Here is a 57,671-nt window from a genome sequence, read left to right as displayed (position 1 = left end):
CAGATCGCCATTGCTGGCAATGGTGCCGCCATCGCCGTTGTCGAGGCGGTCGCGTACTTGCAACGTCGCCGGTTGAATGCTGGTCGAGAGCAGCGCGCCACCACGGTTATCGACGCTGGTTGCCTGCAGGTCGAGCTGTGTGGTGCTCACCGTGGCATTGCGATGATCCACCGCACCTGCGCGCCAGGTGAGCGTGCCCGGTGTGGCGATGCTGCCGCCGGCACCGGACCAGTCCTGCGCCGACAATGTCAGACCCTGCGTTCCGGCGTGTTCGATGCGGCCCTGCGCATTGACCACTGCCTGTGCGCTGAGTTGCAGCGCTGCCGCATTACTGGAAATTACACCGCCCTGGTTATCCAGCAGCCCGCGCACCTGCCAGGCGGTCGCCGCACCGCCGGCATGACGCAGTTCACCGCCTCGGTTGCTCAGCGACTGTGTGTCCAGACCGAGTGTATTGGCCACCGTGAGGCGGCCCTGGTCGTTGACCAAGGCGCCAAGCTGCAGATCGGCATCGCCATAGACGGCGAGCGTGCCGGCGCGATTGCTCAGGTCGCCGCGTGCGCTGAGTGCGGACACGCCCAGCCGCCCGCCACTGTTGTCCAGCCCATTTGCAGCCGACAGCGAGACCGAGCCGCCGCCGTTGATGCGGCCACCATCGTTGTCCATCAGGCCGGAGACGGTCAGCGCGCCTGCGGCAAGCGGCACAATGCCAGGCGTCGGCACGCTGACGGGAGGCGGTGTACCGCCGTTTCCACCGTCGGTGCTGCCGTTGTTGCCGTTGCCGCTGTTGCCGCCGTTGTCGCCACCGGTGCCGGGCGTTGCACCGTCGCTTGGCGCGACGGCGGCGATTGCGCCGATGCTGCCATCGGCACGGTTACGCACACTGCCGGCATTCAATGCCAGTGCCTGCACGCCGGTCTGCTCGATGGTGCCGTTCTGGTTACGTAATGCAGCCGCATTGATCTGTAGCCGTTGCGCATTGAGCACGCCACCGCTGTTGTCCAGATCGGCCACTGTGGATGCGCGTAATTCGCGCGTGGCGCTCAGCGTGCCGGCATTGGCGATACCGCCAGTTGAGGTGATGCGCGTGTCTTGCCGCGATTGCAAGGCACCGGTGTTTTCCAGCCGGCCATCCACCGTGACGACCAGTTCGCCGGCTTGCGCGCCGATGTTGCCGGCATTGCGCACGCCGACGCCGCGTTCGTTGCCGACCAGCCAGATCTTGTTGGCAAACATGCCGCCCAGCGCGCCGACGTCCAGTGCGAAGGTGGGCGCCTGACCGGTGGCGGTCTGCGGCGCGATGCGTGCCTGGTCGGCACTGACCACGTTGTTGCCCAGGCTGGCCTGCAGCTGATTTGCCCAGATGCCGGCATTGACCTGCAGCGAGCGGGTAATCAGATCGGTGTAATCCGCGCCGCTGGTGTCCAGGCCCGCACCGCCCACCTGGATAGCGCCGCCGGTCACACGATAGCCTTCCAGCGCCCCGCCGGAGAGGATGGGTGTGCCGGTGGTCAGCGTCACCCGGCTGGCGTTGAGGAACCCGCCACCGTCGACCTGGATGCCGGCTGGATTGGCAATGATCACTTCTGCGCGAGGCCCGGCGACTTCCACGTAGCCATTGAGCCGGCTCGCCGGCCCGTTGACCTCATTGAGAATCACCCTGGCGCTGCCGGTGGCCAACCACGGGTTGCCCTGCACCCAGCCACCCATTTGGGTCTGTGTCTGTCCACGGGCATTGTTGAGGATGGCGCCTTCGCGGCCAACGTCGAACTGCGAATAGCGATTGCGCGACACGCCTGCGGCCGACGGCGTGGTGATGTTGACCATCGGCACGCCATTGGGAGCGGTCAGGACCGTCGGGCGCTCGCCGCCTGGCGCGGCCGGATCGGCCACGATACGGCCAGCCGACTGTGCCTGAGCAAGGTCGATGACACCGACCAAGCCGAGCGCGCACAACATCGCAAACTGCAGTGGCTCCATCGTGAGCCTGTGCGCGCGCGTAGCGGCAACACCCGTGCTGCCACCCGGCGCACGGACCAACTCGGATGCCACTTGCCACACGCGCAGCGCGCGGTTGAAGACCAGACGGTAGACGCGATTCATGTCACTAATCCTTGTGGAATATTTAGTAGCGCCAGGACAGGCTGAAGCCGAACGTGGTGTAGTCGGTTGGGAAGTTCGCGGGTTTTTCCAGCGGGGCGCCGACGAATCCGTCCAGGGAGACGTGTTGCCATCCCCCGCGCAGGCCAAGGCTCATGCCGGCCAGATGGTCGCCGCTCTGAAAGCGCGCGGACTGCCCACCGATGTGGCCGTAATCGGCGCCCAGATACGTTTCTAGCCCGCCACCGAGTGCCAGGCTGAGGTCATTGCGGAGCGACCAGCCACGGTCGCCGCTGAGCGTCAATTCCCCATCGAACCCGCGCACGGTGAAACGCCCGCCGATCGCAAAGCGGTCCTGCGGCGCCAATGGCGTGCGGTTCCACTGCGCGCGCCAGGAGGCGCTGTAACGCAGACGTTGAGAGCCAAGTTGGAACGGCACCGTCAGCTGGGCATCGGCGACGATGAGTTTCATGCGCGAGGTGCCTTCGAGCGGAATCGACGGGTCGAATGCGCGTGCAAGTTCTTCCGGAGCGCGCAATGCATCGAACGCACCGGTGCCGCGTCGATACGCAACGCTTGCGTCCAGGGTGACTTTGCCAAGGAACTGGCGGTGGTTCAGGCCAACTTCCCAGCCGGCGGTGCGCCGCCGTTGCACTTCGATTTCGGTGTCGTCGATAGCGCTGGTGGACTGTCGCCACCAACCGCGCCCATACGCCCCGAACTTGATCGTGGCATTGCGAAATAGCAGGCGATCGATGCGCGCTTCGGCGGTGCGACTGCGCCCGCTGTAATCATAAGTCTCGATCGCGCCGGCCACTGCCTGGCTGTAGTCGTATGCGCTGGCGGTGACGCCAAACAGCCAGTAGTCGTAGGGCACGTCGTAGTGCACCGTCCAGCTATCGGTGTCCTTGCCGGCACCATTGAACACGCCCTTGCCGAGGCTGACGTAGAACAACTCGTTGAGGCCCAGGGGATTGTCGAGCGACAGTGTTCCGTTTGCCTGCAGTTTGCCGGTGGCGTCGCTGCCGGCATCATCCAGGCTCAGGCTGGCGCGCACACGTGAGCGCTGTTGCCACGCAATGGCCAGGTCGCTCTCTCCCGGGCCGGTTCCCTGGCCTTCGGCAGGAGCGATCTGGATGTCGGCAACCACGGTCGGCACACGCTGAAAGTTCTCCAGGCCCTGCTCGATGTCGCGCAGATTGAGCAGATCGCCGCGACGTGCAGGCACAGCATTGGCGATCGCTGCTCGTGCGGATGTCGGGTCGCTGAAGCGGGCGGTATGCACACGCCCGGGGACCAGCGACAACGTCAGGGTGCCGCCGGTGAGATCCTGCGGCGCGGCCAGCACGCGCGTGGTCACATAGCCGCGTGCAATGACCGCGTTCTGTACACGTTTCATTACCAGGTTGATGCCGTCGGTGCCCAGGCAACGACCAATGGCGGGGTCTTGCCGAGGGTTGGCAGCTTTCAATGACCAACGGAATTCATCCGCAGCCTGCCCATCGAGCACGATGCGCTCGATCCGAAAGCACGGCGATTCATTGGTTGGAAGACGCTCGACGCCATCGTCCGGGGCGCGTTCCAGGCGAACATCCGGCCGCGCCTCCTGTTGCTCGCGCAGAACACGCTCGCGCTCCTGCTGCCGTAACAACTCCTGCGCGGCGGGATCGACGATCTGTTGCGCAGGGACCTGGGCTGCCGTGCCCGCAAAAAGCGCAATACACCACGTGGCACGCATGCGTGCCGTTCCTTTCTTGCCTGAATCCATGTGCAGATGACCGCCCGACTCGATAACGACTTACCGACGCTTCCGCGCCGCCCCTAACGATATTTTAATGCAAACGGAAGAGCTTGCCTGTAGGAAAAATCCTGACCTTCTATCGCAGATCGTGATACGAGGAGAAACAAATTTCGCTATTGAAATTAGCGATTTGGCTGCTTTTTTAGTACGTGAATTTTTATCGGAATATTCACTAATTAAATTTATAGACGGAAATATAAAGATTTATTTCTTTAGATCGAACGCGTGAACTCATGAGTTCACGCGACTGCAGGTGAATTGCTTTTGTCGGTTAGATATTCAGGCTGATCCGCTCGAATTTCTAATTGTGTTAGCCATCATTTTTGGTTTCGTTGCATGTGATTTGCTCTTGCTCTGACTTGCATCGGTAGCGGCAGCGCGTTAGCGCTTTACCGCCTCGACTGCATGACCCGGGTTGCCAGCAAGGCCAAGACGACACCCACACAGCATCGACGTGGGTCAAACGTCGCGATGGATGTTGTCGCGCAGATGACACGTCAACCAGTCTGTCTATGTCCCACGCTTTGTCTTGCGCCACCATCAGCGATGCACCCGACCTCTTCCACGGCGCGTTCTCGTGCCGTCTCACCCGCACCGCCGCGCTTGTTTGATTTTCGTCAATTCGACCGACACATGAAATTCGCAGTGGGAGTGTTTGACTGCATGGGTCAAGAATCGTTGCGGAGTTGCGCATGAGTGCAGTCACAGGTAGCAGGGTCGGTCGGGCGTCGCGCTGGCAGGGGTCGGGGCGGCAAGGCGTGATCCAGGCGGGTGTTGGACCGGCGCTTCCTCCGCGAGTCGCTGCGGCGTGGCGACATGACGCGTGCGATATGTCCCCCATCGTCACGGTGCGTTCGCGCGCCGTGGTCTGCTGAGGAGGCGCCATGCGGATCTGTGTTCTCAATGAGGCGTCTTCGTCTGCCGGGCTGGAGCAGCGCTGCAGTGCGGCCCGCGAGGCGGGCTGCGACTACGTGGTGATGGCGGCGCCGTTCGCGCGCGATGCGGAAGGACGGTTGATCGAGCCGGCGGCTGGTGCCGATGCCCACGACCACCTGCGCGAGGCGGCGCAGGCCGCGCACCGCGCGGGCGTGAAGCTGCTGATCGATGTGCGCCTGGATGAAATCGGTGGCGCCAGCGCGGTGGTGCGCGATAACCCGCAGTGGTTTCGTGCACGCAGCACGGCGGTGCCGGACCCGCGCCAGCCGCGGGCCACGCCGGAGGTGGCCGAGGCGCGCTTTGCTTATGCGCAGGAAGGCGCGGCGCTGGTGGAGTGGTGGAGTGCGCGCTTGCTGGAGTGGGCCGGGCAGGGCGTTGGCGGTTTCCGGCTATTGCAGCCGCAACAGGTGCCGGTGCAGCGCTGGCGCGAGTTGATTGCGCGCGTGCATGCGCAGGCGCCGGAGGTGGTGTTTGCGGCGTGGACGCCCGGGTTGGGTCTGGAAGCCTTGCAGCAGTTGTCCGGTGCCGGCTTCGATGCGGCGTTTTCGTCGCTGGCGTGGTGGGACGGGCGCGGCAGCTGGTTCTTCGATGAAGACACTGCGCTGCGTGCGCTGGCATCGCAGGTCATTGCTGTGCTCGATGCGCCCGATGGCAAGCGTGCGGCATCGTCCGAGCAGCACTGGCAGCTGGCGCTGGCCCTGGGTGGCGCCTGGTTGCTGCACGATGCGCAGCTGGATGCCTTGCCACAGTCGATTCGCGCGGCCGATGGGTTGCCGACCAGCAATGCCGGCATGCGGCTGCGCCCGCTGCTCCGCGAATCCACCGGCCTGACCGCGGTTGCGGTCGAGCCGTTGGGCGGTTTACCCGCCTTGTTATTGATCAATGGCGATACGCGGCATGTGGTGCCGGTGCCGGCATCGGATCTGTTGCGGCTGCTTGGCGATGCCGAGGCGTTGGTGGCCGAGGATGGCCGCACCTTGTCCGGCGCAACGCTAGACGCACTGGAACCGGGCGAAGTGCGCGTGTACCGCAGCGTGCCGGCACGCCATGTGCTTGCGGTGCCGCGCATGCGGCCGCGTGCGCAGACCGCGGCTGCCTGGCCGCGGGTGTGCATCGAATCGGTGACGCCCTCGGTCGATAACGGCCGTTTCCCGGTCAAGCGCACGGTGGGCGACCGCATCTGTGTGGAAGCCGATGCCTTCTGCGACGGGCACGACCGCATCGCGGTGGCGGTGCTGTGGCGGCCGGCCGATGCCAAGACCTGGTCCAGCGCGCCGATGCGTGCGCTGGGCAACGACCGGTGGCGCGCGGAGTTTCCGCTGGAGCGCATCGGTACCTATGAATTCCGTGTGGAGGGCTGGCGCGATGTCTTCGCCACCTTGCATGCGGATCTGGAAAAGAAGCGCGCGGCCAACACGGTGTTGCCGGTAGACGTGCAGGAGGCGGTGGCCGTGGTGCAGGCTGCGCATGCACGTAGCACCGGTGCGTTGGCCGAGCGTTTGCAGGCCCTGCTCACCCGCATCGGTGCGCAGAGCGAACCGCTGCAACAGCTCGCCATCGTGTTGGAGCCGGACACCGCGCAGGCGATGGCGCTGGCCGACGACAAGCCGTTCCGCTCCGAGACACCGGTGACCTACCGGGTGGAATCGGAACGTCGCGCGGCGCACTTTGCCAGCTGGTACGAGCTGTTCCCGCGTTCGCAAAGCGGCGATGTGGCGCGGCACGGCACCTTCGACGACGTGATCGAACGCCTGGCGCATATCCGCGCGATGCACTTCGATGTGCTGTACATGCCGCCGATCCACCCGATTGGTGCGAAGAACCGCAAGGGGCGCAACAACTCGGTCACCGCCGTCGATGGCGAGCCGGGCAGCCCGTACGCGATCGGCGCCACCGACGGTGGCCACACCGAGGTGCATGCCGAGCTCGGTGGGCTGGAGGGCTTCCGTCGCTTGATCCAGGCTGCGCGTGCGCATGGTCTGGAAGTGGCGCTGGATTTTGCGATCCAGTGTGCGCCAGACCATCCGTGGCTGCGCGATCACAAGGACTGGTTCACCTGGCGTGCGGACGGTTCCATCCCGTATGCGGAAAATCCGCCGAAGAAATACCAGGACATTGTCAACGTCGATTTCTACGCCAGCGGCGCGGTGCCGGACTTGTGGAACACGCTGCGCGACGCAGTGCTGTTCTGGGTCAATGAAGGCGTCACGTTGTTTCGGGTGGACAACCCGCACACCAAGCCGTTCCCGTTCTGGGAGTGGTTGATTGCCGATGTGCGCGGCCGTCGCCCCGACGTGGTGTTCCTGTCCGAAGCCTTTACCCGGCCAAAGATGATGTACCGCTTGGCCAAGTGCGGCTTTTCGCAGTCGTACACCTATTTCACCTGGCGCAACCACAAGCACGAACTGCAGGACTATGTGGAAGAGTTGAACGAAGGCGTGCCGCGCGAATGCTTCCGCCCGCATTTCTTCGTCAATACGCCGGACATCAATCCGTTGTTCCTGCAGACCAGCGGGCGCAACGGGCATTTGATCCGCGCTGCATTGGCGACCACCTTGTCGGGCCTGTGGGGCATGTACCAGGGCTTCGAACTGTGCGAGGCAACACCGCTGGCACCGGGCAAGGAAGAGTATCTGGACTCGGAGAAATTCCAGTTGCGTGCATGGCCCGAGCGGGCGCCCGGCGATATCGTCGATGAGATCACCCGCTTCAATCAGCTGCGGCGCATGCACCCGGAACTGCAATCGCATCTGGGCACGCGCTTCTATCAGGCGCATAACGACCAGGTGCTGTATTTCGGCAAGTTCCTGGATGCCGGGTATCTATCGCGCAGCCGCAGCATGGTGCTGGTGGCGATCAACCTGGACCCGCATGCCGGCCAGGAGGCGGATATCGAAATCCCGTTGTGGGAACTGGGCTTACCCGATCACGCCACCGTTGCGGTGGAAGATCTGTGGGACGGGCATCGGTTCGAGTGGCAAGGCAAATACCAGCACATCCGTGTAGAGGCAGCGCGACCGTTCGCGTTATGGCGCATCCGCGCAGGAGAGGTCGCATGAATGCAGTTCCCGCTTTACAGGCCGACGCAGAACAATCGGCGGTGATCGCAGATCAGCTTTGGTACAAGGACGCGATCATCTACCAGGTGCACGTCAAGTCGTTTTTCGACTCCAACGACGATGGCATCGGCGATTTTCCGGGACTGATTTCCAAGCTGGATTACATCGCCGAACTTGGCGTGGACACCATCTGGTTGCTGCCGTTCTACCCCAGCCCGCGCCGCGACGACGGTTACGACATCGCCGAGTATATGGCGGTGCATCCGGACTACGGCACCATCGCTGACTTCGAACAGCTGGTGGCGCAGGCGCATGCGCGCGGCATCCGTGTGGTCACCGAGCTGGTGATCAACCACACCTCCGATCAGCATGCGTGGTTCCAGCGTGCACGCAACGCGCCGGCCGGCTCGCCGGAGCGCGACTTCTACGTCTGGTCGGACACCGATCAGGAATACGAAGGCACGCGCATCATTTTTTGCGACACCGAAAAGTCCAACTGGACCTGGGACCCGGTGGCCGGCCAGTATTTCTGGCATCGGTTCTACTCGCATCAGCCGGACCTGAATTTCGACAACCCCGCCGTGCTGGAAGCGGTGCTGGAAGTGATGCGCTTCTGGCTGGACCGCGGTGTGGATGGCCTGCGTCTGGACGCAGTGCCGTACCTGATCGAGCGCTCCGGTACCTCCAACGAAAATCTCCCCGAGACCCACGCCATCCTGCGCAAGATCCGCGCCACCCTGGATGCCGAATACCCGGACCGCATGCTGCTGGCCGAAGCCAATATGTGGCCGGAAGACACCCAGCAATACTTCGGCCAGAACGCCGACGAATGCCATATGGCGTTCCACTTCCCGCTGATGCCGCGCATGTACATGGCAATCGCGCGCGAAGACCGCTTTCCCATCACCGACATCATGCGGCAGACCCCGGAGATTCCGGAGAGCTGCCAGTGGGCGATCTTCCTGCGCAACCACGATGAGTTGACGCTGGAAATGGTCACCGATTCGGAGCGCGATTATCTGTGGCAAACCTACGCCTCGGACCGTCGCGCACGCATCAATCTTGGCATCCGTCGCCGCCTGGCGCCGCTGCTTGAGCGCGACCGCCGCCGTATCGAATTGATGACCTCCTTGTTGCTGACCATGCCGGGCACGCCGGTGCTGTATTACGGCGATGAGATCGGCATGGGCGACAACATCCATCTGGGCGACCGCGATGGTGTGCGCACCCCGATGCAGTGGTCGGTCGACCGCAATGGCGGTTTCTCGCGCGCCGACCCGGCACAGCTGGTGCTTCCGCCGGTGATGGACCCGCTGTACGGCTTTCAGGCGGTGAATGTGGAAGCGCAGATCCGCGACCAGCATTCGCTGCTCACCTGGACCCGCCGCATCCTCAGCGTGCGCAAGCGCTACCAGGCGTTCGGCCGTGGCGTGCTGCGCTTTTTGTATCCGGGCAACCGCCGCATGCTGGCGTATCTGCGCTGCTATCAGGACGAAACCGTGCTGTGCGTGGCCAACCTGTCGCACACACTGCAGGCGGTGGAACTGGATCTGTCCGAGTTCGAAGGTCGCGTGCCGGTAGACATCATCGGCGGCGGCAGCTTCCCGCCGATCGGCCGGCTGACCTATCTGCTCACGGTGCCGCCGTTCGGCTTCTACGCGTTTCAGCTGGTCAGCGAAGGCACCTTGCCGGATTGGCATGTGCCCAGCCCGGTACCGTTGCCCGACTACCGCACGCTGGTGCTGCGCAGCGACACCGACGAAAGCAACGCGCTGCTGCCGCATCTGCCCACCCTGGAAGGCGAAATCCTGCCGGCGTGGCTGTCGGCGCGGCGCTGGTTCTCGGCCAAGGATCAGGCGCTGCGCAGCGTGCGCATCTCGCGCCGCACGCCATTGCCGGGCGATGAGCCAATGAGTTTGCTGGAGCTGGACGTGGAGCTGGAAGACGGCCACCACGCGTCCTACATGCTGCCGATCGGCATCGTGTGGGAGCGCGACCAACCCAGCACCCTGGCCGAACAGCTGGCCCTGGCGCGCGTGCGCCAAGGGCGCGAGGTGGGCTATCTCACCGATGCGTTTGCGCTCAAGCCGATGGTGCGCGGGGTGATCGATGCCTTGCGCACCAATGCGACGCTGGATTTCTGCGATGGCGACGATCCTTCGCAGCAAGGCCAGGTGCGCTTTGAAGCGACGCCTGCGCTGGCCAAGCTGGAGATCCCCGCCGATCCGGACATCCGTTGGTTGTCGGCCGAACAGAGCAACAGTTCGCTGGTGGTCGCCGACAAGGCGGTGTTCAAGCTATTGCGGCATGTGGCAATCGGTGCGAATCCGGAAATCGAAATCGGCCGCCGCCTGACCGAGCTGGGCTACGCCAATGCAGCGCCGCTGCTGGGCAGCGTCAGCCGCGTCGACGGGCAGGGCACCATCACTACCATCGCGCTGCTGCAGGGCTTTATCCGCAATCAGGGCGATGCCTGGCGTTGGACGCTGGACCATCTGGCGCGCAGCTTCGACGAATACGCCACCGCGCAAACCGACGAATCGCGCGCCGAGGCCATTGCTGGTTACGACGCGTTTGCGGCCGTGGTCGGCAAGCGCCTGGCCGAGTTGCACGAGGCCTTGTCGCGCGCCACCGACGATGCGGACTTCGCACCGCAGCGGATCGATCTGCCGACGGCCAACGACGTGGTGGCCGGTGTGGCGCGGCAGGTCGAAGAGATGTGGGAGATGGTCAACGCGCGCTTGTCCGGCAGCGAAGATGCAGCCGAGCGCGAAGCACTGGAAGCGGTACTCGCCGAGCGCCCGCAGCTGGACAGCTTGCTGGCCAAGGCGCCGAGCGTGCTGGCCGATTCGCTGCTGACTCGCGTGCATGGCGATTTCCACCTGGGCCAGATCCTGGTGGCCTTCGATGATGTGGTGTTGATCGACTTCGAAGGCGAGCCGGCCAAGCCGCTGGCCGAGCGTCGAGCCAAGGCCAGCCCGTTGCGCGATGTGGCCGGTTTCCTGCGCTCGCTCGATTACGCTAGCGAGGTTTCGGCACGCGGCGAAGAAGGCACCGCCGCACGCGCAGGCGTCGGTGTGGACACGCACCTGGATGAATTCCTGGCGCAATTCCGCCGCCGCTCCACGCAAGCCTTCCTGGACGCTTACCATGCCGTGCTCGACGCCAGCGCCCATCCGTGGATTGCGCCGGCGGCGTTCAACGCAGCCACCTTGCTGTTCCTGGTGGAGAAGGCCTGTTACGAAGTGCGTTACGAAGCGGCCAATCGCCCTGGCTGGTTGATGGTGCCGATTGAAGGCTTGCGCCGCATCCTGCAACGCGCACGCGCCGGTGCAGGAGACACATGATGAGTGGAGTGATGACAGCAGTGACCAATCGATGGGACCCCGGCGTGGTACGCGCCCTGGCCGAAGCGCGCCACGGCGATGCCTTCGCCGTGTTGGGCGCGCACCCGACCGACGCAGGGCGCTTGCTGCGCACCTACCTGCCGGGCGCCGGCCATGTCAGCGCCGTGCTCGACGACGGGCAGACGATTGCCCTGGAGGCCGGCCCGGAAGCGGGCCTGTTTGCCGGTGAGTTGCCCGCACAAGGCGCGTATCGGCTGCGCATCGGCTGGCCCGGCGGCGAGCAGGAGACGGCCGACCCGTACGCGTTCGGGCCGCAGCTCAGCGACTTCGACCTGCACCTGATCAGCGAAGGCCACCATCTGCAATTGGCCGATGCGCTGGGCGCGAACGTGGTTGAGGTAGACGGCGTGCGCGGCACGCGCTTTGCTGTGTGGGCGCCCAATGCCTCGCGCGTGGCGGTGGTGGGCGACTTCAATAGTTGGGACGCGCGCCGTCACCCGATGCGGCTGCGTCACCAGTCCGGCGTGTGGGAGCTGTTCGTGCCCGATGTCGGCCCTGGCGCGCATTACAAATATCAGCTGCGCGGCCCACACGGCCACGAGCTGCCGGCCAAGGCCGACCCGGTCGCGCGTCGCGCCGAGCTTGCACCCGGCACCGCTTCGATCGTGGCCGACCCTACGCCGCACCAGTGGAGCGACGACGGCTGGATGGCCACGCGTGCGCGCCGCCAGGCGCACGACGCGCCGATGAGCGTCTACGAGATCCATGCCGGCTCCTGGCTGCGCGAAGAAGGCGTGGACCTGGACTGGGATGGCCTGGCCGATCGTCTGATTCCGTATGTGGCCGATATGGGTTTCACCCACGTCGAACTAATGCCGGTGACCGAGCATCCGTTCGGCGGCTCATGGGGCTATCAACCCTTGGGCTTGTTCGCACCGACCGCGCGCTTTGGCTCGCCCGATGGCTTTGCGCGCTTTGTTGATCGCTGCCACCGCGAAGGTATCGGCGTCATCGTCGATTGGGTGCCGGCGCACTTTCCCACCGACGCGCACGGCCTGGCGCATTTCGACGGCACCGCGCTGTACGAACACGCCGACCCGCGCGAAGGCTTCCATCGCGACTGGAATACGCTGATCTACAACCACGGCCGCCGCGAGGTGTCCGGGTTTTTGATCGCCAGCGCGCTGGAGTTCCTGCAGCGCTTCCACGTCGATGGCCTGCGTGTGGATGCGGTGGCCTCGATGCTGTATCGCGACTACAGCCGCAATGCCGGCGAGTGGGTGCCCAATATCCACGGCGGACGCGAGAATTACGAAACCATCGCATTCCTGCGCCGGCTCAACGACGTGGTGCGCGAGCACACCCCGGGTGCGGTGATGATTGCCGAAGAATCCACCGCGTTTCCCGGCGTCACCGCCGATGTCGCGCATGGCGGCCTGGGCTTTCACTACAAGTGGAACATGGGCTGGATGCACGACACCCTGCATTACGCGGGGCTGGACCCGATCTACCGCCGCTACCACCACGGCGAGCTGACTTTCAGCATGGTCTATGCGTATTCGGAGCGCTTCGTGTTGCCGATCTCGCACGACGAAGTGGTGCACGGCAAGGGCTCGTTGCTGGGCCGCATGCCAGGCGACGACTGGCAGCGGTTTGCCAATCTGCGTGCGTATCTGGGTTTCATGTTCACCCACCCCGGGCGCAAGTTGCTGTTCATGGGCTGCGAGTTCGGCCAGCCCACCGAATGGAATCACGACGGCGGCATTCCGTGGCACTTGCTCGACGACCCGCGCCATCGCGGTGTGCAAACACTGGTGCGCGATTTGAATCGGCTGTATGTGCAATACCCGGCATTGCACGCATACGACGACGATCCATCCGGGTTTGCCTGGGTCGTCGGCGATGACGCGGCCAACAGCGTGCTCGCGTTCCTGCGCAAGGGCAAACGCGGCGATGCGCCGGTGCTGGTGGTGATCAACTTCACCCCGGTGGTGCAGCACGGGTATCGCATCGGCGTGCCGCAGGGCGGCCAATGGCGCGAAGTATTCAACAGCGATGCCGGCATCTATGGCGGTGCCAACCTGGGCAACGGTGGCAGCGTGACCGCCGAGCAGCAATCCATGCACGGCCACGCCCAGTCGTTGCCGCTGCTGTTACCGCCGCTGGGCGTCATCGTGCTCACGCCGCACGGCTGAGTTAACTGCACGGCGCCGGGCAGCAAGCCCGGCGCTGCCGGATCGATGGGCTGGCTGGGCCATGCCGAAGACAGCCTGCTGAGGTGCCGTGTGGCGATGCCACCATCCGCGCAAAACACTTCGCTGCCTGCTGGTTGAGACATCGACAATGCCTACCCCGTTACGCATCGGATTGGTGTCCGACACGCACGGCCTGCTCAGGCCGGAAGCGGTCACGGCACTTGCCGGATGCGCTGCACTCATCCATGCCGGTGACGTGGGCAAACCCGACGTCCTAGCCGCATTGCAGGCGCTGGCGCCAGTGCACGCGATCGCCGGCAATATCGATGACAAACCCTGGGGGGCCGCCTTGCCGCAGACGCTGGATCTGGTGATCGCCGGCGTGCGCATCCATGTGCTGCACGATCTGAAAACACTGGCGGTGGACGTGGCGGCAGAGGTCGTCATCAGCGGTCATTCGCACATGCCGTCGGTGCACAGCCGCAATGGCGTGTTGTACGTCAATCCGGGCAGTGCAGGCCGACGCCGTTTCAGCCTGCCGATCAGCGTGGGTCTGTTGTGGTTGGGCGATGGCGCGCCGCGCGCCGAGCTGTGTGTGCTGGAGGTGCGCTGAGCGCTTTACGATGCAGCGCCTCTGTGGCGATTGCAGAGACCCAACTGCGTAACCACATGGCGGCCGCGCGCCATCTTGTGCAGCAAGTCGGAGCCACCGATACTTCCACGGAAGAGTCCGCCAACGCGGCGGGCGTCATGATCGACTCTTTAGGACACGCGCCACATGGATCGCACGCAAGCCGATGCCATCGCCGAAGCCATCATGCTGCCGGAGACACGCGCGCGGCTGCAGCGCGAACGCAAACGTGCCGCGCAGGCACGCCGCCTTGCGCGGCGCCGCGGGGCGGCGGGAATCTCGCTGCCGTGCATGGCGATCGGGGCGCTGGTGGCTCACTTCAACGGCCAGGGGTTTGCCCATGGCATCGTGGTGGGAGGTCTGATCGGCGGGGGGCTCGGCTTGGCGCTGTGCTGGTTTCGCGAACAGCGTACCGGCTGAGCGCCACGCCGGGTCGAGCATCGGTGTGCAGATGCCGGGTCGCCCTCGCTGGTTTGTGGTCCTAGGGAATCAACAGCGGCCGCAGCGCAGGCAACTGCTGCGACAACTCGTCGGCCACGATGGCGGCGAACAACTCCGCGCCGTCCGGGCCGAGATGGGTGTAGTCGAACGCGCGTTTGGCCTGGCCCATCGGCTCGGCGCTGGCGTTGTCCTGCGCTGTGGCAGTGGCGTTACTGGATCAACACAAGCACCTGTCGATAGCCGCCGCCGTACCGCAGGTGGTGTCGGCAGTGATTCCTGGCGCACGCACCGCCGAGCAGGCGCGGGCGTGGAGCCAATCGACACGGCACCGCACCGCTCAGGGCACCTCAGCAGCGGCTGCACCGTCGCGTGTGCAGCCGTACCGGTTGCCTGCAGGACGCGCACATAAGGAAGCGTCGCTGTGCTTCGTCCTTGAGGTATGAGGTCCAGGCATGCCGCGCGGGCCGCTTTGCAAGGGAACGACATGTGCTGGAAGAAAGTGTGCGCTGTGCCGCTGCTGTCATTGCTGCTGACGGCGGCAGCGACTGGGCCGGCAGAGATCTGGCGCTTCGATGTTCCCGCGCAAACTGCCGCCAGCGGGATCGCTGCTTTCTCACGGCAGGCCACGACAGTGCAGATTTTGGTTTCGCAGGACGCGGTTGCCGCACGCCGTACCAGCAGCCTGAAAGGGGCCTACCCGATCGAGTCTGCATTGACGGTCCTGTTGCGCCACAGCGGGTTGCGCTGGCTCAAGACCGGGCCAGGGACCTACTCGATCGTGCTTGCCGAGCAGGCGTCCGGTGCCGCGCAATCGCATTCCATGCAGCCTGCAGGAGCTTCGGCACCGGTCCATCAAGTGGCACGACCAGGGGCATCGCTATGAGAACGTCTGCGACAAAAAGGACTTTTTCCGCTCGCTTGTACGCTGGCCTGCTTGGGCTGGCATTGGTATCGAGCGTCGTCAGCGCAGTAGCAAGCGCATTGCCAGCGGCGACCACGGCGACCAATGCGGAACGTGTGGCTTCGGAGGAACCTGCGCCGTTGGCGGAGCTCGTGCGCGCGATCCATATTCCGTACCAGAGTTTCACGCTGCAGAACGGCTTGCGCGTCTTCGTGCATTCCGATCACCGCGCCAAGATGGTCACGCTGACCGTCGACTACAACGTCGGCTCTACGTCCGAGCCTGCGGGTCGAACCGGATTCGCGCACCTGTTCGAGCATCTGATGTTCAACGGCAGCGAGAATGCGCCAGGCGACTACGCACTGCCATTGCAGCGGCTGGGTGCCGAACTCAACGGCGTCACGATGCCTGATCGCACCAGCTATTACGAAAGCCTGCCCACCCCCGGGTTGGAGCAGGCGCTATTTCTGGAAAGTGACCGCATGGGGTATCTGCTCGGCGCACTCACCCAAACCAAGCTCGACGAGCAGCGCGGTGTGGTGCAAAACGAAAAGCGGCAGGCCGACAGCAAGCCGCTGGCGATCGTGCGCTACCGCGTGCGCGAGCGGTTGTATCCGCCGGGACATCCCGCTGCGCACGAGGTCTTCGGCTCGATGGCTGACCTGGACGCGGCAACACTGGATGACGTCAAGGCCTGGTTCCGTGCCCACTACGGTCCCAATAACGCGGTCCTGTCGATGGACGGCGATATCGACATTGACACCGCCAAGCGGTTGGTCGAGAAATATTTCGGCGCGATCCCGGCCGGCCCGTCCAATCTGCCACCGGTGGCTCCGGTACCGACCTTGCCAAAGCGGCTGGAAGACACCTTGACGGACCGAGTGTCCACACCGCACCTCTACCGCGCCTGGGCCGTTCCCGGCGAGGCCGATCCGGTGGCTGCATCACTCAAGGTTGCGGTGGCCACGATGGCGCAAATGGGATCGTCCTACCTCAAGCAACGGCTGGTACAGCAGGAAAAGAGTTTCAGCGCGCTTGCGGTCACGCTGGACACCTCGGTGCATTCGGGGATCGTCATGATCGATGGCAGCGTGGCGGCCGGGGTGGATCCGGTGCTGGCAAGCCGCCAGCTGGATGCGGCCATCGCCAGCATGCTGACCACCCCTGTGTCGGCCGACGACATAGACCTCTATGTCACCCGCCAGCTCGCACAGCAGCTCGCCGCGCTGCAGACGCCCTCCAGCAAGCTCGCTGTGGTGAACGAAGGGCTGCGGTTGGGCAAGGGGCCGGACTTCTACAAGACCGAGTTGCAGACGTTGGCCGCGCAAACGCCAGCGCGCGTGCAGGCAGCGGCAGCCACCTGGCTTAGCCGGCCGGCGTACGCGTTGACGGTCCTGCCAGGGGCGCCAGCGGCATTCGCGGCTGCCGCCGGGCCTTCCGCACGCAGCGTGGCCGCCCCTGTCGACCCGGTGGTTGCCGGAACCCGCGGTGGCCTGCCTCCAGTGGGTGTGTTCGGCGCCATCGCTTTTCCGCAGGCGCAGCAGCTGCGCCTGAGCAACGGCATCGAGGTGATGTATCTGCGCAGCGACGATGTGCCGTTCACCCAGATCACTATCGATGTCGATGCCGGCGTCGTGGCCGATCCGCTGCAGCGGCCTGGCACTCACGCCATGGTGCTGGGTTTGTTGGACAAGGGCACCACCAAGCGCAATGCCGATGCGCTTGCGATCCAGCGCGACCGACTTGGCGCATCTACCAGTCTGGAATCCGACCCTGACCGCACCACCGCCAAGCTGTCGGTCCCCAGCGCCAACCTGCGGCCGGCGCTGACTATGCTGGCGGACATGCTGCGCATCCCCGCGTTCGATCCGGACCGGATCCAGGAGCAGCGCGACGAGATGATTGCCGGCATCGCTGCCGCCGACACGGACGGCTCCATGCAAGTGGGACGCACCCTGCTGCAGCTGATCGATGCCGACTCGCCTTATACCCGTCACCAGGGGCCGCAAGATGCGGACGCGGTGAACGCGATCAGTCGCGAGGATCTGATCGCCTTCCACCACGCCTGGTTCCGGCCAGACAAGACCAGCATCTTCGTCAGCAGCGATCTGCCAGCGGAGGTCGTGCAGCAGCTGCTCGAGCGCAGCTTCGGCGATTGGCGGTCGCAGGGCGCACCGGGGCGCAAGGACCTGCCCGGACCGGCCAAGGCGTCGTCGCCGCGCATCGTGCTGATCGACAATCCGGATTCGGATCAGTCGATGATCCTGGCCGGGCAGGCGGTGGAGACGCGCAATCGCGGGCGTGTGTCCGACGCCACGCTGGCCAACATCGCGCTCGGAGCGAGCTTCTCGAGCCGCTTGAATACCGAGCTGCGCGAAACCAAAGGGTGGAGCTATGGCGTCGATGGCCGCTTCGATACCCTCAAGATGGCGACCCGCTACCTGGTCAATGCGCCGGTGCAACAGGACAAGACCGGCGAGACGATCGCCACGATCCGCCGGGAGATGTCCGAGTTTCTGGGCAAACGCCCAATGACGCGCGAAGAATTCGACTTTGTCATCGAGGGCCAGATCAGGAAGTTGTCGGTGGCCTATGGCGATGCACAAAGTTATCTGGATGCCATCCGTGAGAATCGCTTGCTCGGCCGCGCCGATGCATATCAAGCGTCGCTGGTCGAGCGCTATCGCCGCCTGGACCGCGAGACGGCGCAGGCGGCGCTGCAGCAGTCGATTGATCCGGGCAGGTTCGTCTGGGTCGTGCTCGGCGACGCGGCCAAGGTCGAGCCGCAGCTTGCCCAACTCGGGCTTCCGGTGACGGTCATCCCCGCTGCCGCCGCAACATCGCCGTGATGCGTGCAGGCCCGGGTGAGAAGGCACGCCGGGCCTGTGCTGCGCCGGTGCGCTGTCACGACGTCGGCCTGCGGCGATCCTGGCGAGACGGGGCGCTGTGTGTTGCCTGCGTGCCGGATAAGGAAGCGGCCCGACGGTTCGTCTAACAAGCAATGTTGCCGTCTGCGTCGTCCGACGCAGCGTCGCTTTTTGCCATGGGAATCCTTGCACAATGAACCCAAGAAACGTCACAACCTGCGTGGTCGCCGGCATTGCGGTGATTGCGTTCGGTATCGCCCAATGCGCGGTTGCTGCGCCACCTACGCCGACGTCGCTCGCAGCGCTGGTGCGCTCGGCGGAGATTCCCTTCGAAACGTTCACCCTGGACAACGGCCTGCGGGTGATCGTGCACACCGACCGTAGCGTCAAGCTGGTCTCGGTCAACGTCATCTACGACGTTGGCGCCAAGCATGAGCCGGCGGGGCGCAGCGGCTTTGCGCACTTGTTCGAGCACCTGATGTTCAGCGGCAGCGAAAACGCGCCTGGCGATTTCTTCGCTCCGCTCAAGGTCGCCGGTGCCACCGCCCAGAACGGCATGACCCAGAGCGACAAAACCAGCTATTACGAAACCGTGCCCACGCCCGCGCTGGAGCGGGCGTTGTTCATGGAGAGCGATCGCATGGGGCATCTGCTCGGCGCGATCTCCCAGATCAGACTCGATGAACAGCGTGGCGTGGTCAAGAACGAGAAGCGGCAGGGCGACAACGAACCCGGTGGCTTGGTCGAGTATCGCCTGACCGAGCGGCTGTTTCCGAGCGGGCATCCCTATGGTCACAGCGTCATCGGCTCGATGGCCGATCTGGATGCGGCCACCCTCGACGACGTCAAGGCATGGTTTCGCAACCACTATGGCCCCAACAACGCCACGGTCACGCTGGCCGGTGATATCGATACGGCCACCGCGCGCCAGTTGATGGTCAAGTACTTCGGCGACATTCCTTCCGGCCCGCGTGCCCAGCGGCCGGTCGCGCCGATTCCATCGTTGCCCAAACGTCTGGACGAGACCATGACAGATCGGGTCTCGGCCACATCGATCATCCGCGTGTGGACGATTCCGGGACGCAACGATCCACGCTCGATCCCGTTAGAGGCCGCTGCCGGCGTGATGGGAGCGCTCGCGACATCGCCGCTGCAGGAGGTTCTGGTCCGTGGCGAAAAATTGTTCACCGGTGCCGCTGCCAGCGTCAATTTGTACGATCAAGGCGGCATGTTCGTCGTCTCCGGCGAAGTGGCTGACGGTGTCGATCCGGTACGCGCAGGCCGACGCCTGGATGAGGTGGTTGCTGCGTTCCTGCGCGACGGCCCCAGCGTCGATGCGCTGCAGCGCTACGTCACGATGGATCTCACCAGCGCCATCAGCGGGCTGGATTCGGTCTCCAGTCGTGGCTACGCGCTGGCCGACGGCAGCCTGTTGGATCAGGGGCCGGGCTATCTGAAAGAACGCGCCGTTGCGCTTGCCGCGCAGACGCCAGCGCAGGTACGCGCTGCGGCAGCGCAATGGCTGGCTCGCCCGGTCTACGCATTGACGTTGGCACCGGGTCCACGCGTGGGCTACGAAGAGTCGCAGGCCAGCGAGCGCGTGCCTGCACCGAAAAAGACCGCAGATGCTGCAGCGGTGGTCGGCACGCGCGGTCCGTTACCGGCGATCGGCACCTTCACCGACCTGGCCTTTCCCAAGGTCGAACACGCGCGACTGTCCAACGGGATCGAAGTGATCTACGCGCAACGCAGCTCCAGCCCGATGAGCTATGCCTCCATCGAACTGGATGCAGGCATTGCGGCCGACCCGCAGGATGCAATCGGTACCCAGAATCTGCTGCTGTCGCTGTTGCAGCAGGGGACCGGTACGCGCAGCCAGAAAGAATTTGCCAGCGCTCTGGAACGGTTGGGTGCGCAAATCGCGACCGGCAGCTCCAGAGACCGGACCAGTCTGACGGTGGTTGCGCCTGGCGGCAATTTGGCACCGGCGATCGACCTGCTGTCGGACATGACCCGCAATCCCGCGCTTGCCCCGGCCGAAATCGAACTGCAGCGCAGAACCTTGCTGGCTGGCATCGCGCAGGAGGCCACCGACCCACAGTCGCTTGGCAGCGCCGCTATGCTGCAACTGATCAACCCGGCATCGCCCTACGCCAAAGACAAGGGAACCGGAGATGCAAAGGTGCTTGCCGCATTGCGCCGCAGTGATCTGCTTGCATTTCAGCGTGCCTGGTTTCGGCCTGACAAGGCCAAGGTGTTTGTGGTCAGCGCCCGCCCGCTTGCCGAGATCCAGCCGATGCTCGAGCGTAGCCTCGGCGACTGGCAGTCGACCGGGACGGCTGGAGTGAAGGATTTCTCGGCAACGCCGCGCCCTGCCGCGCCGCAGATTGTGCTGATCGATCGCCCGGACTCGGCGCAAGCGATGATTCTGGCCGGGCAGTACACCGCCTTGAAGGGGACCGACGAGCTCACCGCATTGGAAGTGGCCAACGATGGCCTGGGTGGCGGCATCCTCAGCCGCCTCAATGCAGACCTGCGCGAGCGTAAGAACTGGACATACGGCGTCCGTGCAGGCTTTCGCACGCCAGCGCATTCGATCAGCTATTCCGTCGTCGCTCCGGTGCAGTCGGACAAGACCGGCGCCTCGATCAGCACCATCCGCGAGATCATTCAGGCGTATGTGGGCAGCCAGCCGATGACCCAGGCCGAGTTCGAGTTGGCAGTGGACAGCCGCGTGCATGCGCTACCGGGCGAGTTCGCAACCTCCAAGTCGATTCTCGATGCGATGCGTTCCAACGATATCTTCCAGCGCCCCGACGATTACGACAACCGTCAGACCAGCCGCTACCGCGCGCTCACACTCGCCGATGCCCGTGGGGCAATCGGAGCGGTGGTCGATCCGTCCAAGCTGGTCTGGGTCGTGGTCGCCGACGCGGCCAAGGTCAGGCCGCAGTTGGAAACGCTCGGCCTGCCGATCAAACTGGTGCCTGCCGATTCGGACGTCGCTGCGCAACCTTGATGCGCACGCCGGTGATCGCCGCCCGACTCGGCCGGCGATCACCGCAGCAGTCGATGCATGCCCCGAACGGCGAGGCCATGGCATCCCACGCAGGGCAGCGATGGGTGGGTGGCGGTGTTGGTGTGCATGCGAACCGACCACAGTTGGCATGTCGAATCGACGGTGCCGACCTGTGCTCACCATTCACCGCGACACGTCGGCGAGCGTCCTGTTGCCTGTTGCGATGACCGTCACCGTGACCGTGACCGTGACCGTCATTGCATGGCGGTGCGAGACAGTGGATGGGCCGCCGAGGCGGCCTGTGCGATGCGCGCATGAGTTGGCCGTTGCGCCAGCGTGGGGCGATCGCACCAATGCAAATGCATCAGCGCGATCCGGGCGCTGCGACCGTGCCGTCTCTCACACCAAGCCGGTGAGCTATTGGACGTTCGGGTGGTCGACTTCGCGGCCGTCGGTGATGACGATGGTGTGGTCGCGGCGCTTGATCGACGCGCCCAGCGTGATGGCTGCCGTGCGGGCGAAGCCTTCCGGATCGTCCAGACGAAACACGCCGAACAGACGTTTTTGCGCGACCTGCGGTTGCGCGACGACAATCGGGGTCGGACTGTAACGATTGAATTCGGCAACCGCTTCGGCCAGCGTCTCTCCCGATAGATCCAGCCTGCCTGCACGCCATGCCAGCTTGCGCTCGATGACCGGCGCGGCGATCTCTGGCTCCTGTCGAATAACGGCGGTATCGGCGATGAACAACGCCGAGCCGGCGGACAATGCCACCGCGCGCGGTTCGGCGCCCACCACCCACACGCGCACCACGCCCTCTGTCACCATGACATCGGCACCGTCGCTGTGCCGCCGCACCGAAAACGCGGTGCCGACTGCTTCGACCCGGACCGGCCCTGCCGACACCACGAACGGACGTTGCTTGTTCTTTGCGACCCGAAACCACGCTTCGCCCTGCTCTAGCGAGATGGCGCGCAGTTCCTGGATATACGCGACCCTGACCTTGCTGGCGGTGTTGATGGCCATGGTCGAGCGGTCGGCCAGCGGCACCCGGCGGACTTCGCCAATGGCCGTCTGGTACTGCTCGCCGCGCGGTAGCAGGACCGACAGACCAACAACGGCGATGGCGACTGCCGCGCATGCACCGACGACCATGGGCCAGCGCGCACGGCGTGACGCCCGCGACGGAGCGGGCTTCGGTGCAGGCGATGGCACGTGGCGGAAAGCGGCATCGCTGGTTTCCGCCAGTGCGTCCAGCGTGCACCAGGTTGCCTCGGCCTTGAGCAAGGCGCCGCGGCGGCGCACATCCCCCCCCAGCCATTGGTCCAGTTCCTCGGACACTGCGGGCGTACGCCCCTCCCGATCCAGGCGCAGCACCCAATGCATGGCCTCCTGTTCGATCTCCTGCGCGTTTTGACGGGTGCTCATTTTCGCCACCTTCGTACCGGCTGCGCCTGTTCGGGGTCGCTCTGCAGCGCCCGCGTCAGCAGCAACATGCCCTTGACCGCGTCATTTTCCACGATGCTTTCGCTGACTCCCAACTGGGCGGCGATGTCGCGCTGTGACAAGCCCTGAATCTTGCGCATCTTGATGATTGCCCGGCAACGCTCGGGCAGGGCTTCGATCAATCGAAGCACACGATCAAGCTCATGTCTGTCGTTGGTAACGCGCTCGGGATCCAGTTCGTCGACATGGCATGGCAGGTCGGCAATCTGTCCTACCGCATCGATGCGCACGACGCGCGCGCGCCGAATCTGATCGATCATCAGGTAACGCACCGTCTGAAAGAAATAAGCCCCCGGACTTTCGATCTGCTCGGCATGACGCAGGCCGGCCAGTTTGGCATATGCCTCCTGCACCAGATCGTCGACATCCTCCGGGCTCAGACCACGCTGGCGCAGCCAGCTGCGGATCGCCGCCTCGTGGGGCACGATCTCCCTCGCCACCCAGCGCGTTAACCGCGTGCGTTCGATCTCGCTGGTCGACCGGCGTTCGTTCACTGGACGGGTTTCGTCTACGACACTCTCCGCACTGCATGACCTGCCGATACGCTCGAATGGCCCCAGGTCGAATCCTGCGCGGCCCGTCCCCTGATGAATCTTGCCGCGTCAGAAACTCTTGATCAGCGTCAGATAATAGCTTGCCAACCGCGGGTCGCCGAAGGTGCTGTAATACCGTGCCGGCGAAACCGAATCGACCGGCGGGCGCTTGTTGAGGACATTGTTGATGCCCAGACGCAGCGTGGTGCCGTCAGCAAATGCATAGGATCCGGAGACGTCGTGGTAGATCTGTTTGGGGATCTTGGCCGCACCCTGGCTGAATTCAACCGTTCTGGTTTCGTTGAGATGGTAGGAGTCGAAGTATCTGGCTTGCCAGGACAGTCCCAGATGCGTACCGGTCCATTCCACTCGGCCGGATCCTTTCCACCTAAGCCCACCGATGCCGCTCAGGCGCGACAAGAAGTCGGCCCCGATGACGCCGGCATAGTTGGTATTGGCACCGCCGGGCACCTTCTGTTGGGTCAAGCTATCCACATAGGTCGCGTTGAGGCCGACACCGATCTGGCCGCCGAACAGATCATGCGAATAACTGGCCGCAAGATCGTAGGACTCGCTGGCCGAGCCGACCAGATTGGCCAGCGAAGCGTCGATGGTCTCGATCGGCCCGACTGCGTAGCCGTCCGATGCTGGCCCACGGGTGACCCGACCAGGGTAGCGGCTCAGGAAGCTTTCGAAGGAACGCTGCACCTGCGGGTTGCCATCCGGGGTCAGCAGTTCGAGCGGGTCGTAGTAGTTGTCGCGTTTGGTGATCCGGGTCCAGTCCAGCGACATGCGCAGCCCGTCTGCAAACGTGGGCTCCACGATGATGCCCGCAGTGAAGGTCTTGGATGTTTCCGGCCGGGCATCGGGATTGCCGCCACTGAAGCCGGTGAGGTAGTAGGAACCAGGAAAGAGCGGGCTCGGCAATCCGATCTGCTCATTGCCACGCTGCGGATCGGTGGCACTGACGACCAGCAGCGGATTGCTGATCTTGAGCAGTTCGTTGAGCTTGGGAGTCAGATAGCCGGTTGCATAGGAGCCGCGCAGGGTGATGCTGTCGATGATCCGCCAGCGCGCGCTGTAGGTTGGATTGAAATGGGCATTGCGTGCACTGGAGGTTGGCTGCGACGGCGGACACAGCGAGCGAATGTCCAGGCTCGGCAGCGGCCCGTCTATGAACAGGCAGTTGGCATTGGGTGAGCCGGTCTCTTCGGAGCGCTCGTACCTGCCGGCGATGGTCAACAACAGCTCGCGTACCAGCGGGATCTTGTTGTCGCTGCCAATCAGCGGCAGGTTGATTTCGGCATAGGCCGAGTCGACCTGCTCGCGGCCGGGCGCCGAGATATTGACTAACGACTGGGTGGCACTGTTTTGTGCGTTCATGCTTTCGGCCTGCTTCTGCAGTGTGCGCTCCAGGCTGACCGTGGCGGTCGGTTCGCCGCCGGGCAACTTGAACGGGATCGGGCCTGCCAGGCGTAACGAGGCGACCGTCAGGTCGTTGCGCGTGGGCGTCTGCCTGGATCCGTAAGGCACGTTTTCGTAGGCATAGTTGAAATTGGGCGCAAGCCGCACGTCGCGCAGGATGTCCTGTTCGCCGTTGCGGAACGTGTCGAGGGTGTCCTGGGCGACCTCGGTTGGGAAGTCGTCGTTGCGCATGCGGCTCTGGCTGCGCGAGACGTCGATCACCGCCTGCCAGCTGGCGGGCAGCTGCATGATCGCGCCGAACACACCGCGGTAGGTCTGCGCGATGTTCTCGTTGACCACGGAGTTTCCCCCGGAAAACGGCACCGTGACCGTGACATCCTGCGCGAACGGATTGTTTGGCGCATCGGCGGCCAGTACCAGATCGTTGGGAATCGAGTTGCGGCGTGCCTTGCTGACCGCACGGGTCATGCTGGCCTCTGCGTAGAGCTTCAACCAATCGGTGACGTCATGACGCAGCGCAATCGAGGCGGCCTGTTGTTCGGTGCCGAAGATGAGTTCGCGCTGGCCACCGTCGCGTGCGTCGGTCGTGGACAAGTCGAGTTGATAGGTGCCGGCGTTGGCAATCAGCGGGTTCACCCCGTCCTGGGCCAAACCGCGATAGCCATCTGGCACGTGGGTATAGAACGAGGGGAGGGTGGAGCCGCCGTATTCCGGATCCAGCTGCAGCGGGTTGCGCGTGTCGGTTGAGCGGATATTGGGTGTGTTGCCCAGCGGCGAAGCGAACCTGTAGTAGTTGGGATTGTTGGCAAGTCCGCGGCGTTTGCTGTCCAGCAATAGCGCAGAGCGGTCGCGATTCATGATCGGGCTGGCGGTGGACCAGCTTGCATTGAAGGTGATGTTGGTGCGTCCATCCTGCAGCGAGCGGCCGCCGGTCAGATCGAAGCGCCGGCCTGATCCGCCGCCGTCGAACGTGTTGTTGTAGGTGCTGGACAGTTCGCTGCCGGCGTAATCGCGGCGCATGATGATGTTGATCGCCCCGCCGGTGGCACCGTTGCCGTAGATGCCGGAAGCAGAGGACGCCAGGACCTCGATTCGCTCGATCGCCGCCATCGGAATGCCGGACAGCGACGGCTGACCCAGGCTGCCGTCGCTGTTGGTGGTGCCGGCGATGCGGCGCCCGTCGACCAGGATCAGCGTTTCGCGTTCGCCCAGTCCACGCAGATTGATAGAGCTGACGTTACGGGTCTCAAATGCGCCTCCCTGGTCGGAGGTGCCTGGCGATGCATTGACGCTGAGCTGGTTACGCAGAAACGTTTCGAGATTGGGCGCACCGGAGCGTCGGATGGTTTCGCCATCGATCACCACGAAGGGCTGACTGTCATCCTCGGAGCGGCTGATGCCCGTGTTGAGCGTCCACTCCCGGCGTCCTTGCACCGTAATTTCGGGCAGGGCGACGGTGTCTTCGCGGAACTTCCGTTCCACGATCGAGAAGCTGTTGGGGCCGGTGCGCTGCCAGCTGAGACGGGTGCCGCTCAGCAGTACGTCCAGGCCATGCTCGACCTCGTAAGTGCCTTTCACTTCTGCGGTGTCGACCGCTGCGGCGGTTTTTTCGCTGATCAGGATCTGTGCATCGGCTTGTTGGCCGAAGGCGCGGATGCCGCTTTGCGCCGGCTGGGCCGCCACCTCGAAGGTGTGCGACTGGGCCGCTGCGGCGCCCGACACCACCATGACGGCCACACACGTGGCACAGGCCACGTAAGGTACGACGGGAACACCTGATCGCATGAGTCTTGCCCCGAGTGAGAAGTGGAACCTTGCCGCGCGTGGACCATCCGCTGACCTAGGTGCGGTTGCAGTCGTACTAGACCCGACGAACCACCATCACACTTCCTTACATTCGCATGACAATCGCATGCGAATTATCCATTTCGTCTGCAACTACCGCGTTGCCGCTCGGTCGGCAACTGCGTGACACGCGCTAGGGAATCAACAACGGCCGCAGCGCAGGCAACTGCTGCGCCAACTCGTCGGCCACGATGGCGGCGAACAAATCCGCGCCGTCCGGGCCGAGATGGGTGTAGTCGAACGCGAGTTTGGCCTGGCCCATCGGCTCGGCGCTGGCGTTGTCCTGCGCTGTGGCAGCGGGGTTGGTCGTGGCTGTGTTCTTCGACGCTGAGGCAGACGCAGATGCCGGAGATGGCGCAACCGTCTGCGCAGGTGTTTTGCCGATGGTGGTGCCCGATTGCGCGGCGACGATCTGCGCCGGTTCGGCGGGGCGCTGCGCCAGCCGCATCGCCAGCACCGGCCCCATGCCCTGCACCAGAGCGCGGCTGCGCGCATGCAGATCCACCAATGGCACCTGCAGCTCGCGCGCGACCGCACGCGTGGCCTGCGCCCAGGGGCCCAGGTCATCCACCAACTGGCCGGCCTCGAACTGCCGCCGCGTCAACGGCGTCACCAGCACCGGCACCGCGCCGGCGGCGCGCGCTTCGGCCACGTAGCGGCGCAGGTTGGCCGGGAATTCGCTGGCCAAGTCGGTGGAGCGCCCCGGCTTGCCGGGCTGATCGTTGTGACCGAACTGGATCAACACAACCACGTGCTGATAGCCGCCGCTGCGCAGCTCCTTGAGCGCGATGTCCCACGAGCCTTCGGCGCGATAGTTGGAGGTGCTGCGTCCCCCGCGTGCCAGGTTGAGGCAGCTCAGAAACGAGGTCACATGCTGCGCGCAGAAGCTCGGGCCCCAGCCGCCTTGCACGGCGGTGGTGGAATCGCCCACCAGCACGATCTTGCTGGCGGCAAGCGGCCGTGTCGCGGCCGGTGCGCTGCTGTTTGCGCTGTTGGTGGTGGATGCCGTGGAGGCGAGTGGTGTGTCGACCACGGCGGCAGCGGTGGCATCAGCGAACGCAAGGCAGGCAACTGCCAGCGCAGTCAGCAGCATGGATGGGGCAACGGAATACCTACGCATGGATCACCTCAGATCGAATAAGTGCAGCTGACAAACCGACTGTGCTCACCGCCAGGTGGGCGGAGCTGGTGCGCGGTGCGCATTACCACGCGGACACTCCGGTTCCTCCGCGCCGTCCACATCCACCTGACACCTGCTCGCTCCGATTGATTGGTCGCTCTAAATACTGCTGCGCGATCGCAGCAAGCGTACGGCCGGTGCCCGCGTCGGTCTGTATCGCTCGGATCCCGGTGTACCGAGCGCGCCATAAGAACCCGAATGGCGACTGCCTGCCACGTGCTGTTCGTCGCTCGATAGAACAAGCGCTCAGAACGTGCCACGTTGAATAAACGGCGCTTGCTGATACAGCCGACGTTCGCCACCGCGCGGGTCGTTTTCCATCCGGCTTGGCACATCGAACAGCATGGTGTCGCGGCGCTGCAACGAATACTGCCGCCAGCGCGTGGCACCGCGATGCGTGGGGTCGCCATGCCGCGCAAACGCGATCAACGCAGCGCTCATCTGGTCGGCCATGCGCTGCGCATCGGCGCTGTCGCCGGTGCGCGAACCGGGCTGGCCGATGGTGTCGAACACCAGCGGAATATCCAGCGTGTGGAACGCGCCGAACTTGCCGCCGTCCAGCGGCGAGCCCCAGTTCAGTTGATACACCCAGGTCGGTGCGCCCTGGCGTGCGCGCGCTTCGGCTTCTTCCACCGCGCCGCGCCACGAGCGCCCGGCGGTGGTGGCGGCAAAGAACACCTCCGATGGCGAGTAATGCGGATACAGGCGGCGGTATTCGGCGATCACCACCTGCGGCAACAGGTCCACGTATTGCTGCGCTTCCAGCTTGGCCGGCAGCGTGTCCCAGGTGAGTGCGAAGTTGGCCGCATCGTTGCCGAGAAACGCGCGCGTCTCGTCGCGGGTATTGCCGATCACCATCGGAATCGTCGCCGACTGCAACGGTGCGGTCGGCCAGAACGGATGCACCGGCAGGTTGCGCGCATCCAGCACCGGGCCGAAATACAGCGCGCTGTTTTCCACCCGCGACGGGTCGCGTACCTGCGCGGCGGCCAGCAGCTGCGCCACCGGCACGCTGCGCAGGCGCGCGAGATCGGCCGGCGCAATCTTCAGCGCCTCCAGCAGCAATTGCGCGCGCTGGGTGGCCGCGCGCGGCCCGGCCGCGGTGACCTGCTGCCCGCTCATGGTCCAGGCGCGATGGAACAGGCCGCGCGCGGCGGGCATGGCCATCAGCGTGGCGATCTTGGCGCCGCCGCCGGATTGACCGAACACGGTGACATTGCCGGCATCGCCGCCGAATTCGGCCGCGTGCTGGCGCACCCAGTGCAGCGCCTGGATCAGATCCAGCTGCCCGGCATTCCCGGAGTCGGCAACGCTGGCATCGCCCAGCTGCGCCAGCGACAGATAGCCGAACAGGTTGAGCCGGTGATTGACGGTGACCACCACCACATCGCCGCGCCGGCACAGGCGCACGCCGTCGTACAGTGGGTCGCTGCCGGAGCCGGTGGTGTAACCGCCGCCGTGGATATAGAACAGGACCGGCCGCCTGCCGCCGTCGCGCAGGCCGGGCGTCCAGACATTGAGGAACAGGCAGTCCTCGCTGGTGGGTTCGCTGGCCTTGGGCTGCGGGGCGGCGGCGCCGAAGCCGGTGGCATCGCGCACGCCGCTCCACGCTGTCTCCGGCACGGGCGCCTGGAAGCGCCGCGCGGCGGTGTCGCCGCCGTACGGGATGCCCTTGAACACGCAGATGCCCTGCTCGCGATACCCGCGCAGTGCACCGCTACGCACCTGTGCCAGCGGTGCGCTGTCATCGCGCGGCGGTGGCGCTACGGCACTGGCGACACCGGGTAACGCGACGGCAGCACTGACGAGCAATCCACTGCGCAGCAGCGTGCGTCGGCGCACGTCGGGCGTGGATGGCGCCGTCATCGCGCCGCGTCCTGCGCCGCAGCCGGTGGCTTGCTGACGTGCGCAATCCACGCCTGCGCCAGCTGCGGCCACGCCGCCACCGTCAACCCGGTGGTGGCCGCGGTGCCGAAGCCATGCCCGCCCTGCGGAAAGACGTGCAGCTCGCTGGGCACGCCGGCGCGCAGTAGCGCGTCGTGCATCAGCAAGCTGTTACGCACCGACACCACGGTGTCGTCCTGCGCGTGCAGCAAAAATGTCGGCGGGGTGCGCGCATCCACGTGCAACTGCGGCGAATACGCACTCACCTGCGCAGCGCTGGGCGTCTTGCCGAGCAGGCGCTCGCGCGAGCCCATGTGCGCATTGGCGCTGTCCATGTCGATCACCGGGTAGATCAGCAACGCGAAGTCCGGCCGCGCGCTCAGCGCATCGGCGGCGTCCTGCGCCGGGTACACCTGCGCGGCGTAACGCGTGTCCAGGCTGGCGGCGACGTGGCCGCCGGCCGAAAACCCCATCACCCCGACCCGCTGCGCATCGATGCCGTAGCGGCCCGCATTGGCGCGGATCAGCCGCAGCGCGCGTTGCGCGTCGGCCAGCGGCACGTCGGCGCCATTCGGGTGGCCTTCGCCGGGCAGCCGGTAGCGCAGCACGAACAAGGTGATGCCGGCCTGGTCGACGAAGCTTGGCACGAGCGCGCTACCTTCGTTGTCCAGCACGATGCGCTGATAGCCGCCGCCGGGGGTGACCAACAGCGCGGTGCCGTTGGGCTGCTTGGGGCGGTAGACCACCAGATAGGGCTGGCCGATGTTCTGGATATAGCGGTCGGGCAGGGCGGCATCGCTGCTGCGGTCCACGATGCGCTGCGGCTGCGGCAACGCCGTGTCTCCCGGTGCCATCGCCTTCGGCCACAGGGCGATCCGGCTGGCCTGTTCGGCGGCGGTATCGGCGCTGGCGCGTTCTGCCGACCAAGCCGGCGCACTGGCCAGTGCCAGAGCGGCGACGGTCACTGTCAGGCAGCGGCGCAGGGCCTGCAATGCGCGGTTTCCATTATGTTTTTGGCGTGTCTGCTGCATCTACTCCTCCCAGGGCCACTTCGGTATCGCGGTCACAATGTCGCACTGCATATTGCCAATGACACCGGTTTACCATATACAGCACACCGTGCCGCTGTCGATTGGCAGTGCAACAAAACACCTATCAGGGAGTCACCCTTGAGCAACGACGCCGCCACCCCGCCAACGTCCACATCCACGCTGTCCGACATCGCCCAGCGCTTTGTGGAGGCACGCCGTGCAGGGGCCTCGCTTCCCGACTTTCCGGGGCAAATCCCCGACGATCTGGTTACCGCCTACCACGTGCAGGACATCGCCATCAGCCAGTGGCACGACCATGTGGTCGGCTGGAAAGTGGGCTATATCGCCGCCGAACGCCGCGATGCCTCCGGCGATGAGCGTCTGCTCGGCCCGATCTTCTCGAAGAAGCTCTGGAATGCTACCGGTGGAACAACCGAGTTTCCGATCTACGAAGGCGGCTTCGGTGCGGTCGAGGCCGAGTACGTGCTGCGTCTGGACGCCGACGCGCCGGCCGAGCAGAGCCACTTCACCCCGGAGCAGGCTGCACAATTGCCAGCCACGCTGTTCATCGGCGTGGAGATTGCCAGCAGCCCGCTGGCGACCATCAACAAACTGGGCCCGCGTGTGGTGATTTCCGATTTCGGCAACAACAACGGCCTGATTCTGGGCCCGGAAGTGACCGATTGGCTGGCCCGCGACGAAGCCACGCTGAGCGCCGAAACCCTGATCGACGACCAGGTCGTCGGCACAGGCGGCGCCACCACGCTGCCCGGCGGATTGCGCGCGGCCTACGCATTTGCGCTCAGCCGTTCGGCTCAGCGCGGACGCCCGCTCAAGCGCGGTGATCTCATTGCCACGGGCAATGCCACCGGTATCCATGACATCGAAGTGGGACAGCGTGCCCTGATTCGCTTCGCCGGCATCGGCGACATTTCCTGTACGGCTGTGTCCGCCAAATAACGGTGGACCCCGTGACCAGACGCTTGGGAGGGCGCCAATGATCACACGCAGACATTTCCTCGGTGCCGGATTTGGCGCCGCCGCAGCCGCTCCTTGGCTGGGCGCTGGCGCCACCACACCGATTCCCGGTGGGCAGTTGCTCACCGCCACCGACGTCCACGTCGGCGATTACCCCACCGTGGAGGCGGTGCGGTGGTTCGGCAAACAGCTCGAAGCGCGCACCAACGGCCGGCTCAAGCTGCGCCAGTACCACTCCGGCCAGCTGGGCCGCGAGTCGGAGGCGATCGACATGGCGCGCTTCGGCGCCATCGACATCACCCGCGTGTATTCGGGTGCGTTGAACAACGCCTTTCCGCTGACCCAGGCGCTGTGCCTGCCGTACGTGTTCGACTCGGTGCCGCATCTGCGCCGCGCCATCGACGGCCATGTCGGCGACAGCGTTCTGCGCAGCTTCGAACAGCGCGATCTGGTGGGTCTTGCGATCTACGATTCGGGCGCGCGCTGCTTCTACAACACCAAGCATCCGCTGCATCGCCCGGAAGATCTCAAGGGCCTGAAATTGCGTGTGGCCTCGTCGGACATCTTTCTCAAGCTGATGCGCATGCTGGGCGCCAACCCCACGCCGATGTCGTTGGGCGAGACGTTTTCGGCGATGGAAACGCACATGATCGACGGTGCGGAAAACAACATGCGCAGCTTCCAGTCCAGCCGTCATTTCGAAGCGGCGCACTACTGGTCGCAGAGCGAGCATTCCTATGCGCCGGACATCCTGGTGATGTCGCGCAAGAGCTTCGAATCGCTCAGCCCGGCCGATCGCGGCCTGGTGGTGGAACTGGCGCGCGCGTCGGTGCCGGTGATGCGCAACCTCTGGGATGCGTCGGAGGTGGTCGCACGCAAGCAGGTGATCGATTACGGCGTGAAGCTCAACCAGGTTGACATGCCGGCGTTCCGCGCCGCCGCCGCCCCACTGCTGGCCGAATACCGCAAGCAGCCGGAGATCGAAGCGCTGTACCGCCGCATCCGCGATTTCGCATAGAGGTATCCCGATGACCGTACCCGAGACCGTCGCCGTCCCGGCCGCGCCGTTGCAGCGCGCGCTGGACCGCGTTTCCGATATTGCCATTGGCGTGGCGTCGCTGGCGCTGCTTGGCCTGGTGGTTGTGCAGGGCTGGCAGGTATTCACCCGCTATGTGCTCAACAATTCCCCGAGCTGGACCGAGCCGGTGACGCTGTTGCTGCTGAGCACCGCGCTGAGCCTGGCGGCCGCCGCCGGTGTGCACACCAATCGCCACTTCGGCTTCTACCTGCTGGGCGACCACGTGCCACCGCTGGTGCGCAAACTGTTCGATCTGATTCGCCCGTTGATGATCATGGCCATCGGCGCCGTGCTGGCGTGGTGGAGTGCGGCGCTGCTGATCGATGGCCTGGACATCAAGATGGCCGGCGCGCAGATGCCGCAGAGCATCAACTACCTGCCGCTGTCCATTGGCGGTGCGCTGATGGTGGTGTTTGCCTTGTACAAGTTGTGGCGTGTGCTGCGCCCGATCCACACCGGAGGAGTGCGCTGATGGGCATCGCCATGTTGTTGGGAACCTTCGTGGTGCTGCTGCTGATCGGCGTGCCGGTCGCCTATGCACTGGGTGCGGCCGCACTAGCCACGTTGCTGTATCTGGATCTGCCCACGGTGGTGCTGGTGCAGCAGATTTCCGCAGGCAGCGGCTCGGCATCGTTGATCGCGATTCCGCTGTTTATCTTTGCCGGCGAGCTGATGCTGCGCGGCGGGATTTCCGAACGCTTGATCGCGCTGGCGTCCTCGTTGGTCGGGCGTGTGCGCGGCGGCCTGGGTCAGGTCAGCGTGCTGTCGTCGCTGTTCTTCGGTGGCGTGTCCGGCTCTGCCATCGCCGACGTGTCGGCGGTAGGCGGCACCATGATTCCGCAGATGATCAAACGCGGTTACGACCGCGATTACGCGGTGAACGTGAGCATGACCGCCGCGTTGGTGGCGCTGTTGGTGCCACCCTCGCACAACCTGATCCTGTTCTCGGCGGCGGCCGGTGGTGGCCTGTCGATTGCCGATCTGTTTGCGGCCGGCATCTTCCCCGCGCTGCTGATGACTGCGGCAATGATGGTCACCGGCTATGTGGTGGCGCGCCATCGCGGCTACGGCACCGAGCCGTTCCCCGGCTGGCGTGCGGTGGCCTTGCGCCTGTTCGGTGCATTGCCGGGCCTGGGCCTGGTGGCGTTGATCTTCATCGGAATCCGCGCCGGCATCTTTACCGCGGTGGAAAGCGCCGCGATCGCCGTGGTCTACGCGTTGATCGTCACTGCATTGCTGTATCGCCAGCTGCGCTGGGCCGAGTTCTTCGCCGCCGTCACGCATGCCGCGCGGACCACTGGCGTGATCCTGTTCGTGATCGCTACGGCGGCGGTGTTCGGCTGGTTGCTGGCGTATCTGCAGGTGCCGGCGGCGGCGGTGAAACTGCTGCAGTCGGTGGCCGACGGCAAGAACACCGTGCTGCTGATGATCGTGGTGATGCTGCTGCTGCTGGGCATGTTCATGGACCTGGCGCCGAAGATCCTGATCTGCACGCCGATCTTCCTGCCGGTGGTCAAGGCCTACGGCATCGACCCGATCCATTTCGGTCTGGTGATGGTGCTGGCCGGCGGTATTGGCCTGATCACCCCGCCGATCGGGTCGGTGCTGTTTATCGGCACCTCCATCGGGCAGATCACAATCGCCCAAAGCATGCGCACCATCTGGCCGTTCTGGCTGGCGGCGCTGTGCGTGCTGTTGATCGTGGCGTTTTTCCCGGAGCTGTCGCTCTGGTTGCCGAGGGCACTGCGCGCGTAAGCGCGTCGGTGCTGGCGGGAGTCTCCCGCCTTCATCCAGCAGCCGGCGATCTAGGCGCCGGCCCTGCATCGCCCCGCGCGACGGGGACAAGGAGAAAGCATGCGTCACCGTATGACATCCGCGCGCTTGCGTTGGCTGCTGGCCGCCGGGCTGGTGCTGTGCACCGGCCTGAGCATGGCCGCCGACTGGAAGCGCGGTATCGAACATCAGCGCATTGCCGACCAAGGCAATGGCACCTTTCTCAACCCGGTCCTGGCCGGCGATCACCCCGACCCGTCGGTGCTCAAGGACGGCGACGATTACTACCTCACGCTGTCCTCGTTTGACGCGTATCCCGGCCTGCCGATCTGGCATTCGCGCGATCTGGTCAACTGGCAGCCGCTGGGCCACGCCATCACCCAGAACGTCGGTGCGATCTGGGCGCCGGACCTGATCAAGCATGGCAAGCGCTATTACATCTATTTCCCGGCCCGTCGTGGCGACCAGGCCGAGCGCAGCAACTTCGTGGTGTGGGCCGATGACATCAAGGGCCCGTGGAGCAAGCCGATCGACATCGGCCTGGGCAAGTACATCGACCCGGGTCATGCGGTGGGCGAAGACGGCAAGCGGTATCTGTTCCTCAGCGGCGGCGATTACGTGCAGCTGTCCGACGACGGCCTGACCGTGGTCGGCACGCCCAAGCACGTCTACGACGGCTGGAAGTACCCGGAAAGCTGGGACGTGGAAGGCTACGCGCAGGAAGGCCCCAAGATCACCCGCCACAACGGCTGGTACTACATGACCACCGCCGTAGGCGGCACCGCCGGCCCGCCGACCGGGCACATGGTGATCACCGCGCGCTCGCGTTCCATCCATGGTCCGTGGCAGAACGCGCCCAACAACCCGATCACCCGCACCAAGAGCGCCGACGAGCCGTGGTGGTCGCGTGGTCACGCGACCCTGGTGGAAGGCACCGACAAACGCTGGTGGATGCTCTACCACGGCTACGAACACGGCTTCTGGACGCTGGGCCGGCAGGCCTTGCTGGACCCGATCGAATGGACCCCGGACGGCTGGTTCGTCGCCAAGGGCGGCGATCTGGGCACCCCGATGAAGAAACCCAGCGGCCAGGCGCTGACCCACGGCCTGGCGCTGTCGGACGATTTCCGCGCCAAGACGCTCGGCCCGCAGTGGGCGTTCTTCAACCCGGCGGCCGACGAAGCCAAGCGCCTGCAGGTGGGCGATGGCGTGTTGCGTCTGCAGGGCAAGGGCACCGCTCCGCGCAACGCCTCGCCGCTGACGGTGATCGCCACCGACCAGGCCTACCAGTTCGAAGTGCAGATGACCGTGGCACCGGGCGGGCAGGGCGGGGCGCTGCTGTTCTACAGCGACAAGCTCTACGCCGGCGTGGGCAGCAATGGCGAAAACTTCGTCATGCACCGCTACGGCGAAGAACGCCCCGGCACGCTGGCCCCCAGTGCTACCGGTGGCACCTTGTGGCTGCGGGTCACCAACAACCGCCACATCGTCACCATCCACAGCAGCACCGACGGCAAGACGTGGACCAAGTACCCGGTGCAGATGGAAGTGTCCGGCTACCACCACAACGTGGCCGGCAAGTTCCTGGCATTGAAGCCGGCGCTGTATGCCGCCGGCCCGGGCCAGGTGGAGTTCCGCAACTTCCGCTACCGCGCCCTGGACTGACCGTTCTGCATCGCCGGGCATGCCGCCGCGATGGCCGCTGCGGCGTGCCTTGCGCGGCGGGTCCGAGGTGGCGGCAGGCTTCGCTCAGGTCTGCCGGCCGTCTGGCCGGTAGAATCCAATCAACTTCACTGGTTGACCGCTATGCCCGCCCGCAAGATGCCTGAAGAGGGAATGCCCGGCCTGCCGAAGGGCAAGGTAGCCACGATCAACGACATCGCACGGATGTCGGGCGTGTCCAAGAAGACCGTGTCGCGGATCATCAACAACTCGCCGCTGGTGCGGCAGGACACCCGCGAGAAGGTCGAGGCGTTGATGCGCGAGGTTGGCTACTCGCCCGACCCGCTCGCGCGCGGGCTGGCGTTCCGGCGCTCGTTCCTGATCGGCATGGTCTACGACAATCCCACCGCGCAATACATCGTGGACATGCAGTACGGCGCGCTGGACGCGCTGCGCGGCTCCAGTTTCGAGCTGGTGGTGCACCCTTGCGACAGCCGTAGCCCCGGCTACATCGAAGGCGTGCGTCGTTTTGCCCAGGCGCAGAAGCTGCACGGGGTGATCCTGGTGCCGCGCGCGTCCGAAGATCAGGCGCTGGCCGATATGCTGGCCGAGATCGGCTGCCGCTACACCCGCATTGCCTCGGTCGCGCTGGATACCACCTCGCAAACGGTGATCACCCACGACCGCGACGGCGCTGCCGAGGCGGCCGACTACCTGCTCTCGCTCGGCCACCGCGACATCGCCCTGGTCACCGGCCCCAGCGCCTACCGTTCCTCGATCGAACGCACCTCGGGATTTGCCGACGCGCTGACCCGGCGCGGCATCGAACTGCCCTCCGAGCGTATCGTCGAAGCCGGCTACACCTTCGAATCGGGCGTGGCCGCCGCCGAAAAGCTGCTGCTGGGCAAAAAGCGCCCCACCGCCATTTTCACCGGTAACGATGAAATGGCTGCCGGTATCTACAAGGTCGCGCTGCGCGCCGGCATCAACATCCCGCGCCAGCTCTCGGTGATCGGCTACGACGACAGCTCGCTGGCCTCGCGCCTGTGGCCACCGCTGACCTCGGTGCGCCGCCACACCCGCGATACCGGCCGCACCGCCGCGGCCATGCTGATCCAGCCCGACAATGCCCCGCAACTACCCACCGCCAGCGTGCGCCCGCATCTGATCGTGCGCGACTCCTGCCAACCGCCGGAAGATTGAGCACCGCGTGCTGGGATCCCACGCGGCGCGGGCCTTCCGCTCCACCTTGCAGGATGTTGTGCCGGTCAAGGTGAGAACAGCTGCCTTGATCGGCCAACGGCTGGCCCCCATCCGCCCTTCGGGCACCTTCCCCCGCAGGCGGGGGAAGGCAGTGTGCCGATCGCTGCGGTGAAGCCCTCTCCCGACGCCCCTCTCCTGCTTGCGGGGCGAGAAGGCACGGCTTGCGCGCCACGGGCGCGCGTGCCTTGGAGCGCTCGCGCCGCAAGCGCGGGCCAGGGCGCGGAGCGGGGATTGGGGTGAGGGCACGGCGGCAGATAGGCACCTGAGAACAACGTAGGCATGCGCTGAAAACGCGGTAGGCCTCAAGCCTCGCCCCAATACTGCGCGCCGCCTCGCACCCTCATCCGGCGCTGCGCGCCACCTTCTCCCGGTGGGAGAAGGGATCAAAGCCCCTCTCCCGCCTGAGTGTCTTGGAGCGCCCGCGCCGAAAACACGGTAAGCACACTCACCGCTCAAGCCGCGGCCCCCAAGACTGCGCGTCGCCTCGCACCCTCATCCGGCGCTGCGCGCCACCTTCTCCCGGTGGGAGAAGGAAGCAGGCAGTCCCTTAGACCCACCCATCCCACTATCGTGCACTGCGCAATGACACCGGTTAACCAGAGCCGGTAGACTACCCACGGAGCAAGCCCTTTTCCCCCCGCTTGCCACGGAGATCGCGCATGTCCCTGTACTGCAAGACCCACTACGCCACCCACCCGGGTGCCATCAAGGGCGCCAGCAACGACGACCTGCGCGAGCTGTATCTGCTCGACGGCCTGTTCGTCGATGGTGCGGTGACGCTCAAATACACCCATTACGAGCGCTTCGTGCTCGGTGGCGCTGCACCGCTGGGCACCGCGCTGGAATTGCCCAAGCAGACCGAGCCGGCCTCCGCCGCCGGTCACCCGTTCCTGGAGCGCCGCGAACTTGGCGTCATCAACGTCGGCGCCGGTAGCGGCACCGTGACCGTGGATGGCACCGCCTACACGCTCGGCCCCAAGGATGGCCTGTACGTGGCGATGGGCAGCACAGATGTCAGCTTCGCCTCGGACGATGCCGCCAACCCGGCCAAGTTCTATCTGGCCTCGACACCGGCGCATGCGCGCTTCGAGACCAAGCAGCTGTCGATCAAGGATGCGGTGGCGCTGGACCGTGGCGCGCTGGAAACCAGCAACGAGCGCACCATTTACCAGTACATCGTGCCGGCCACCTGCCAGTCCTCGCAGCTGCTGCTGGGCCTGACCGTGCTCAAGCCGGGCAGCGTCTGGAACACCATGCCGCCGCATCTGCACGACCGTCGCAGCGAGGTGTATTTCTATTTCGACCTCGGTGCCAACGACCGCGTGTATCACTTCATGGGCGAGCCCGAAGCGCAGCGCCACATCGTGATCCAGAACAACGAAGCGGTGGTGTCGCCGCCGTGGTCCATCCACATGGGCGCCGGCACCAGCAACTACGCCTTCATCTGGGCGATGGGCGGCGAAAACCTGGATTACACCGACATGCACGTGCTGGATATCTGCCAGCTCAAGTAAGCCCGGTTTCGATCCATTGTTCGCTCCAGTGACGCCGTTTTTCCAGGCAAGCGCTGGCAACGTCAGCGCGCCCCGACGCGGCGTTGGCGAAGCACCAGTTCAAACAGCACAAACGCACTCTGCCGCGCACTGCGCGGCTCACTCATCACAACGTGGCACATCCAGCAGGAGCGATAAGGTAATGAGCAATCCGTTCAGTCTCGAAGGCAAGGTCGCATTGGTCACCGGTGCCAACACCGGCTTGGGCCAGGGCATCGCGCTGGCATTGGCCGAAGCGGGCGCGGACATCGCCGCCGCCGGCATCCAGGCGCCCACCGAGACCGAAGAAAAGGTCAAGGCGCTGGGCCGCCGTTTTATCGCCATCGAAGCCAACCTGATCAGCATCGAGCCGGTGCAGCGCATCGTCGACGCCACTATCGCCGGCCTGGGCGGGTTGGACATCCTGGTCAACAACGCCGGCCTGATCCGTCGCACCGACGCGGTCGATTTCAGCGAGCAGGATTGGGACGACGTGCTCAACGTCAACCTGAAGTCGGCGTTCTTCATGGCGCAGGCGGCCGGCCGTCATTTCATCGCCCAGGGCCGCGGCAAGATCATCAACATCGCCTCGATGCTGTCGTTCCAGGGCGGTATCCGCGTGCCCTCGTACACCGCCAGCAAGTCGGGCATCGCCGGCATCACCCGCCTGCTCGCCAACGAATGGGCCAGCAAGGGCGTGACCACCAACGCCATCGCGCCGGGCTACATGGCCACCGATAACACCGCGCAGCTACGTGCCGATGAAGACCGCAACAAGTCGATCCTGGATCGCATCCCGGCCGCGCGCTGGGGCGTGCCGGCCGATCTCGGCGGCACCGCGGTGTTCCTGGCCAGCAGCGCCTCGGACTACGTCAACGGCGCCATCATCCCGGTCGATGGCGGCTGGCTGGCGCGCTGATCCAGATCGCATGGCGATGGCGCGCACTGTCAGACGCGCGCAGCCGCCCCTGGTGTCCCGCGATACCACGTCCTTCTCCCGCGAGCGGGAGAAGGTGCCCGCAGGGCGGATGAGGGCAGCAACTCGTCCGGGACCGTCATCAAGGGGTGCGCGGAGTCTTGGTCACTGCTTGTTCGTTTCGCGCCGAAAGCCCCGGATGGGACCGCAATCGAAAGCACCTCGCGGCAGTCCCTAGCCTCCATCCTTTTCCGAACCACTCTTCCCCAACCAATCGGAGCATTTCCATGAAAATTGCACTCATGAATGAGTTTAGTCAGGCCGCCAAGAACCCGGTGATCCTGCAGCAGCTCAACGACGTCGCCGGCGAACAAGGCCACAACGTGTTCAACGTCGGCATGGACGGCGACAACGATCACCGCCTGACCTACATCCATCTGGGCATCGTCGCCAGCCTGCTGTTGAACTCGAAGGCGGTCGACTTCGTCGTCGCCGGCTGCGGCACCGGCCAGGGCGCGCTGATGTCGCTCAACGCTCACCCGGGCGTGTTCTGCGGCTACTGCATCGAGCCGACCGACGCCTACCTGTTTGCGCAGGTCAACAACGGCAACGCGCTGTCGCTGGCATTCGCCAAGGGCTACGGCTGGGGCGCAGAAATCAACGTGCGCTACATCTTCGAAAAGGCCTTCAGCGGCGAGCGCGGTCTGGGCTACCCGGCCGAGCGTCGCGAATCGCAGGCCGCCAATGCCGGCATCCTGACCCAGGTCAAGCAGGCCACTGCCAAGTCCTACCTCGACGGCCTGCGCGCCATCGACCCGGAACTGATCAAGCAGGCCATCGGCGGCGAGCGCTTCCAGCAGTGCTTCTTCGACAATGCGCAGGATGCGGAGATCCGCAACTTCGTCGCCGGCCTGCTGGGCAAGAGCGAAGCCGCTGCTGCCTGAGTGCAGCCGCATGCGCATGCCTGTGTTCCTGCACCGGGAGCAGGCATGCGCCGCAAGGTGAGTGCTTGAGACGTCGCTGACGCGTCAGGCATCGCACGGCGTCACCCACTGCTGATACAAGCAGTGGGTGACAGTCACTGCACGCCCTGCTGTGACTGACTCCGATGCCGGCGCCCAAAAGCGTGAGTGCATCCGCTGCGAACAGAGAGCGTGCGTGGACGCGAGCAAAAACACATGTGCATTCGTCCAGAAGCACTGGCGCATTTAACCGAAAGCGCCCGTGCATCGAGCCCCTCTCCCACCGAGGCGAGAAGGCACGGCTTACGCGCCATGGGTGCACGTGCCGCAAGCGCGGTTCGGGGCGCGGTTAGGGCGGAAGGCAGCCAACCGGTAGTCAAGCGCGGGCATCGAACTCGCTAAATGACCAGCAAGTGCCGATGTTGACGATGACCCACCGAAGCATCACGTCGCCCGTTCTGGATCCAGCCAACGCGCGAAGTGCGGATGCAAGTCGCTTCGGAATCACGCATCAAGCGTGCAGCCATACGTCGGTACCGCACTGCAGATAGCAGCAAGACCAGATCCAAAAGCAACAACAGCAGCAACACCAGCAACAACAACAACAACAGCAACAGCAACAGCAACAGCAACAGCAGCAACAGCAGCAACAGCAGCAACAGCAACAGCAACAGCAACAACAGCAGCAACAGCAGCAACAGCAGCAACAGCAGCAGCAGCAACAGCAGCAGCAGCAGCAACAGCAGCAGCAACAGCAGCAACAGCAACAGCAACAGCAGCAACAGCAACAGCAACAGCAACAGCACCAAACACCGCACTCACCAGGAGCCCCTCATGCGTCGACTGCTCATCGCCATGCTGCTGCTCTGCACCGGCATCGCCCACGCCCACGCTGCGCCCCATCGCATCTTTATCGCCGGCGATTCCACTGCGGCCGAGTACGGCGCCGATCGCGCACCGCAAGCCGGCTGGGGCCAGATGCTGCAAGCATGGTTCGACCCCGCCCAGTGGCAGGTGCACAACCACGCCAAAGGCGGCCGCAGCACCCGCAGTTTCATCGCCGAAGGGCGCCTGGACGCCATCGCCAAGGAGTTGCAACGGGGCGACATCCTGCTGATCCAGTTCGGGCACAACGATGCCAAACGCGAAGACCCCACACGCTATACCGACCCGCAAGGCGACTACGTGCGGTTCCTGCGCCAATACATCGCCACCGCGCGCGAGAAGGGCGCCACGCCGATCCTGATCACCCCGGCCGCACGCCTGCTCTACGACTTCGGCGCATTGCTCGATACGCATGGCCGCTACACCCTGGCCATGCAGCAACTGGCTGCCGACGAACGCGTCGGCCTGATCGATCTCAACGCCAGTTCCAGCGACTGGATTCGCGCACTTGGCGAACAAGCGGCCAAGCCGTATTTCCTGTTCGTCCCCGAGCAGAACAAGGCAGATGGCACCCATTTCAGCCACGCTGGCGCCACCGCGGTGGCCTGCCTGGTCGTGCACGGCTGGGTGCAGCTACAGCCTGAGTTAAAACCCCAGCTGCGTCGCGACGCCGATTGCGGCGCAGCCCCCGATACCGCCGCGCAACGCGCCACACAGGCGCATCCGTCGCTGGTTGTGCACGAGCGCGATCTCGCCCGCGAACAACCCGGCCCGCACGGCGGCGCCGGCCCCACCACGGCGTATCCCTTTTTCGCAGACGCACCGGAGTTGAAGTTCGTGCTGCGCAAACGCGTGCTGCACAAAGGTGCCGGCATCGGCCTGCACCTGCACGACAAGGACGAGATCTACTACATCGTCAGCGGGCGTGGCCTGTATGCGCTGGATGGCAAGCAGTACGACGTCGCGGCAGGCGATGCACTGCTGACGCGCCCGGGCAGCACCCATGCATTGCAGCAGACCGGTGATGCACCATTGGTGCTGTTATTGGCCTACCTGCCAGCGCCGGCAGGGTGAACCGTCGGCGCGATGCAGCGCAGGTATGGGCGCCGCAGACGCGCCACCCAAGCGATGCCCGCCGACCCAGCGCTGCAACCCCGGTGGCATTCGATCCAGGCCTGCAGCCATCGCCGTGCATTGCGCCGCATGACCTTCGGCATGCTGGCAAGCGGCCTTGACCGGCGGCATGATCGGCGATCCCACACTGCTCGGCGCGCATGAAAACTCCCTGGTTGCTTCTGTGTGTGCTCATCGCGCTGGCACCTGGCGCACTGGCCAGCCCGGCATCGGCCGTCCCTGCTCCGATTGCGCTGGACCTGGAGCTTGCACCGCATGCAACCAAGGGCGAGGTGGACACGCTAGAGGTGCGTCTGCGCCTGGCCACGCTGACCGTGGCTCGCGGCGGCATCGTGGCGCAGCTGCCGATGCAAGAGGGAAACGTGGATAGCGCTGCCGAGCACATCGTCTCGATCGAAGCCACCGATGCGCAAGGGACGGTGCAGCTCGCCGGGCGCGCGGCCACCGCGCAGGAGCGCGGCGATCAAGGCCCGTTGCGCGTCTGGACTGCGCCACGCGCGCTCGGCGGCCCGCTCAGCCTGCACTACCGTGTCCCGGCCAATGCGACCCGGCCGCCACGCGGCCCGGCGCCGCCCATTTCGTTCCGTAACGATGCGCATGCGTTTTCTGCAGTGTCGAGCATGTTTCTGGTGCTGCCGCCGCAGACACAAACGTACGCGTTGACCATTCGCTGGGATCTGTCGCAGCTGCCCGATGGCGCCAAGGGGGTGAGCTCGTTCGGCGAAGGGACGGTGCAGGTCGCGCAGATCGACAACGACAGTTTGCCTTTCGTGTTCTTCATGGCCGGGCAGGTCGGACGCTGGCCGAGCGTGCCGCGTGCGGACGGGTTTTCGGTCGCCTGGCAGGGGCAACCGCCCTTCGATGCGAATGCGTTATCCGCGTGGGTGGGCAAGCTGCACGAGCAGTTCGAGCTGGCGTTTCCGCAGCCCGAGTCCAGGCCCTACACGATCTTCCTGCGCTACAACCCGGTCAACGCGGGCGGCGGGACCGCATTGAACCAGTCCTTCGTCACCACCTATGGCGCAGGGGACGGTGCCGATGTGGACCTGATCAAGATCACCTTGTCGCACGAAATGTTCCATACCTATCAGCCGCGCCTTTCCGAGCACGGGCCCGAGTCCACGACCTGGTTCACCGAAGGCTCGGCGGTGTTCTACCAGGCGCTGCTGCCGCTGCGATTCGGTTTGCTCACCCCGCAGCAGTTTCTGGATTCGCTCAACACGACCGCAGCGCGTTACTACACCAATGCGCTGGGAAATCTGCCCAACGCACGCATCGATGAGGGATTCTGGAAGGACACCCGCATCCGCATGCTCGCCTACGACCGCGGCATGTTGTATCTGGCCACGGTGAACGATGCGCTACGCAAGCGATCGCAGGGCCAGCGTTCGCTGGATGACCTGCTGCGTGAGCTGCTGGCGATCGGGCAGCAGCGCGAGGCAACGCAGGCCGATTGGGAGGCCTTGCTGAAGGCGGAGCTGGGCGAGGCGGCGGTGCAGGACTTTCATGCCTTCCTGGCCGGCACGCCGCCGTTGCCGGCGTCGGACGCGTTCGGGCCGTGCTTTCGCAGGACCAGCAAGCCACTGCGGCGGTATGTGTTGGGATTCGAGCCGGCGGTGCTGGCCGAACCCAAGCGTATCGTGCGCGGGCTGATGGCAGCGTCGGCGGCCGCGCAGGCAGGAGTGCGCAATGGCGATGAGATCGTGCGTCCGGTGCCGCAGGACGGCATCCAGGGCAATCAGACCGAGCATCTGCAGTTGCGCTTGCGTCGCGACGGCAAGGAGTTCGATGTGGACTATCTGCCACGCGGCGAGCAGGTAGACGCCTGGCAATGGGAGCGCGTGCCTGGGGTGGACGATGCGCAATGCCGGCTGTGAGCGGGCGCTGATGCGCGCAGGCGTGCCTGTCTGCGGATAGGCACCCAGCCATCCGGTGCGCCGTTGCGCACGTGCCGCTGCCGGATCACTGCGTCGCTGAGGTGCCCGCATGCGCGACGGGGATTGCCCTCGCACGCAGCGATCGCGGCGTGTCCGTCTGCGTCACCCTGCATGCTCGTCGCACACGGCGCGCGGCGCATGGATCAAGGCTCAGGCCTTATCCACCCCGTAATGCACCAGGCCCAGCCGCGCCAGGTCGCCGGAGCGGCGGTAATAGACCTCTTCCCAGCCCTGCACGCGTTGGCGGTCGGCATCGTTCATGGCGTCCAGGATGTCTTCGATGCTGAGCAGGTCGGGGTCTTCTTCCAACCGTTCGAACACTGCGCCCAGGCCTTCGATGGCCTGCCGGGTTTGCGCTGCGCCCATGGCTGCCAGACCGCGCACTGCGTCGCTGCGGGTGGCCGCATCCCAGCGGTCGAAGTAGCGGGCGTAGCCGCTTTCGGTCATGTCCGCATCCAGCCGTGCAAGCGCGACCAGCTCGCGTTCGCCCGGCGATAGCGCGTCCAAACGTCCGCGCAACGTTGCCAGTTTTGCTTGTGCGCGTGCGGCGCGACGGCGCCACAGCAGTTCGGGCATGTTGATCAGCCCCTCCGCTGTGGGCGGCGCCACCGCAGGCCAATTCACGCCATGGCCGTCCTCGGTGATCTGCCAGTGCGCGCGCTGTGGTGGCGTGGCCTTGAGCAACAACCGATGCGCCTGGATGGGCTCGTCGATGCGGATGCCGTTGGCCAGGGTGAACAGCAGGCGGGTGTCGTCCAGCTCCAAGCGCCGGATGCGCAGATGCGTCAGGTCCATTGAGCGAATGCGATGTGGGGAGTCTCGACCATAGTCCGCGCTGGCGATGGTGTCGAGTCGCTGCGCACTGCGTTGTCCCGCAGCGCGAACTGCACATGCGTCGCATCACCTTGCCAGGGTGACGCCGCCATCTGGCCAAGGCGCGACAGGGCAGCGCAATGCAGCGACGCACCACGGTGCGCGGCTTTCAGCCTCGTACCTCACGGTGTCAGACACGTAGCGCAGGTGACACGGACGCGCAGTCCTTCGCGGCGTTAACCGCGTTGGACCGCTGCGGGCAGCGCAGCGCAACGTGGCTGCTTTACACGTCGCCGTCGCGGCTCCAGCCTTCGCCACTGCCGCGCTGAATCACCTGATCGCCGCTCAGCACATCGCCGGCCGGCACCTGCGCCTGTTGCGCCAGTGCCGCGTAGATCGGCGTGAAGTCCGGGCTGGTCGCGTCCATCAACTGCGCAAAGCTATCGATGACGAAATAGGTCTTCTGAAAACTGTCGATGCGGTAGCGCGTGCGCATGATGCGCTGCAGATCGAAGCCGATGCGGTTTGGCGCGGGCGAGTCCAGCGAATACAGCGATTCGCCTTTCGACGACACGATGCCGGCGCCGTAGATGCGCAAGCCTTGCGGTGTGTTGATCAGGCCGAATTCCACCGTATACCAATACAGCCGGGTGAGGTTCTGCAGTGCGTCCGGGCCGATGCCGTGCGCCTTGACCCCGCCACGGCCATAGGCCTGCATGAAGTCGGCAAACAACGGATTCATCAGCAGCGGCACATGCCCGAACAAGTCATGAAACAGGTCCGGCTCGGCGATGTAATCGATCTGATCGGGGCGGCGGATCCACCAGGTCACCGGAAAACGCTTGTTGGCCAGGTGATCGAAAAAATCCAGTTCCGGCAGCAGGCCTTCCACGCCGACCAACGTCCAGCCGGTGGCCGCCTGCAGCACCGCGTTGAGCGCGTCGAAGCGCGGGATCTGGCCATCGTCCATGCCCATGGCGTCCTGCGCCTGCAGGAACTCATCGCAGGCGCGGCCCACCAGCAACGCACGCTGGCGGCGATACAGCGTGCCCCAGGTGGCATGGTCGTCGCTGCTATAGCCGTCCCACGGCTGATCGACCACGGCCGTGGTGTAGACCGGCACATAACCCTTGTCGGTGAGCTGGTTTTCGACGCGGCGCGGGGCAGTGTTCATGCGACAGGACTTCCATAGCGACAGGAGTTCACCTTAGCCGGATCGCTGCGCAACAGGATTGCGAATCTTGCGCAGCGCTGGCACTTACGCGCAAGATTCATGCGTCTCGATCTGCTGCTACGCAACATATGGACCAACCAATCGCCTTGGACCGCACCGATCTGCGGTTGCTCGCCTTGCTGCAGACGCAGGGGCGTAGCAGCAACGCCGAGCTCGCCGTGCAGGTGAATCTGTCCGCGTCGGCCTGCCTGCGGCGCACGCAACGGCTGGAGGCCGCCGGCATCATCGCCGGCTACGGTGCGCGCCTGGATGCGCGCGCGTTGGGGCTGGGGTTGCAGGCTTTCGTACGGGTGCAGCTGGAGCAGCACGGTCAGGCCGATATCGAGCTGTTCGCCGACGGCGTGCGCGGTTGGGACGAAGTGGTGGCGTGCTGGGCGCTGACCGGCGACATGGATTATCTGTTGCAGGTGCAGGTGCGCGATCTGGAGCATTTTTCGCGGTTTCTGCTGGATCGCTTGCTCAACGCCACCGGCGTGTCCGACGTCAATTCCAGTTTCGTCCTGCGCACGGTCAAGGCGCCCGAAGGCCTGCCGCTGTCGCATCTGGCCTGAGGCGTCAGTCGCCTGGCCTGGATGCGAAACGCGTTGTGCCGGCGGAATAGGGCGCACCCGATCGCGCGGACAACCTGTTGCGATCAACGAATCTGGCTGACCTGCGACGTCCCGCAGCGGGGCCCGTCGCGCAGATCGCGCCGGCAGGATCAGACAATCCAGGGCAGACCGCACTTGCTCCACAAACGATAACGATTTACATTTACATAACGTCTGGCCGGTTCCGGCCATGTCCTGTTCGTCGATCCGCCAGCCTTGCCAGGCCAGCCAGCTCGTCGCCCGAGCAGCACGCCGACGCCTGCCTGCTTCCTGTCGCCACGCCCTAGCGTGCGCCCACGATCGATGAGAGACCGATGCCTGCACTGACCCACCCACTGACCTCCCTGTCTGTTGCCCTGCTGTGCGCGTTGACCTGGCCCGCCGCTGCGCACGCAGCCGACCTGGCCGATGCCAAGACGCTCGACCAGGTCACCGTCAACGGCACGGTGAGCCGCGCGCAGCCGGCCACCACCACGCGCCTGCCGCTGACCCTGCAGGAGACGCCGCAGTCGGTAAGCGTGATCGGATTGCAGCGCCTGGAGGACGAGTCGCTTTTCAGCATCGATGACGTGATGCGCAACGTCACCGGCGTCAACGTGTCGTTCTACGACACCCAGCGCCCGCTGTATTTTGCGCGCGGTTTCCAGATCACCGACTTCCAGGTCGATGGCTTGCCCACCTATAGCGGTGCGACCAATCAGGAATACGACACGGTGTTTTACGACCGCATCGAAGTGATCCGCGGCGCCAACGGCCTGCTGACCGGCGCAGGCATTCCCTCGGCCACCGTGAACCTGTTGCGCAAGCGCCCAGGCAAGACGTTCGACGCCTCGGTTGCCGCAAGCGCCGGCACCTGGGACTTCCGCCGCACCCAGGCCGACGTCAATGCACCGCTCACCGACGATGGCCGCTTCCGCAGCCGTGTGGTCGCGGCCTGGCAGGATCGCGACTACTACTACGACCGCTACCACGACAACAAGATGTCCGGCATGGCGGTGCTGGAAGGCGATCTGACCGACAGCACCACACTCACCGTGGGCTATCAACGTCAGGACAACAGCCCGGTCGGTTCGACCTGGGGCACGGTGCCGTTCTTTGCGGCGGATGGCACGCTGGCCAACCTGTCGCGCTCGACCAACATGGCACCGGAATGGACGCGCTGGCAGCGGGAAACCAGCACCGCCTTCGCCAATCTGGAACAACGCTTCGGCGAGGACTGGTTGCTGCGCGTCAACTACGCGCACACCCAGGGCGATGTGCAAAGCATTCGCGTGTACGGCACCGGCTATCCGGCCGCCGATGGCAGTGGCGTGTTCCTGCGCACCGGCGTGGGCGAAACCAGCGACGCCCGCGATGGCGTGGATGTGTATCTGTCGGGCGGGTTCTCGTTGTTCGGCCGCCGGCACGACGTGGTGCTGGGTGGCAGCTGGCAGGATCTGCAATCGACTACGTACGGCATCGCGCAGCAGTACCCCAGCGGCTGGGGATCGTGCATCAACGAAAGCGGTGGGTCTGAGCGCTGCTATCGGATTCCCGACATCCGTAACTGGGATGGCGATGCACCCGAGGTGAGCTACAGCCGCACCGGCGCGCGCCGTGAGGCACGCACCACGCAGCGCGGCGTGTACGCCTCCACACGCCTGCGCCTGGCCGACCCGTTGTCGCTGATCGCCGGCGCGCGCCTGAGTACCTGGCAAACGCGCACCCAGGCCTTCAACGTCAGCGGCGGCTACACCGGTACCACCGGCCGCTACAAAGTGAGCGATGAAGTCACCCCGTACGTGGGCCTGGTGTACGACATCGTGCCGGACGTGTCGGTGTACGCCAGCTACACCGAAATTTTCAATCCGCAGAACTACCGCGACAAGGACAACAACCTGCTCGCACCGGTGGAAGGCTCCAATCTGGAGGCCGGCATCAAGGCGCAATTACTCGACGGCCGCGCCATGGCCACGGCCGCCGTGTTCGAAGCCAAGCAGGACAACTACGCGGTGCGCGACATGACCCAGCCCGAATCGTCGTTGCCCGATGGAACCTCGGCGTTTATCGGCGTGGACGGCACCAAGAGCCGCGGTTGGGAGATGGATATCAACGGCGAGATGCTGCCGGGTTGGACGGTCAATGCCGGCTACACCCACGTCAAGGTCACGCGCGCACCCACCGATGCGATCTACGCCAACCTGCCGGAAGACTATCTGCAGCTGTCCACCCAGGTACGCCTGCCCGGCGCGTGGGATCGCCTGAGCATCGGTGGTGGCGTGAGTTGGCAAAGCGCGGTGCGCGGCTTCAACATCGCGCGCCCCACCAGCGATGGCAGCGGCGCCACCACCCCGGTCACCGTGGTGCAGAATCCGTATGCGTTGGTGCACTTCAACGCCAACTACCGCATCAGCGACCAGTGGACCGCCACGCTGGCGGTACGCAACGCGTTCGACAAGACCTACTGGGCCAACCTGGATTACCAGAACTACGGCGAACCGCGCTTTGTCAGCGTGTCCCTGCGCTGGCGCTACTAAGGAAACGACGATGCCGGCCGATCACCGCGCGGTGCATGCACCACGATGATCGCCCGGCATCGCAACTAACGTCCTAAAGCGGAATCCAAAATATCTGCCGTTGCGTCGTAGGAGCGGCCCCGGCCGCGACGCCGTCCCGACACAGCGTCAGTGCTTACGCAGCAGGCATCGAGCAAGGCGAAAGAAGCTCGCCCGCCTGGATCAACACCTAGCGCGCAACAGCGTGCAAATGGCAGACAGATAACGCCATAAACCATGCGAGCAAAAACGCGCCGAACGCGTTACATCAAGCAAGCAAGATGCGGCACTTCGTAGGAGCGGCCCCGGCCGCGACGCCGTCCCGACACAGCGCCAGTTCTTACGCAGCAGGCATCGAGCAAGGCGAAAAAGCTAGTTCGCCTGAATCAACACCTAGCGCGCAACAGCGTGCAAATGGCAGGCAGATAACGCCGTAGACCATGCGAGCGAAAAACGCGCCTAACGCGTTACATCAAGCAAGCAAGATGCGGCACTTCGTAGGAGCGGACCTGGCCGCGATGCCGTCCCGATAGCGCCGATGCGCAAGAACTTTACACAGCAGCACAAAGCCCACTCATCCGCGCCCAAGCGAGCAAATGCAACTCACCATCGCACGCACCCCGCCATATGCAGACGCGCGGTTTCTTCCTTGACCTCGCGGACCGCGGCTTACAGTGAGCGGTAAAACCGCAGCACCTGCCTGCCACCAGCAAGCCCCGCGATCACCCTGTACCTCCAATCCGGCAACGCATCGAGCGCAGCGGATATCCCGCTGTACCACAACCGCTTTACGGCGCCACGCACTCCTCGTCCTTGCCGCGGAGTTTCTGCCAGCGCGACCGTTGTTCCAGGCAGCGCTGGTAAGCCTGTTGTTTTGCCGCTGCAGCCTGGTCGGCGGCGTTACGCGTGGCACTGCTACGCGCGGCCTGCAGCTGCGCGATCTTGGCGCGGATCTGCGGCATCACGGCCATTGCGGCGCGTTCGCCTTCCAGGATGGCGACACTGCGCTGATTGAAATCGGCCGAGCCGATATCGTTGACCTTGGGGCGCACCACCACGTCTGCACGCTTTAGCTCGGCTTCGCCCAGACGCTGCCCCATGATCGAGATCGACTGGTTCACTGTGCCCAGCAGATCGCCCGGGTTCTTGCCGCTGGCCTTGCTGGAAATATCCACCGCCACCACGAATTCGGCGCCGAGCTGACGCGCGGCATCCACGGGCACCGGGCTGACCACGCCGCCGTCGACGAAATGGTATTTGCCGATGGTCACCGGCTCGAACACGCCGGGAATGCTGCTGGACGCACGCACCGCCTGGCCGGCGTTACCGCGCACGAACACGGTGCGCTCGCCGTCTTCCAGGCGCGTGGCCACAACCGCAAACGGCTTGCGCAACTTCTCGATAGGCTTGCCGCCGAGTTGCTCGTTGACGTAGTCCTGCAGCTTCTGGCCCTGCACCAGGCCGCCGGAGAACAGCCGCACATCGCGGATGCTGGTCTGGTCGAGCGCCACCGCTTTTTCCTGCATTTCGAACGCGTCCATGCCGCTGGCATACAGCGCGCCGACCACGCTGCCGGCGCTGGTGCCGGACACCACCACCGGCGCAAACCCGTTGGCTTCGAGCATCTTGATCACGCCGATATGCGCAAAGCCTTTGACTGCGCCGCCGCCAAGCGCGATGCCGATCTTCACCGGTTTGGCCGCAGCGGCCGAAGGCGCCTGGACCACCGGCGCAGGCGTTGCCGGGCGTGGCTCGCCACCGCAGGCCGAGAGCAGACCGAGCATGGACAACAGGGCAAGCGAGCGGGAGCGGCGGAGCGCGGTCATGGCGAAAACGTCGATGGGAAAGGCGAGGGAGAATACACGCGCGCCGAGACGACCGCTGCGGGCGTAGGCCCCATCGCTCACGCTAACAGGCGCGTTGGCTCCGCAAGGACAGTCGCCGGCTGCGCTCGGACCGTCGTTATGACACCAATCGCCCGGTGCGTGTCCCTTCTCCCGCCGGGAGAAGCGGGCGGATGAGGGTGCGGCACTGCGCGGTGACAGTGCACAGCAATCGCCCTGCTCATCCGTTCACCGCACTCGCATTCCGCGCGCAGACCCGCGCCGACAGCGCCGGCGTTTCCGCGTACGCGCGCAAGCAGTGCGGTCTCGCCCCGCAGTTAGATCGCCCTTGGTCCGCCTTGGCCTAAGGGCAGCAAACAAAGGACGGTGCTCGCCGCCAGGCGGACGCGGGCGGTGCTCGGTGCGGCATGGAGCACTCGGACACTCCAGTTCTGAGCGCGCCGTCCGCACCCACATGACGACGACTCGCTACGTTTGGGTAACCGCTCGAAAGCGATCGCCGAATCACCCAGCCCGCACCAAGCGCAGTCGAACCGAGGTGCGCTTGCACCTGACCACCGCACTCAGCTGCCGCGTCACCCAATCAAAACCGGTTATCGCCATCCAGCAGCCGTCCCAGCCCGCCGAGCACCGAGCCTTCGCCGCGTTGCTGGCCGCCGGCTTGCGGGGCGGCCTGCAGCATGCGGCCGGCCATGCGCGAGAACGGCAGCGATTGCAGCCAGACCTTGCCGGGGCCGGTGAGGGTGGCCAGGAACACGCCTTCGCCGCCGAAGAACATGCTCTTCAATCCGGCCACGCGCCGCACGTCCATGTCCACGCCGGCGTGATAGGCGACCACGCAGCCGGTGTCCACGTCGATGCGCTCGCCAGGGCCGAGGTCGCGCTCCACCACGGTGCCGCCGGCGTGCACGAACACCCAGCCGTCGCCTTCGAGTTTTTGCATGATGAAGCCCTCGCCGCCGAACAGGCCGGTGAGGATCTTCTTCTGAAACGCGATGCCCAACGACACGCCGCGCGCGCCGGCCAGGAAGCTGTCTTTCTGGCAGATCAGGCGCCCGCCGTGCTCGGACAGCCGCAGCGCCAGCACCGTGCCGGGGTAGGGCGCTGCGAACGCCACCTTGGCCTTGCCGCTGCCGGCGTGGGTGAACACGGTGGTGAACATGCTTTCGCCGGTGACAACGCGTTTGCCGGCCGAGAGCAATTTGCCCATCAGCCCGCCGCTGCTGCCGCCCTGACCATCATGCGAGCCGTCGCCGAACACGGTGTCCATCTGCACCGCCGAATCCTTGTACATCAGCGCGCCGGCCTCGGCGATGGCGCTCTCGCCCGGGTCCAGTTCCACTTCGACAAACTGCATGTCGTTGCCGACGATGCGGTAGTCGATTTCATCGGCGCGTCCGGCGCTGGCAATGTTGCCAAGCGGAGGCGGTGCGCTGCCTCCGCCCTGCAGGTCGGCCAGCTGACGGGCTGGCGTCCAGCCATCGAGTCCATCGCGCCAGGCCAGCGCGTCGGGTTGGCGCTGGGCATGCGCGCGGGCGCTGGCATCGTCGAGCGGGCCGATACGGTCGGCCTGTCCGGGAATATGGAAATACCACTGGGCCATCGGGAAGACTCCTGTCGGTGTGTGCGGCGAGTCTAGCCGCAGCAGCCGGCACCGCGTCCCGTGTCCAAGGTCATGCCGTGCAAGGCGGTAGGCGTGGTTGCGACGCTAGACGCCGCACGCGGGCCAGCCAGGCCTGCACGCGGCCGAGGCGGTCGCGGTCAGGCGGTTGCGCTGAAGTAGGCCGCAGCGTGGCGAGCGCCTGCATCGGGCAACGGTGTCACGTTGACTGCAGCATTGGCGCCGCCGGCTTAGAGCAGCTCCCAAAACGACTGCGCTCACTCACCGCCAAGCGGGCGCGGCCGGTGCTCGGTGCGGCATGGTACACGCGTCCACTCAGGTTCTGAGTGTGCCGTCCGCACCTATCCTGACGACGGCTCGCCACGTCTTGTGAGCTGCGCTTATTCCCCCACCGTCGCCCAATAGCGCTCGCCGTCGCGGTGCACGCGCACCGGGCCGTCGAACGCTGCCGACAGGCTGGCATCGGTCAGCAGCGCATCGCGCGGACCATCGGCGATCACCGTGCCGGCGCGCAGCAGAATCACCCGCGCGATTTCCGGCACGATCTCTTCGATGTGGTGGGTCACCAGCACCAGCGTGATGCCTTGCCGGGCAAGGTCGCGCAAGGTGTCGAGCATGTATTGGCGCGCCACCAGGTCCAGGCCGGTGGACGGCTCGTCCAGTAACAGCGCCTGCGGGCGGTTGACCAGGGCGCGCGCGATCAGCACGCGGCGGGTCTCGCCGGCCGACAACTCGGCAAACGGTCGATCCAGCAACGGCAGGGCGCGCGCCAGCGCCAAGGCCTCACGTGCCCGCGCGCGCATGTCGTCACTGACCTCGTGATGCGGTGGCACCACGTAGCTGGCGAAGAAGCCGGACAGCACCGCGCTTTCGACATCCAGCCCCGGCATGTCCGCCAGATTGACGCTCAGATCGCCGCTGACGATCCCCAGCTGCGAGCGCAACCGCTCCACCTGCCAGCGCGCCTGCCCCAGCACCTTCACCGCGGGCTGGCCATCGCCACGCGCCAGTGGATACAGCTCGCGCGTGATGAGCTTGATGAACGAGGATTTGCCGCAGCCGTTGGGGCCGAGGATGGCGGTGTGCTGGCCAAGCGCGATCCGCAAACGCAACGCATGCAGCACACGGATCTGGCCGCGCATCACACTTGCCTGGTCGAGTTCGATCAGCGCAGGCGCATCGGCAAACGTATCGGCAACATCGGTGGAAACAGTCATACGCAAGACATCAGGCAGTAAGGGAGAAGACACGTGTGAACCGCTTTAGGAAGGCAGGCGTCACCCTACGCATCCGAAGGGTGAAGTTTGCCGCGATCGCCCCCATCATGTCTGCATCGACCAACGAGAAACCGCCGCCGTGGAACTGCCGATGCTGTCCGATCCGATCATCGACTTCCTGACCGCTGGCGTGGCCGGGCTGGGTGTGTGGGGCATGCTCGCGGTGCTGCTGGTGTTCACCCAGCTCACCATCTTTGCGGTGACCTTGTACCTGCATCGTAGCCAGGCGCACCGCGGTGTGGATTTTCATCCGGTGGTAGCGCACTTCTTCCGCTTCTGGACCTGGCTCACCACCTCGATGATCACCCGCGAATGGGTGGCCATCCATCGCAAGCATCACGCCAAGGTCGAAACCGACGAAGACCCGCACAGCCCGCAGACCAAGGGCATCAAGCAGGTGTTCTGGCGCGGCGTGGAGCTGTACCGCGAAGCGCGCGCGCAACGTGCCGACATCGAGCAGTACGGCAAGGGCGCGCCCAGCGACTGGATCGAGCGGCATCTGTACACCCCGCACGCCAATGCCGGGCCGATCGCGCTGCTGGTGCTCAACGGCGTGTTGTTTGGCTTGCCCGGCATTGCGCTATGGGCAATCCAGATGGCATGGATTCCGTTCTGGGCCGCCGGCGTGGTCAATGGTCTGGGCCACTGGTGGGGCTATCGCAATTTCGAATCCGCCGACACCTCCACCAACCTCACCCCGTGGGCGCTGTGGATCGGTGGCGAAGAACTGCACAACAATCACCACGCGTTCCCGAGTTCGGCACGGTTTTCGATGCGGCGTTGGGAACTGGATATCGGCTGGATCGCGATTCGCGGACTGCAGGCCATGGGTCTGGCCAAGGTGCTGCGTGTTGCCCCGTCGCTGGATATCCGCCCCAATATCGCCGTGCCCGATGCCGATACGCTGAAAGCGCTGTTGTCGCATCGCTTCCAGGCCATGACCGATTACCAGCGCAACGTGCTCAAGCCGGCGTTGCGCGAGGAAGCCGCCGCCACCGGCGCCAAGTTGCGTGAGTTGTTGCCGCGGCGCTTGCGCAAGGGCCTGGTCGATGACGGGCGCTGGCTCAAGCCGGATGCGCGCGCGCAGTTGCAGGCCTGGGTGGCGCAACGTCCGCGCATGCGCACGTTGGTCGAGTACCGCGCGCGCCTGACCGCGGTGCTGGAAGCGCGTAGCCATGATGCGTCCGAGCGTCTCAAGCAGTTGCAGCAGTGGTGCCATGAGGCCGAAGCCAGTGGCAACGCCGCGCTGCAGGCGTACGCGGCGCGGCTCAAGGGCTACGCACTGAGTGGCGCGTAAGCGCAGCGGCACGCGTACTGCGGTGGGCGCACGCGGCTGGAAACGTTCGGTGACGCGCGCGCTGCTGATGGCCTGCATCGTCTGTGCGTGCGCGTCTGCAGCGCATGCCCAGGTGCAGGACAGCCAGGACTATCTCAAGCGCATGGACACCGATGGCGATGGCCGCGTCAGCCGCGATGAATATCTGGACTGGATGAGCTACGCCTTCGATCAGCGCGATGTCGATCACGACGGTGTGCTGCAAGGCGACGAACTGCCGGGCCGGCGCGGCAAGCCAATCACCCGCGCTGCGCATCGCGCGACCTTGATCGAGCGCTTCGCACGCCAGGACGCCAACGGCGATGATTATCTGAGCGCGCGCGAACTGCTGGCGCCGCCGCGCTGATGCGCACCTTCGCGCGTGCCTGACGTCGCGTTCGGCAAGCTCGCGCGCATGTTCACTCTCGACCAGGTTAGCCGCCGCTACGGCCAGGCCATCGCACTCGACACGGTCACGCTGGGCTTTGCCAGCGGCGTCACGACGGCGTTGATCGGCCCCAGCGGCGCCGGCAAGTCCACTGTGTTGCGCATGCTGGTGGGGCTGGAATGGCCTGACAGCGGCACGGTCGCTGTCGATGGTGTGCCATTGGCGCGCGCCAGCCTGCAGGCGCAACGCCAACGCATTGGCTATGTCATCCAGGAAGGTGGGCTGTTTCCCCACCTGGACGCGCGCAGCAATGTGGTGCTGCTGGCGCAGACCTTGGGCTGGACGCAGCAACGCATCGATGCGCGCTTGGATAGCCTGTGCACGTTGTGCCAGTTGCCACCGGAGTTGCTGGCGCGCTATCCGGCCGAACTCTCCGGTGGGCAGCGCCAACGCGTGGGACTGATCCGCGCCTTGATGCTGGACCCGCCTGCGCTGCTGCTGGACGAACCGCTGGGCGCGCTCGACCCGATCGTGCGCTACGACCTGCAGGCGCAGATGCGTGCGCTGTTTGCGCAGCTTGGCAAGACCGTGGTGCTGGTCACCCATGATGTCGCCGAAGCGGCGTATCTGGCCGACACGCTGGTGCTGATGCGCGCCGGCCGCGTGGTACAGCAGGGCAGTGCGCGCGAGCTGCTTGAGCAGCCGGCTGACGCGTTCGTGCAGCGGTTTCTCACCGCACAACGCAGCATCGGCGACGCCGCATGATGGCGCGCCTCTTTGCGGCAATGCTGCTGCTGATCTGCAGCCTTGGCGCGCAGGCCGCGCCGGTGACCATCGGCTCGAAGAACTTTACCGAGGCAGTGATCCTGGGCGAAATCGCCACTGCAGCCGGTCGGCGCGATGGCGTGGACGTGCAACACCGCGCCCAGCTCGGCGGCACGCGCATCCTGTGGCGCGCGCTGGAAACCGGCCAGATCGATGCCTACGCCGAATACACCGGCACCCTGGCACAGGAACTGTTGCAGTTGCCCAAGGCCAGCCACGCCGAGCTGCGTGCCGTGCTGGACGCACGCGGTCTGGCGATGACCGAGTCGCTGGGGTTTCAGGACACCTATGCATTTGGCATGCGCCGCGCGCGTGCGCAGGCGCTGGGCATCGCATCGCTCTCGGATCTGGCCCGCCACCCGGCACTGAAGATCGGTTTGAGCAATGAATTCATGCAGCGTGCCGACGG

At 65.2% G+C, this 57,671-nt stretch carries 39 protein-coding genes, 3 other RNA genes and 2 pseudogenes (2 of these 44 cut by a window edge); 29 read left to right on the top strand and 15 right to left on the bottom strand.

Annotated elements, in window-relative coordinates; genetic code table 11:
- The coding region annotated (locus tag ABQZ00_RS20150; RefSeq protein WP_323538371.1) for a two-partner secretion domain-containing protein crosses the window boundary (this coding region is incomplete at its 3' end): on the bottom strand, positions 1 to 2,103 show 2,103 of its 8,702 nt. The annotated region extends 6,599 nt beyond the left edge of the window.
- Positions 2,104 to 2,125: 22 nt separating this feature from the next.
- The gene (locus tag ABQZ00_RS20145; RefSeq protein WP_323538372.1) at positions 2,126 to 3,868 is read right to left on the bottom strand and encodes a ShlB/FhaC/HecB family hemolysin secretion/activation protein; all 1,743 of its coding nucleotides are present in this window, start codon (positions 3,866 to 3,868) and stop codon (positions 2,126 to 2,128) included.
- A 917-nt stretch (positions 3,869 to 4,785) separates the two neighbouring features.
- Here ABQZ00_RS20145 and ABQZ00_RS20140 point away from each other — a divergent pair.
- From ABQZ00_RS20140 to ABQZ00_RS20120, 5 genes are all read left to right on the top strand, one after another.
- Complete coding sequence (locus ABQZ00_RS20140; protein WP_323538373.1) at positions 4,786 to 7,896, top strand: maltotransferase domain-containing protein; 3,111 nt, start codon at positions 4,786 to 4,788, stop codon at positions 7,894 to 7,896.
- Positions 7,893 to 11,243, top strand: coding sequence for a maltose alpha-D-glucosyltransferase (treS, locus tag ABQZ00_RS20135; RefSeq protein WP_323538374.1), 3,351 nt, complete (start codon positions 7,893 to 7,895; stop codon positions 11,241 to 11,243). Before ABQZ00_RS20140 ends, treS begins: the two co-directional genes overlap by 4 nt.
- Positions 11,244 to 11,254: 11 nt before the next feature.
- Positions 11,255 to 13,438, top strand: a complete 2,184-nt coding sequence (gene glgB / locus ABQZ00_RS20130) for a 1,4-alpha-glucan branching protein GlgB (protein ID WP_055854014.1) — start codon at positions 11,255 to 11,257, stop codon at positions 13,436 to 13,438.
- A 148-nt stretch (positions 13,439 to 13,586) separates the two neighbouring features.
- Complete coding sequence (locus ABQZ00_RS20125; protein WP_323538375.1) at positions 13,587 to 14,051, top strand: metallophosphoesterase family protein; 465 nt, start codon at positions 13,587 to 13,589, stop codon at positions 14,049 to 14,051.
- 165 nt (positions 14,052 to 14,216) lie between these two features.
- Positions 14,217 to 14,489 carry a hypothetical protein gene (locus tag ABQZ00_RS20120; RefSeq protein ID WP_323538376.1) on the top strand — a complete coding sequence of 91 codons (273 nt, stop codon included), beginning with the start codon at positions 14,217 to 14,219 and terminating at the stop codon, positions 14,487 to 14,489.
- Positions 14,490 to 14,550: 61 nt separating this feature from the next.
- Here ABQZ00_RS20120 and ABQZ00_RS20115 read toward each other — a convergent pair.
- Positions 14,551 to 14,715: pseudogene (locus ABQZ00_RS20115) on the bottom strand (lysophospholipase); the annotation flags it as partial.
- Between ABQZ00_RS20115 and ABQZ00_RS20110 the strand changes: the two are divergent.
- The 4 genes and pseudogenes from ABQZ00_RS20110 to ABQZ00_RS20100 all read left to right on the top strand — a co-directional run.
- Positions 14,711 to 14,836, top strand: a pseudogene (locus ABQZ00_RS20110) (aldo/keto reductase); the annotation flags it as partial. The pseudogenes ABQZ00_RS20115 and ABQZ00_RS20110 overlap by 5 nt on opposite strands.
- Positions 14,837 to 14,949: 113 nt before the next feature.
- Entirely contained in the window at positions 14,950 to 15,393 is a 444-nt protein-coding gene (locus tag ABQZ00_RS23905; protein WP_115552538.1) for an STN domain-containing protein, read from the top strand.
- 158 nt (positions 15,394 to 15,551) lie between these two features.
- Positions 15,552 to 18,260, top strand: coding sequence for a M16 family metallopeptidase (locus ABQZ00_RS20105; protein ID WP_323538377.1), 2,709 nt, complete (start codon positions 15,552 to 15,554; stop codon positions 18,258 to 18,260).
- A 211-nt stretch (positions 18,261 to 18,471) separates the two neighbouring features.
- Positions 18,472 to 21,297 (top strand): M16 family metallopeptidase, encoded by a 2,826-nt coding sequence (locus ABQZ00_RS20100; RefSeq protein ID WP_323538378.1) that lies wholly within the window; start codon positions 18,472 to 18,474, stop codon positions 21,295 to 21,297.
- A gap of 417 nt (positions 21,298 to 21,714) precedes the next feature.
- Here the strand turns inward: ABQZ00_RS20100 and ABQZ00_RS20095 are convergent, their stop codons facing one another.
- From ABQZ00_RS20095 to ABQZ00_RS20080, 4 genes are all read right to left on the bottom strand, one after another.
- On the bottom strand, positions 21,715 to 22,725 hold the full coding sequence (locus tag ABQZ00_RS20095) for a FecR family protein (protein WP_323538379.1): 1,011 nt from the start codon (positions 22,723 to 22,725) through the stop codon (positions 21,715 to 21,717).
- Positions 22,722 to 23,297, bottom strand: a complete 576-nt coding sequence (locus ABQZ00_RS20090) for an RNA polymerase sigma factor (protein ID WP_115552542.1) — start codon at positions 23,295 to 23,297, stop codon at positions 22,722 to 22,724. Before ABQZ00_RS20090 ends, ABQZ00_RS20095 begins: the two co-directional genes overlap by 4 nt.
- A gap of 108 nt (positions 23,298 to 23,405) precedes the next feature.
- Positions 23,406 to 26,489 carry a TonB-dependent receptor gene (locus tag ABQZ00_RS20085; protein ID WP_323538380.1) on the bottom strand — a complete coding sequence of 1,028 codons (3,084 nt, stop codon included), beginning with the start codon at positions 26,487 to 26,489 and terminating at the stop codon, positions 23,406 to 23,408.
- Between the two features lie 250 nt (positions 26,490 to 26,739).
- Positions 26,740 to 27,726 (bottom strand): rhamnogalacturonan acetylesterase, encoded by a 987-nt coding sequence (locus ABQZ00_RS20080; protein WP_323538381.1) that lies wholly within the window; start codon positions 27,724 to 27,726, stop codon positions 26,740 to 26,742.
- 81 nt (positions 27,727 to 27,807) lie between these two features.
- On the opposite strand from ABQZ00_RS20080, the gene ABQZ00_RS20075 reads away from it, so the two are divergent.
- Positions 27,808 to 27,882, top strand: a non-coding RNA gene (locus tag ABQZ00_RS20075) — sX9 sRNA.
- Between the two features lie 150 nt (positions 27,883 to 28,032).
- Here ABQZ00_RS20075 and ABQZ00_RS20070 read toward each other — a convergent pair.
- Positions 28,033 to 29,652 (bottom strand): carboxylesterase/lipase family protein, encoded by a 1,620-nt coding sequence (locus ABQZ00_RS20070; RefSeq protein ID WP_323538382.1) that lies wholly within the window; start codon positions 29,650 to 29,652, stop codon positions 28,033 to 28,035.
- Positions 29,649 to 30,701 carry an alpha/beta hydrolase gene (locus ABQZ00_RS20065; protein ID WP_323538383.1) on the bottom strand — a complete coding sequence of 351 codons (1,053 nt, stop codon included), beginning with the start codon at positions 30,699 to 30,701 and terminating at the stop codon, positions 29,649 to 29,651. The genes ABQZ00_RS20070 and ABQZ00_RS20065 overlap by 4 nt, the downstream gene beginning before the upstream one ends.
- A gap of 138 nt (positions 30,702 to 30,839) precedes the next feature.
- Here ABQZ00_RS20065 and ABQZ00_RS20060 point away from each other — a divergent pair, with 138 nt between their 5' ends.
- The 9 genes from ABQZ00_RS20060 to ABQZ00_RS20020 all read left to right on the top strand — a co-directional run bounded on the left by ABQZ00_RS20060 (position 30,840) and on the right by ABQZ00_RS20020 (position 40,847).
- Positions 30,840 to 31,661 carry a 2-keto-4-pentenoate hydratase gene (locus ABQZ00_RS20060; RefSeq protein ID WP_323538384.1) on the top strand — a complete coding sequence of 274 codons (822 nt, stop codon included), beginning with the start codon at positions 30,840 to 30,842 and terminating at the stop codon, positions 31,659 to 31,661.
- Positions 31,662 to 31,698: 37 nt separating this feature from the next.
- A complete protein-coding gene (locus tag ABQZ00_RS20055; RefSeq protein ID WP_115526688.1) occupies positions 31,699 to 32,697 on the top strand; it encodes a TRAP transporter substrate-binding protein in 999 nt (332 codons plus the stop codon).
- Between the two features lie 10 nt (positions 32,698 to 32,707).
- Positions 32,708 to 33,229 carry a TRAP transporter small permease gene (locus ABQZ00_RS20050; RefSeq protein WP_161963779.1) on the top strand — a complete coding sequence of 174 codons (522 nt, stop codon included), beginning with the start codon at positions 32,708 to 32,710 and terminating at the stop codon, positions 33,227 to 33,229.
- Positions 33,229 to 34,512 carry a TRAP transporter large permease gene (locus ABQZ00_RS20045; RefSeq protein ID WP_055853858.1) on the top strand — a complete coding sequence of 428 codons (1,284 nt, stop codon included), beginning with the start codon at positions 33,229 to 33,231 and terminating at the stop codon, positions 34,510 to 34,512. Before ABQZ00_RS20050 ends, ABQZ00_RS20045 begins: the two co-directional genes overlap by 1 nt.
- Positions 34,513 to 34,611: 99 nt before the next feature.
- On the top strand, positions 34,612 to 36,195 hold the full coding sequence (locus ABQZ00_RS20040; RefSeq protein ID WP_311239900.1) for a family 43 glycosylhydrolase: 1,584 nt from the start codon (positions 34,612 to 34,614) through the stop codon (positions 36,193 to 36,195).
- A gap of 141 nt (positions 36,196 to 36,336) precedes the next feature.
- A complete protein-coding gene (locus tag ABQZ00_RS20035) occupies positions 36,337 to 37,395 on the top strand; it encodes a LacI family DNA-binding transcriptional regulator (protein ID WP_055853853.1) in 1,059 nt (352 codons plus the stop codon).
- A 719-nt stretch (positions 37,396 to 38,114) separates the two neighbouring features.
- Positions 38,115 to 38,969 (top strand): 5-dehydro-4-deoxy-D-glucuronate isomerase, encoded by an 855-nt coding sequence (kduI, locus tag ABQZ00_RS20030; protein ID WP_323538385.1) that lies wholly within the window; start codon positions 38,115 to 38,117, stop codon positions 38,967 to 38,969.
- A 181-nt stretch (positions 38,970 to 39,150) separates the two neighbouring features.
- Positions 39,151 to 39,906, top strand: coding sequence for a 2-dehydro-3-deoxy-D-gluconate 5-dehydrogenase KduD (gene kduD, locus ABQZ00_RS20025; RefSeq protein WP_055853846.1), 756 nt, complete (start codon positions 39,151 to 39,153; stop codon positions 39,904 to 39,906).
- Between the two features lie 284 nt (positions 39,907 to 40,190).
- On the top strand, positions 40,191 to 40,847 hold the full coding sequence (locus tag ABQZ00_RS20020; RefSeq protein WP_115552550.1) for an RpiB/LacA/LacB family sugar-phosphate isomerase: 657 nt from the start codon (positions 40,191 to 40,193) through the stop codon (positions 40,845 to 40,847).
- A 416-nt stretch (positions 40,848 to 41,263) separates the two neighbouring features.
- Here ABQZ00_RS20020 and ABQZ00_RS20015 read toward each other — a convergent pair whose 3' ends face one another.
- Positions 41,264 to 41,671 (bottom strand): hypothetical protein, encoded by a 408-nt coding sequence (locus ABQZ00_RS20015; protein WP_323538386.1) that lies wholly within the window; start codon positions 41,669 to 41,671, stop codon positions 41,264 to 41,266.
- Between the two features lie 28 nt (positions 41,672 to 41,699).
- Between ABQZ00_RS20015 and ABQZ00_RS20010 the strand changes: the two genes are divergently transcribed.
- Positions 41,700 to 42,824 carry a GDSL-type esterase/lipase family protein gene (locus ABQZ00_RS20010; RefSeq protein ID WP_323538387.1) on the top strand — a complete coding sequence of 375 codons (1,125 nt, stop codon included), beginning with the start codon at positions 41,700 to 41,702 and terminating at the stop codon, positions 42,822 to 42,824.
- Positions 42,825 to 43,024: 200 nt separating this feature from the next.
- Positions 43,025 to 44,761 carry a M61 family metallopeptidase gene (locus ABQZ00_RS20005; RefSeq protein WP_323526619.1) on the top strand — a complete coding sequence of 579 codons (1,737 nt, stop codon included), beginning with the start codon at positions 43,025 to 43,027 and terminating at the stop codon, positions 44,759 to 44,761.
- 210 nt (positions 44,762 to 44,971) lie between these two features.
- Here ABQZ00_RS20005 and ABQZ00_RS20000 read toward each other — a convergent pair whose 3' ends face one another.
- Entirely contained in the window at positions 44,972 to 45,616 is a 645-nt protein-coding gene (locus ABQZ00_RS20000) for a DMP19 family protein (RefSeq protein WP_323538388.1), read from the bottom strand.
- 301 nt (positions 45,617 to 45,917) lie between these two features.
- Complete coding sequence (phhA, locus tag ABQZ00_RS19995) at positions 45,918 to 46,808, bottom strand: phenylalanine 4-monooxygenase (protein WP_323538389.1); 891 nt, start codon at positions 46,806 to 46,808, stop codon at positions 45,918 to 45,920.
- Between the two features lie 128 nt (positions 46,809 to 46,936).
- On the opposite strand from phhA, the gene ABQZ00_RS19990 reads away from it, so the two are divergent.
- A complete protein-coding gene (locus ABQZ00_RS19990; RefSeq protein ID WP_064507986.1) occupies positions 46,937 to 47,419 on the top strand; it encodes an Lrp/AsnC family transcriptional regulator in 483 nt (160 codons plus the stop codon).
- 353 nt (positions 47,420 to 47,772) lie between these two features.
- Positions 47,773 to 49,974 (top strand): TonB-dependent siderophore receptor, encoded by a 2,202-nt coding sequence (locus ABQZ00_RS19985; protein WP_323538390.1) that lies wholly within the window; start codon positions 47,773 to 47,775, stop codon positions 49,972 to 49,974.
- An 806-nt stretch (positions 49,975 to 50,780) separates the two neighbouring features.
- Here ABQZ00_RS19985 and ABQZ00_RS19980 read toward each other — a convergent pair.
- On the bottom strand, positions 50,781 to 51,818 hold the full coding sequence (locus tag ABQZ00_RS19980; protein ID WP_055853820.1) for a patatin-like phospholipase family protein: 1,038 nt from the start codon (positions 51,816 to 51,818) through the stop codon (positions 50,781 to 50,783).
- A gap of 425 nt (positions 51,819 to 52,243) precedes the next feature.
- Here ABQZ00_RS19980 and ABQZ00_RS19975 point away from each other — a divergent pair.
- Positions 52,244 to 52,320: non-coding RNA, sX9 sRNA (locus tag ABQZ00_RS19975), on the top strand.
- A gap of 99 nt (positions 52,321 to 52,419) precedes the next feature.
- On the opposite strand, the gene ABQZ00_RS19970 is transcribed toward ABQZ00_RS19975, so the two are convergent.
- A complete protein-coding gene (locus tag ABQZ00_RS19970) occupies positions 52,420 to 53,439 on the bottom strand; it encodes a TIGR00266 family protein (RefSeq protein WP_115584264.1) in 1,020 nt (339 codons plus the stop codon).
- 316 nt (positions 53,440 to 53,755) lie between these two features.
- On the opposite strand from ABQZ00_RS19970, the gene ABQZ00_RS19965 reads away from it, so the two are divergent.
- Positions 53,756 to 53,833: non-coding RNA, sX9 sRNA (locus ABQZ00_RS19965), on the top strand.
- A 4-nt stretch (positions 53,834 to 53,837) separates the two neighbouring features.
- On the opposite strand, the gene ABQZ00_RS19960 is transcribed toward ABQZ00_RS19965, so the two are convergent.
- Positions 53,838 to 54,674: an ABC transporter ATP-binding protein gene (locus ABQZ00_RS19960; RefSeq protein ID WP_055853814.1), complete on the bottom strand. Its 837-nt coding sequence runs from the start codon at positions 54,672 to 54,674 to the stop codon at positions 53,838 to 53,840.
- 151 nt (positions 54,675 to 54,825) lie between these two features.
- Between ABQZ00_RS19960 and ABQZ00_RS19955 the strand changes: the two genes are divergently transcribed.
- The 4 genes from ABQZ00_RS19955 to ABQZ00_RS19940 all read left to right on the top strand — a co-directional run.
- On the top strand, positions 54,826 to 56,031 hold the full coding sequence (locus ABQZ00_RS19955) for a DesA family fatty acid desaturase (RefSeq protein WP_055854001.1): 1,206 nt from the start codon (positions 54,826 to 54,828) through the stop codon (positions 56,029 to 56,031).
- A 67-nt stretch (positions 56,032 to 56,098) separates the two neighbouring features.
- The gene (locus tag ABQZ00_RS19950) at positions 56,099 to 56,416 is read left to right on the top strand and encodes an EF-hand domain-containing protein (RefSeq protein ID WP_323538660.1); all 318 of its coding nucleotides are present in this window, start codon (positions 56,099 to 56,101) and stop codon (positions 56,414 to 56,416) included.
- A 48-nt stretch (positions 56,417 to 56,464) separates the two neighbouring features.
- A complete protein-coding gene (locus ABQZ00_RS19945) occupies positions 56,465 to 57,202 on the top strand; it encodes an ATP-binding cassette domain-containing protein (RefSeq protein ID WP_115558896.1) in 738 nt (245 codons plus the stop codon).
- On the top strand, positions 57,199 to 57,671 hold the beginning of the coding sequence (locus ABQZ00_RS19940) for an ABC transporter permease/substrate-binding protein (RefSeq protein ID WP_323538391.1). Its footprint extends 1,000 nt past the window's final position; only the first 473 of its 1,473 coding nucleotides appear in the window; it begins with the start codon at positions 57,199 to 57,201; the stop codon falls past the right edge of the window. The genes ABQZ00_RS19945 and ABQZ00_RS19940 overlap by 4 nt, the downstream gene beginning before the upstream one ends.

Source organism: Xanthomonas sp. WHRI 10204 (assembly GCF_040202875.1).
In the GTDB taxonomy this organism is placed as follows: Bacteria; Pseudomonadota; Gammaproteobacteria; order Xanthomonadales; family Xanthomonadaceae; genus Xanthomonas.
The sequence above is the reverse complement of the archived record's forward strand: the minus strand, read 5'-3'. Positions and strand labels throughout refer to the sequence as shown.

Coding starts and splice junctions, on each gene's coding strand:
- ABQZ00_RS20145 (WP_323538372.1), bottom strand. CDS start 3,868: ATGGATTCAGGCAAGAAAGGAACGGCACGCATGCGTGCCACGTGGTGT.
- ABQZ00_RS20140 (WP_323538373.1), top strand. CDS start 4,786: ATGCGGATCTGTGTTCTCAATGAGGCGTCTTCGTCTGCCGGGCTGGAG.
- treS (WP_323538374.1), top strand. CDS start 7,893: ATGAATGCAGTTCCCGCTTTACAGGCCGACGCAGAACAATCGGCGGTG.
- glgB (WP_055854014.1), top strand. CDS start 11,255: ATGACAGCAGTGACCAATCGATGGGACCCCGGCGTGGTACGCGCCCTG.
- ABQZ00_RS20125 (WP_323538375.1), top strand. CDS start 13,587: ATGCCTACCCCGTTACGCATCGGATTGGTGTCCGACACGCACGGCCTG.
- ABQZ00_RS20120 (WP_323538376.1), top strand. CDS start 14,217: ATGGATCGCACGCAAGCCGATGCCATCGCCGAAGCCATCATGCTGCCG.
- ABQZ00_RS23905 (WP_115552538.1), top strand. CDS start 14,950: ATGAGGTCCAGGCATGCCGCGCGGGCCGCTTTGCAAGGGAACGACATG.
- ABQZ00_RS20100 (WP_323538378.1), top strand. CDS start 18,472: ATGAACCCAAGAAACGTCACAACCTGCGTGGTCGCCGGCATTGCGGTG.
- ABQZ00_RS20095 (WP_323538379.1), bottom strand. CDS start 22,725: ATGAGCACCCGTCAAAACGCGCAGGAGATCGAACAGGAGGCCATGCAT.
- ABQZ00_RS20085 (WP_323538380.1), bottom strand. CDS start 26,489: ATGGTGGTGTCGGGCGCCGCAGCGGCCCAGTCGCACACCTTCGAGGTG.
- ABQZ00_RS20080 (WP_323538381.1), bottom strand. CDS start 27,726: ATGCGTAGGTATTCCGTTGCCCCATCCATGCTGCTGACTGCGCTGGCA.
- ABQZ00_RS20070 (WP_323538382.1), bottom strand. CDS start 29,652: ATGACGGCGCCATCCACGCCCGACGTGCGCCGACGCACGCTGCTGCGC.
- ABQZ00_RS20065 (WP_323538383.1), bottom strand. CDS start 30,701: ATGCAGCAGACACGCCAAAAACATAATGGAAACCGCGCATTGCAGGCC.
- ABQZ00_RS20055 (WP_115526688.1), top strand. CDS start 31,699: ATGATCACACGCAGACATTTCCTCGGTGCCGGATTTGGCGCCGCCGCA.
- ABQZ00_RS20050 (WP_161963779.1), top strand. CDS start 32,708: ATGACCGTACCCGAGACCGTCGCCGTCCCGGCCGCGCCGTTGCAGCGC.
- ABQZ00_RS20045 (WP_055853858.1), top strand. CDS start 33,229: ATGGGCATCGCCATGTTGTTGGGAACCTTCGTGGTGCTGCTGCTGATC.
- ABQZ00_RS20040 (WP_311239900.1), top strand. CDS start 34,612: ATGCGTCACCGTATGACATCCGCGCGCTTGCGTTGGCTGCTGGCCGCC.
- ABQZ00_RS20035 (WP_055853853.1), top strand. CDS start 36,337: ATGCCCGCCCGCAAGATGCCTGAAGAGGGAATGCCCGGCCTGCCGAAG.
- kduI (WP_323538385.1), top strand. CDS start 38,115: ATGTCCCTGTACTGCAAGACCCACTACGCCACCCACCCGGGTGCCATC.
- kduD (WP_055853846.1), top strand. CDS start 39,151: ATGAGCAATCCGTTCAGTCTCGAAGGCAAGGTCGCATTGGTCACCGGT.
- ABQZ00_RS20020 (WP_115552550.1), top strand. CDS start 40,191: ATGAAAATTGCACTCATGAATGAGTTTAGTCAGGCCGCCAAGAACCCG.
- ABQZ00_RS20010 (WP_323538387.1), top strand. CDS start 41,700: ATGCGTCGACTGCTCATCGCCATGCTGCTGCTCTGCACCGGCATCGCC.
- ABQZ00_RS20005 (WP_323526619.1), top strand. CDS start 43,025: ATGAAAACTCCCTGGTTGCTTCTGTGTGTGCTCATCGCGCTGGCACCT.
- ABQZ00_RS20000 (WP_323538388.1), bottom strand. CDS start 45,616: ATGGACCTGACGCATCTGCGCATCCGGCGCTTGGAGCTGGACGACACC.
- phhA (WP_323538389.1), bottom strand. CDS start 46,808: ATGAACACTGCCCCGCGCCGCGTCGAAAACCAGCTCACCGACAAGGGT.
- ABQZ00_RS19990 (WP_064507986.1), top strand. CDS start 46,937: ATGGACCAACCAATCGCCTTGGACCGCACCGATCTGCGGTTGCTCGCC.
- ABQZ00_RS19985 (WP_323538390.1), top strand. CDS start 47,773: ATGCCTGCACTGACCCACCCACTGACCTCCCTGTCTGTTGCCCTGCTG.
- ABQZ00_RS19980 (WP_055853820.1), bottom strand. CDS start 51,818: ATGACCGCGCTCCGCCGCTCCCGCTCGCTTGCCCTGTTGTCCATGCTC.
- ABQZ00_RS19970 (WP_115584264.1), bottom strand. CDS start 53,439: ATGGCCCAGTGGTATTTCCATATTCCCGGACAGGCCGACCGTATCGGC.
- ABQZ00_RS19960 (WP_055853814.1), bottom strand. CDS start 54,674: ATGACTGTTTCCACCGATGTTGCCGATACGTTTGCCGATGCGCCTGCG.
- ABQZ00_RS19955 (WP_055854001.1), top strand. CDS start 54,826: ATGCTGTCCGATCCGATCATCGACTTCCTGACCGCTGGCGTGGCCGGG.
- ABQZ00_RS19950 (WP_323538660.1), top strand. CDS start 56,099: ATGGCCTGCATCGTCTGTGCGTGCGCGTCTGCAGCGCATGCCCAGGTG.
- ABQZ00_RS19945 (WP_115558896.1), top strand. CDS start 56,465: ATGTTCACTCTCGACCAGGTTAGCCGCCGCTACGGCCAGGCCATCGCA.